General features: G+C 49.4%; 51 protein-coding genes and 1 riboswitch (2 of these 52 only partly in view). Of the genes, 46 read left to right on the forward strand and 5 right to left on the reverse strand.

Annotation, left to right across the window (positions count from 1 at the left end; genetic code table 11):
* From ACTJKB_RS08790 to ACTJKB_RS08825, 8 genes are all read left to right on the forward strand, one after another.
* Nucleotides 1-125, forward strand: partial view of an STM4012 family radical SAM protein gene (locus tag ACTJKB_RS08790; protein WP_440833300.1) — the 3' portion only. 1,261 nt of this gene lie to the left of the window's left edge; the window shows 125 of its 1,386 coding nt (coding positions 1,262-1,386); its start codon lies off the left edge, out of view; its stop codon occupies nucleotides 123-125.
* Nucleotides 122-994, forward strand: a complete 873-nt coding sequence (locus ACTJKB_RS08795) for an STM4011 family radical SAM protein (RefSeq protein ID WP_440833302.1) — start codon at nucleotides 122-124, stop codon at nucleotides 992-994. Before ACTJKB_RS08790 ends, ACTJKB_RS08795 begins: the two co-directional genes overlap by 4 nt.
* Nucleotides 991-1,515: an adenylyl-sulfate kinase gene (cysC, locus tag ACTJKB_RS08800; RefSeq protein ID WP_440833303.1), complete on the forward strand. Its 525-nt coding sequence runs from the start codon at nucleotides 991-993 to the stop codon at nucleotides 1,513-1,515. The genes ACTJKB_RS08795 and cysC overlap by 4 nt, the downstream gene beginning before the upstream one ends.
* 152 nt (nucleotides 1,516-1,667) lie before the next feature.
* A complete protein-coding gene (locus ACTJKB_RS08805) occupies nucleotides 1,668-2,168 on the forward strand; it encodes a Crp/Fnr family transcriptional regulator (protein ID WP_074085378.1) in 501 nt (166 codons plus the stop codon).
* 339 nt (nucleotides 2,169-2,507) lie between these two features.
* A complete protein-coding gene (locus tag ACTJKB_RS08810) occupies nucleotides 2,508-3,179 on the forward strand; it encodes a YitT family protein (protein WP_440833305.1) in 672 nt (223 codons plus the stop codon).
* Between the two features lie 176 nt (nucleotides 3,180-3,355).
* Entirely contained in the window at nucleotides 3,356-4,147 is a 792-nt protein-coding gene (locus tag ACTJKB_RS08815; RefSeq protein WP_440833306.1) for a TIGR00266 family protein, read from the forward strand.
* Between the two features lie 234 nt (nucleotides 4,148-4,381).
* Nucleotides 4,382-5,080 (forward strand): response regulator, encoded by a 699-nt coding sequence (locus ACTJKB_RS08820; protein ID WP_440833308.1) that lies wholly within the window; start codon nucleotides 4,382-4,384, stop codon nucleotides 5,078-5,080.
* Nucleotide 5,081: 1 nt separating this feature from the next.
* Nucleotides 5,082-6,056, forward strand: coding sequence for a sensor histidine kinase (locus ACTJKB_RS08825; RefSeq protein WP_440833309.1), 975 nt, complete (start codon nucleotides 5,082-5,084; stop codon nucleotides 6,054-6,056).
* Between the two features lie 115 nt (nucleotides 6,057-6,171).
* Here ACTJKB_RS08825 and ACTJKB_RS08830 read toward each other — a convergent pair whose 3' ends face one another.
* Together ACTJKB_RS08830 and ACTJKB_RS08835 are read right to left on the reverse strand one after the other, a co-directional pair.
* Nucleotides 6,172-6,606, reverse strand: a complete 435-nt coding sequence (locus tag ACTJKB_RS08830; RefSeq protein ID WP_074110751.1) for a MarR family winged helix-turn-helix transcriptional regulator — start codon at nucleotides 6,604-6,606, stop codon at nucleotides 6,172-6,174.
* Between the two features lie 118 nt (nucleotides 6,607-6,724).
* A complete protein-coding gene (locus tag ACTJKB_RS08835) occupies nucleotides 6,725-7,762 on the reverse strand; it encodes an NADH:flavin oxidoreductase/NADH oxidase (RefSeq protein WP_440833310.1) in 1,038 nt (345 codons plus the stop codon).
* Nucleotides 7,763-7,950: 188 nt separating this feature from the next.
* Between ACTJKB_RS08835 and ACTJKB_RS08840 the strand changes: the two genes are divergently transcribed.
* The 6 genes from ACTJKB_RS08840 to ACTJKB_RS08865 all read left to right on the forward strand — a co-directional run bounded on the left by ACTJKB_RS08840 (nucleotide 7,951) and on the right by ACTJKB_RS08865 (nucleotide 16,736).
* Nucleotides 7,951-8,721, forward strand: a complete 771-nt coding sequence (locus ACTJKB_RS08840) for an ABC transporter ATP-binding protein (RefSeq protein ID WP_440833312.1) — start codon at nucleotides 7,951-7,953, stop codon at nucleotides 8,719-8,721.
* A complete protein-coding gene (locus tag ACTJKB_RS08845) occupies nucleotides 8,696-10,645 on the forward strand; it encodes an ABC transporter permease (protein ID WP_440833313.1) in 1,950 nt (649 codons plus the stop codon). Before ACTJKB_RS08840 ends, ACTJKB_RS08845 begins: the two co-directional genes overlap by 26 nt.
* A gap of 14 nt (nucleotides 10,646-10,659) precedes the next feature.
* Nucleotides 10,660-11,283 carry a DedA family protein gene (locus ACTJKB_RS08850; RefSeq protein ID WP_440833315.1) on the forward strand — a complete coding sequence of 208 codons (624 nt, stop codon included), beginning with the start codon at nucleotides 10,660-10,662 and terminating at the stop codon, nucleotides 11,281-11,283.
* A gap of 156 nt (nucleotides 11,284-11,439) precedes the next feature.
* A complete protein-coding gene (locus ACTJKB_RS08855; protein ID WP_440833317.1) occupies nucleotides 11,440-12,300 on the forward strand; it encodes an undecaprenyl-diphosphate phosphatase in 861 nt (286 codons plus the stop codon).
* Nucleotides 12,301-12,502: 202 nt separating this feature from the next.
* Nucleotides 12,503-12,716, forward strand: a riboswitch (cobalamin riboswitch).
* 145 nt (nucleotides 12,717-12,861) lie between these two features.
* Nucleotides 12,862-15,150 carry a 5-methyltetrahydropteroyltriglutamate--homocysteine S-methyltransferase gene (metE, locus tag ACTJKB_RS08860; RefSeq protein ID WP_440833319.1) on the forward strand — a complete coding sequence of 763 codons (2,289 nt, stop codon included), beginning with the start codon at nucleotides 12,862-12,864 and terminating at the stop codon, nucleotides 15,148-15,150.
* Nucleotides 15,151-15,587: 437 nt separating this feature from the next.
* Nucleotides 15,588-16,736, forward strand: coding sequence for a DUF4349 domain-containing protein (locus ACTJKB_RS08865; RefSeq protein ID WP_440833321.1), 1,149 nt, complete (start codon nucleotides 15,588-15,590; stop codon nucleotides 16,734-16,736).
* A gap of 96 nt (nucleotides 16,737-16,832) precedes the next feature.
* Here ACTJKB_RS08865 and msrB read toward each other — a convergent pair whose 3' ends face one another.
* Nucleotides 16,833-17,819: a peptide-methionine (R)-S-oxide reductase MsrB gene (gene msrB / locus ACTJKB_RS08870; protein ID WP_440833322.1), complete on the reverse strand. Its 987-nt coding sequence runs from the start codon at nucleotides 17,817-17,819 to the stop codon at nucleotides 16,833-16,835.
* Between the two features lie 122 nt (nucleotides 17,820-17,941).
* Nucleotides 17,942-18,559: a TVP38/TMEM64 family protein gene (locus tag ACTJKB_RS08875; RefSeq protein WP_440833324.1), complete on the reverse strand. Its 618-nt coding sequence runs from the start codon at nucleotides 18,557-18,559 to the stop codon at nucleotides 17,942-17,944.
* 147 nt (nucleotides 18,560-18,706) lie between these two features.
* Between ACTJKB_RS08875 and ACTJKB_RS08880 the strand changes: the two genes are divergently transcribed.
* The 11 genes from ACTJKB_RS08880 to ACTJKB_RS08930 all read left to right on the forward strand — a co-directional run bounded on the left by ACTJKB_RS08880 (nucleotide 18,707) and on the right by ACTJKB_RS08930 (nucleotide 28,400).
* Complete coding sequence (locus ACTJKB_RS08880) at nucleotides 18,707-19,642, forward strand: Gfo/Idh/MocA family protein (protein WP_440833326.1); 936 nt, start codon at nucleotides 18,707-18,709, stop codon at nucleotides 19,640-19,642.
* A 26-nt stretch (nucleotides 19,643-19,668) separates the two neighbouring features.
* On the forward strand, nucleotides 19,669-19,992 hold the full coding sequence (locus tag ACTJKB_RS08885) for a hypothetical protein (RefSeq protein ID WP_440833328.1): 324 nt from the start codon (nucleotides 19,669-19,671) through the stop codon (nucleotides 19,990-19,992).
* A gap of 94 nt (nucleotides 19,993-20,086) precedes the next feature.
* Complete coding sequence (locus ACTJKB_RS08890; RefSeq protein WP_039295412.1) at nucleotides 20,087-20,404, forward strand: winged helix-turn-helix transcriptional regulator; 318 nt, start codon at nucleotides 20,087-20,089, stop codon at nucleotides 20,402-20,404.
* Between the two features lie 269 nt (nucleotides 20,405-20,673).
* Nucleotides 20,674-21,396: a hypothetical protein gene (locus ACTJKB_RS08895; protein WP_440833330.1), complete on the forward strand. Its 723-nt coding sequence runs from the start codon at nucleotides 20,674-20,676 to the stop codon at nucleotides 21,394-21,396.
* A 215-nt stretch (nucleotides 21,397-21,611) separates the two neighbouring features.
* Nucleotides 21,612-22,343, forward strand: coding sequence for an iron-sulfur cluster repair di-iron protein (gene ric / locus ACTJKB_RS08900; protein ID WP_440833331.1), 732 nt, complete (start codon nucleotides 21,612-21,614; stop codon nucleotides 22,341-22,343).
* 117 nt (nucleotides 22,344-22,460) lie between these two features.
* Nucleotides 22,461-23,216: a hypothetical protein gene (locus ACTJKB_RS08905; RefSeq protein ID WP_440833333.1), complete on the forward strand. Its 756-nt coding sequence runs from the start codon at nucleotides 22,461-22,463 to the stop codon at nucleotides 23,214-23,216.
* Between the two features lie 211 nt (nucleotides 23,217-23,427).
* Entirely contained in the window at nucleotides 23,428-25,860 is a 2,433-nt protein-coding gene (gene nirB, locus ACTJKB_RS08910) for a nitrite reductase large subunit NirB (RefSeq protein WP_440833335.1), read from the forward strand.
* A 30-nt stretch (nucleotides 25,861-25,890) separates the two neighbouring features.
* Nucleotides 25,891-26,211: a nitrite reductase small subunit NirD gene (nirD, locus tag ACTJKB_RS08915; RefSeq protein ID WP_440833337.1), complete on the forward strand. Its 321-nt coding sequence runs from the start codon at nucleotides 25,891-25,893 to the stop codon at nucleotides 26,209-26,211.
* 49 nt (nucleotides 26,212-26,260) lie between these two features.
* Nucleotides 26,261-27,079 carry a formate/nitrite transporter family protein gene (locus ACTJKB_RS08920; RefSeq protein ID WP_440833338.1) on the forward strand — a complete coding sequence of 273 codons (819 nt, stop codon included), beginning with the start codon at nucleotides 26,261-26,263 and terminating at the stop codon, nucleotides 27,077-27,079.
* Nucleotides 27,080-27,300: 221 nt separating this feature from the next.
* Nucleotides 27,301-27,909, forward strand: coding sequence for a cysteine peptidase family C39 domain-containing protein (locus tag ACTJKB_RS08925; protein WP_440833340.1), 609 nt, complete (start codon nucleotides 27,301-27,303; stop codon nucleotides 27,907-27,909).
* Nucleotides 27,909-28,400, forward strand: a complete 492-nt coding sequence (locus ACTJKB_RS08930; RefSeq protein WP_440833342.1) for an NUDIX hydrolase — start codon at nucleotides 27,909-27,911, stop codon at nucleotides 28,398-28,400. Before ACTJKB_RS08925 ends, ACTJKB_RS08930 begins: the two co-directional genes overlap by 1 nt.
* A 112-nt stretch (nucleotides 28,401-28,512) precedes the next feature.
* Here the strand turns inward: ACTJKB_RS08930 and ACTJKB_RS08935 are convergent, their stop codons facing one another.
* The gene (locus tag ACTJKB_RS08935) at nucleotides 28,513-29,232 is read right to left on the reverse strand and encodes a Crp/Fnr family transcriptional regulator (protein ID WP_220101580.1); all 720 of its coding nucleotides are present in this window, start codon (nucleotides 29,230-29,232) and stop codon (nucleotides 28,513-28,515) included.
* Between the two features lie 440 nt (nucleotides 29,233-29,672).
* Between ACTJKB_RS08935 and ACTJKB_RS08940 the strand changes: the two genes are divergently transcribed.
* From ACTJKB_RS08940 to ACTJKB_RS09040, 21 genes are all read left to right on the forward strand, one after another.
* A complete protein-coding gene (locus ACTJKB_RS08940; RefSeq protein WP_440833344.1) occupies nucleotides 29,673-30,470 on the forward strand; it encodes an alpha/beta hydrolase in 798 nt (265 codons plus the stop codon).
* A 249-nt stretch (nucleotides 30,471-30,719) separates the two neighbouring features.
* Entirely contained in the window at nucleotides 30,720-31,046 is a 327-nt protein-coding gene (locus ACTJKB_RS08945; RefSeq protein ID WP_440833875.1) for an accessory gene regulator B family protein, read from the forward strand.
* 119 nt (nucleotides 31,047-31,165) lie between these two features.
* The gene (locus ACTJKB_RS08950) at nucleotides 31,166-31,561 is read left to right on the forward strand and encodes a LytTR family transcriptional regulator DNA-binding domain-containing protein (RefSeq protein WP_440833346.1); all 396 of its coding nucleotides are present in this window, start codon (nucleotides 31,166-31,168) and stop codon (nucleotides 31,559-31,561) included.
* 371 nt (nucleotides 31,562-31,932) lie between these two features.
* Nucleotides 31,933-33,726, forward strand: coding sequence for a cache domain-containing sensor histidine kinase (locus ACTJKB_RS08955; protein ID WP_440833347.1), 1,794 nt, complete (start codon nucleotides 31,933-31,935; stop codon nucleotides 33,724-33,726).
* Nucleotides 33,727-33,741: 15 nt separating this feature from the next.
* Nucleotides 33,742-35,070, forward strand: coding sequence for a response regulator transcription factor (locus ACTJKB_RS08960; protein ID WP_440833349.1), 1,329 nt, complete (start codon nucleotides 33,742-33,744; stop codon nucleotides 35,068-35,070).
* Between the two features lie 114 nt (nucleotides 35,071-35,184).
* Complete coding sequence (locus tag ACTJKB_RS08965; RefSeq protein WP_440833350.1) at nucleotides 35,185-36,108, forward strand: carbohydrate ABC transporter permease; 924 nt, start codon at nucleotides 35,185-35,187, stop codon at nucleotides 36,106-36,108.
* Nucleotide 36,109: 1 nt separating this feature from the next.
* Nucleotides 36,110-36,982, forward strand: coding sequence for a carbohydrate ABC transporter permease (locus ACTJKB_RS08970; RefSeq protein ID WP_440833351.1), 873 nt, complete (start codon nucleotides 36,110-36,112; stop codon nucleotides 36,980-36,982).
* 132 nt (nucleotides 36,983-37,114) lie between these two features.
* Nucleotides 37,115-38,581 carry an ABC transporter substrate-binding protein gene (locus ACTJKB_RS08975; protein ID WP_440833353.1) on the forward strand — a complete coding sequence of 489 codons (1,467 nt, stop codon included), beginning with the start codon at nucleotides 37,115-37,117 and terminating at the stop codon, nucleotides 38,579-38,581.
* 345 nt (nucleotides 38,582-38,926) lie between these two features.
* The gene (gene adhE, locus ACTJKB_RS08980; RefSeq protein ID WP_440833355.1) at nucleotides 38,927-41,548 is read left to right on the forward strand and encodes a bifunctional acetaldehyde-CoA/alcohol dehydrogenase; all 2,622 of its coding nucleotides are present in this window, start codon (nucleotides 38,927-38,929) and stop codon (nucleotides 41,546-41,548) included.
* Between the two features lie 262 nt (nucleotides 41,549-41,810).
* Nucleotides 41,811-44,072: a formate C-acetyltransferase gene (pflB, locus tag ACTJKB_RS08985; protein WP_440833357.1), complete on the forward strand. Its 2,262-nt coding sequence runs from the start codon at nucleotides 41,811-41,813 to the stop codon at nucleotides 44,070-44,072.
* Between the two features lie 130 nt (nucleotides 44,073-44,202).
* A complete protein-coding gene (gene pflA, locus ACTJKB_RS08990; RefSeq protein ID WP_440833359.1) occupies nucleotides 44,203-44,940 on the forward strand; it encodes a pyruvate formate-lyase-activating protein in 738 nt (245 codons plus the stop codon).
* A gap of 251 nt (nucleotides 44,941-45,191) precedes the next feature.
* On the forward strand, nucleotides 45,192-46,595 hold the full coding sequence (locus ACTJKB_RS08995; RefSeq protein WP_440833361.1) for an extracellular solute-binding protein: 1,404 nt from the start codon (nucleotides 45,192-45,194) through the stop codon (nucleotides 46,593-46,595).
* 102 nt (nucleotides 46,596-46,697) lie between these two features.
* Nucleotides 46,698-47,582: a carbohydrate ABC transporter permease gene (locus ACTJKB_RS09000; RefSeq protein WP_440833362.1), complete on the forward strand. Its 885-nt coding sequence runs from the start codon at nucleotides 46,698-46,700 to the stop codon at nucleotides 47,580-47,582.
* On the forward strand, nucleotides 47,582-48,412 hold the full coding sequence (locus tag ACTJKB_RS09005; protein WP_074085315.1) for a carbohydrate ABC transporter permease: 831 nt from the start codon (nucleotides 47,582-47,584) through the stop codon (nucleotides 48,410-48,412). The genes ACTJKB_RS09000 and ACTJKB_RS09005 overlap by 1 nt, the downstream gene beginning before the upstream one ends.
* A gap of 28 nt (nucleotides 48,413-48,440) precedes the next feature.
* Nucleotides 48,441-50,303, forward strand: a complete 1,863-nt coding sequence (locus ACTJKB_RS09010; RefSeq protein WP_440833363.1) for a cache domain-containing sensor histidine kinase — start codon at nucleotides 48,441-48,443, stop codon at nucleotides 50,301-50,303.
* The gene (locus tag ACTJKB_RS09015; protein WP_440833365.1) at nucleotides 50,281-51,072 is read left to right on the forward strand and encodes a response regulator transcription factor; all 792 of its coding nucleotides are present in this window, start codon (nucleotides 50,281-50,283) and stop codon (nucleotides 51,070-51,072) included. The genes ACTJKB_RS09010 and ACTJKB_RS09015 overlap by 23 nt, the downstream gene beginning before the upstream one ends.
* Before the next feature lie 320 nt (nucleotides 51,073-51,392).
* Nucleotides 51,393-53,654: a stalk domain-containing protein gene (locus ACTJKB_RS09020; protein ID WP_440833367.1), complete on the forward strand. Its 2,262-nt coding sequence runs from the start codon at nucleotides 51,393-51,395 to the stop codon at nucleotides 53,652-53,654.
* Between the two features lie 158 nt (nucleotides 53,655-53,812).
* On the forward strand, nucleotides 53,813-54,274 hold the full coding sequence (locus ACTJKB_RS09025; protein ID WP_440833368.1) for a Fur family transcriptional regulator: 462 nt from the start codon (nucleotides 53,813-53,815) through the stop codon (nucleotides 54,272-54,274).
* A gap of 1 nt (nucleotide 54,275) precedes the next feature.
* Nucleotides 54,276-54,539 carry a membrane protein insertion efficiency factor YidD gene (gene yidD / locus ACTJKB_RS09030; RefSeq protein WP_440833370.1) on the forward strand — a complete coding sequence of 88 codons (264 nt, stop codon included), beginning with the start codon at nucleotides 54,276-54,278 and terminating at the stop codon, nucleotides 54,537-54,539.
* 447 nt (nucleotides 54,540-54,986) lie between these two features.
* Nucleotides 54,987-57,011 (forward strand): methionine--tRNA ligase, encoded by a 2,025-nt coding sequence (metG, locus tag ACTJKB_RS09035; protein WP_440833372.1) that lies wholly within the window; start codon nucleotides 54,987-54,989, stop codon nucleotides 57,009-57,011.
* A 209-nt stretch (nucleotides 57,012-57,220) separates the two neighbouring features.
* Nucleotides 57,221-57,671 carry the beginning of a metal ABC transporter solute-binding protein, Zn/Mn family gene (locus ACTJKB_RS09040; RefSeq protein WP_440833374.1) on the forward strand. The gene runs 524 nt beyond the window's last position, so 451 of the gene's 975 nt are visible here — the first part of the coding sequence; its start codon is at nucleotides 57,221-57,223; the stop codon falls past the right edge of the window.

Raw genomic sequence — 57,671 nt, forward strand, 5'->3', positions numbered from 1 at the left:
TCGCCCTGGATGAAGAGGGAGTATTACGCTTGACCCCGGAAGGACTAGGCTACTCGGATTCGATCGGCGACTGGTTTATTTCGGGCGACATCCGGGAGCAGATGGAAAGGTTTGTTTTGCCATGAAGGCTGTTCTTTACTACCGTGGCTCTCTCACCTCCTGCAACTATGATTGCCCGTACTGTCCGTTTGGCAAGACCAGAGACAGTAGTGCGCGCCTCGCCAAGGACCGTGAGGAGCTGGAGTCCTTTGTCCGCTGGGTAACCGCACAGGGAGCTGAAGGCCACCGGCTGTCCATCTTCTTCAATCCTTATGGAGAGGCCCTGATCCACCGTTGGTACAAAGAGGCTATGGTCACACTCTCCAATCTGGAGCACGTAGACAAGGTGGCTATTCAGACCAATCTGTCGGCCGGGCTGGATTTCACCGCCGGGCTGAACCTGCAAAAGGCAGCCTTCTGGGCAACCTATCATCCGGGACAGGTAACGGAGCAGCGGTTTCTGGCCCAATGTATGGCTGTGTATGAGCAGGGTATACCTTTTAGTGTGGGGAGCGTCGGGTTGCACAGTGCCTTTGCGGCGATAGCTTCACTTCGAGAAGCCCTGCCGGAGGATGTCTATTTGTGGGTAAATGCTTATAAGGACAAGCCTAATTACTATACACGGGAGGATATCGCATTCCTTACCGGTATAGATCCGCATTTCGTACTTAATACGAGAGACTACGAAAGCTTAGGCAAAGCCTGTAATGCAGGAAGCAGTGTGTTCTATGTGCAAGGTTCGGGTCAGGTTAAACGCTGCTATAAGGACAGAGGGGTGATTGGCAGCCTGTACAGGGATGGTCTTCAAGGTCTATCGGCGGAACGAAGCTGCAGGATGAAGGTTTGTGACTGCTATATCGGCTATATCCATATGCCCGAGCTGCAGCTGCAGCAGATATACGGTTCCGGACTGCTGGAACGAATTCCTTATAGAGTCCCGGAGGGAAGAGCATGAGTGTGCAACCAGGAATAACCCTATGGCTCACAGGGCTGTCAGGGGCAGGCAAATCAACGATTGCCGCGCTGATCACGGACAGGTTACGGGCTGAGGGTCAGGCTGTGGAATGGCTGGACGGAGATGAGCTGCGGCGCAGCATCGGCCACGGGCTGGGATTCAGCCGGGAAGACCGCTTCGAGAATATCCGCCGGGCAGCCTATGTATCAGGATTGCTGAACCGGCACGGTGTGATTACGGTGATCTCGCTGATCAGCCCTTATGCGGAGATGCGGAGCTATGCCCGTGATATGCTTCCGGATTTTGTGGAAGTCTATGTGGAGTGTCCCATGGAGATCTGCGAAGCGCGGGATGTCAAAGGTTTATATGCCAAAGCCCGCCGTGGCGAAATTCTCTCTTTCACCGGGATCTCCGATCCTTACGAGGTCCCTGTCAGTCCTGACGTGAAGCTCTGCACGGCGGAGCAAACGCCGGAGGAATGTGCCACCGAGCTGCTGACATGGCTGAAGAAGCGGCAGTAAAGAGCAGTCTGTCCTGTGTGATTAAGGGTAAGCGATGGCTGAGTGCCTAGTCATTTTGACAAAACAGTGCCCTGCCTGCGATTTCGGACAGGGTTTCTTTTCAATTTGTAGAATAGAGTCATACATACTGAGAATATAAAGGAGAGAGCGGGATGATTTTGCACAAAGGAGAGGTCTTGTTCCGCCAAGGGGATGCCTGCCAGAATCTGTTTCAGGTGAAGAGCGGACTCTTCAAGGTAACCCGGCTGCATGAGAATGGGAACATCGTACTGTTCAATCTCTTGTACCCCGGGGAAACCGTCCCCCATCATTCACTTATTTCACCGAAGGAGGCGCATGGAACAGCTGTAGCCATGATGAAAAGCGAAGTGGAGCTGATTCCGGCAGCAGAATGGTACCGCGAGCTGCGTGAGGATCCGGATAAAGTCATGGAAATCGCCCTGCTGCTTCAAGAGAAGGTGCGTTTCATGCAGACCCGTCTGGATCACCTTACGGTGGGCACTCCTGGAGAACGGCTTGCGTTGCTGTCACGCTGGCTTCTCGAGTATTCACATGGCGCAGAGCTGACGGATTTATTGACACAGGAAGAGATCGGCCAGCTGATCGGAGTGAGGCGTGAGACGGTCAACCGCCTGCTGCGGAGTCCGGGCTGACAAAGATTTTACAAAGTGCTGTATGCTTTTTAATGGAAATGTGTTTAGAGAAGCACTCTAGCGTGGTATAATCTATTCAGAACACATCAAATTAGAGAAAGGATCAGGATACCATGTGTCCCCGAAGGACGATTCCCCAAAGGACGATTTGGAAACGTTATGATCTGTCTTATACTTAGCTTCCCTGTAGAAAGTGCGCGTACCGTTGTTATTTGACGTTAGCCGCCTCTGCGAGGGAAGGGAGTATTGTATGCGAAGGAGCAACACATCCTCCGGTCAGACCCGTCGTAGAGGCTTGGAATACGTCTAAGCCGCCATCTACAATAAGGGGAGACCTGTATGAGGAAACAAGACAGTGGCATGCGATTGCCGCTTCGACTAACTATTATTTTGTCCGGAACATTTCTGCTTGCATTTACGTATTATCACATCAATTATCAGAATCATTTGACCGAGGGTGGTTTCGTAGGTTTGTCGCTGCTCGGCAAATATGTACTAGGTATTTCGCCATCTTTGTCTATTCTAGTCTTAGACATACCAGTACTTCTAATCGCAATGATCTTCAAGGGAAAAGCGTTCGTGTGCAATACCTTCATCTCTGTAGGAGCCTTCACGGTATTCTACAGCTTGATGGAACGTTATTCCGGATGGGTGATCAACTTGCAGGATAACTTGCCGCTTGCGGCGCTGTTGTCCGGCGTACTGACAGGTCTAGGAGCGGGAATGGTCCTGCGCGGCGGCGGGGCAAGTGGCGGTGATGATATTTTGTCACTGCTGATCAGTGAATGGAAGGGTATTAAGGTAGGAACCGTATTTATCCTGATGGATGTTATCGTTCTGGCATTATCGCTTTTCTACATGCCTCTCAAGGAAACGCTGTACACCGTAATGGCAGTAGTCGTTGCAGGCTACGTTATTACGTTTACAACCTCACTTGGCAGACCTAAGCTGAGCAAAGCACCGAAAATTCAACCCGCACTAAGCAAACCGCATGATGGTACAGTAATGTGAACAGTTTCAAATTACCCCCTGTTATGGGGATAAGCGAAAGGTCAGCCAGATTAACACTCGGGCTGGCCTTCTTTGTTGTATAGAGATAGTGAAACCAGTGAAGCACGTGGAGCGTATATATCTCAGCCGTACAAACATAGGATTACATAGCAGACCTAAATTTGGGAGGAATAACAATGAGTGCTCATGAGATTGACTACGTGATTATGGGTGAGGAAATACAGTGTGTCGAGATACAGCTTGATCCAGGCGAAAGTGTGATTGCCGAGGCCGGAAGCTTCATGATGATGGACCCGGAAATCTCGATGGAGACGATTTTCGGTGACGGTACCGGATCACGTGGGGGCGGGCTGATGGGCAAACTGATGGGCGCAGGCAAACGCCTGCTGACCGGTGAGAGTCTGTTCATGACAGTCTTCACACACAGTGGAGCCTACGGTCGCAAAGGGGTTACCTTTGCCGCGCCTTACCCTGGCAAAATCATCCCTTTGGATCTTCAGCAGCATGGGGGAAAGATCATCTGCCAGAAGGATTCCTTCCTCTGTGCAGCCAAAGGTGTATCGATCGGCATTGAATTCCAGCGCAAGCTGGGTGCAGGCTTCTTCGGCGGTGAGGGCTTCATTATGCAAAAGCTGGAGGGAGACGGCCTTTCCTTCGTTCACTCCGGGGGCTATGTCATGGAGCGGACGCTGCAGCCGGGTGAGACGATTAAGCTGGATACCGGCTGCCTCGTGGCTATGACCTCCTCTGTAGATTATAATATCGAAATGGTCAAAGGCGTGAAGACAGCGCTCTTCGGCGGCGAAGGTTTGTTCTTTGCCACCCTGCGCGGACCGGGCAAGGTGTGGGTACAATCGCTGCCGTTCAGCCGGATGGCAGACCGTATACTGTCTGCTGCCGGTCCTTCAGGACGCAAGGAAGAAGGCAGCATTCTCGGCGGCCTGGGCAATCTGCTGGACGGCAAATAGGCTGTACAGACCGCTGGCCGGTTGCCTTTACTCCTTAACAATGAAACAGCCGTCTGCCGGAGTACTCCGGTGGACGGCTGTTTTTGCGCGGGTTCTGGTGCGCAACACCTTCCAGGCGGGATTCCATCATGGGATGCTCAGGAACTTCACCTCACATTTGACTACTATGCAGGGACTGTATATATTATGGGGCAAACCCCTTAGCGGTCTTATACTGCAAACCGGAGGCCTGATATGTTCAAAATTTTCATTATCGAAGACGACCGTGGACTGGTGACGCTGCTCCAGGATTATTTACATAAGTTTGGCTATGAGACGCAGGCTGTGCGTGATTTTGAAGCGGTCCGGACGGAATTCGAGCAATTTGCTCCCCATCTGGTGCTGCTGGATGTGAATCTGCCGAAGTTCGACGGTTACTACTGGTGCCGCCAAATCCGCGGACTCTCCACCTGCCCGATCCTGTTCATCTCCGCCCGTGATGGCAAAATGGATCAGGTGATGGCGCTGGAAAACGGCGCTGATGATTACATCACGAAGCCGTTCGATTACGAGATTGCGCTCGCCAAAATCAAGAGCCATCTCCGCCGGGCCTACGGCTCCTATGCCGGAGGCGGTACTGAGCGCAGCCTGACCGTGTCGGGGTTGATGCTTGATGTGGAGCGTCTGGTCCTGTCGCGGGGCAGTGCCAAGATTGATCTCAGCCACACCGAAGCCAAAATTCTTGATGAGCTGATGCAAAAGGCAGGCACCCTCGTGACCCGCGACCGGCTGCTGGAGAAAATATGGGATGATCAGGCTTTTGTCGATGACAATACCCTGAATGTGTATGTGACCCGGGTGCGCAAAAAACTGTCGGCGCTGGATATCGCGGACGGCCTCCAGACGGTACGCGGTCAAGGCTACAGGCTGTGCGAGAACTGGGAGGAGGCGTAGCATGAAGCTCTTTTTGCGGGAACAGATGCCGCTTATTATTATTTATCTGGCCCAGCTTTCAATGATCACACTGGTCTATCGGCTGGACGGGGGCAGCGGAGTGAATGTAAGCCTGTATGCGGGCTTGCTAAGCACTTGTCTGCTGCTGGCATACCTGGCATACCGCTATTTCTCCAACCGTTCCTTCTACGAACGTCTGCTGAATCTGCCGTCTTCGCTGGATGACTCCGGCGGACCTGCCCAGAATACTCCGCTGGCGGAGAGCCTGCGCAGCCTGCTGGCTCACCAGTTCCGCCTGTATCAGAATGACCTGCACAGCTACCGCCACAAGCTGGAGGAGCATATTCACTTCATTAACCAGTGGGTGCATGGTATGAAGACCCCGCTGTCGGTTATCCACCTTATTATTCAAGACAAAGACGGTCCGCCTTTTACGGCGATAGGCGATGAGCTGGACCGGCTCAAAAAAGGGCTGGATACCGTACTCTATACCGCCCGTCTGGACACGTTCGAGCATGATTTCTATGTGGAGCGGCTGGAGCTTTCGGCTATTGTGCGGAGCGTAACCTCGGAGCAGAAACGGCTGTTTATCCGCAAACGTGTTTTTCCGGCCGTTTCAGTTGAGGACGGTGTGTTCATTACCTCAGACGAGAAATGGCTGTCCTTTGTGCTGACACAGCTGATTACCAACGCGCTGCGGTATACGGTAGAGGAGGGACGATTTGTGCATTTTCACGGGTATGCAGGGGAACAAGGCAGACCTGTGCTTGAGGTACGGGATGAGGGCGTAGGCATTCCGCCAGGAGATTTGCCGCGTGTGTTCGATGCCTATTTTACCGGTGTTAACGGCCGCAGCTTCCAGGAATCTTCCGGGATGGGCCTGTATTTGGTGAAGCAAATCTGCGGTAAGCTGGGACATCACGTGGATATATCCTCCGAGGTGGGGGCGGGAACTACGGTCCGGATTATGTTTTGAGTGAACGGAATCAAGTAAGGCAATGAACTGCAACCATAAAAACCTGCCGTCTCCAATATGAGACAGCAGGTTTTTATGAAAATATATGAATTTTGGGGTGAGCCCGGCTTGGGTGCTATTGCTGCGGGAGGTCCAGCATCTGCTCCAGCAGCAGCTTGATCTCCGCACGGGGAAACGCTTCACGAAGCACTTCATTCACCGTCACTTGCGCGCGGTCCACCTTTTCCTGGCCGAAAGGGGTCAGAGAGGTATAAATGCTTCTGCGGTCGTCGTCACAGACCGTCCGTTGCAGTGCGCCGCAGCCTTTGGCTTCGAAGCGGCTGACCAGTCTGGAGACGGCACTCTGGCTGAGCCCAACCATAGATTCCAGCTGCTGCAGGCGCAGCTTCTTCTCCGGTGCTTCGGACAGGAAGTACATCAGATAGAATTCATTCAGAGACCACCCAAAGCTCTCCTGCAATTTGGCTTCAAGTTCACCTGCAACCTTCATTTGTATATGAGTTAAGCTTAACCAGCCTGTGATTACGCCACCCTCAAGAGAATTTTTCATCTACACCATTCCTCTCCCGGATGTATGTCATAAGATGATATTTTTGTACATTATAACATTCCAGGCCCCGGTTTGTATAAGGAACGGCGAGGGAATCGCTCTGGATTCTGGGAGGAGGTTATCTCCGGGTACGGGGAAAGCCAAGTTCGTATTGCTTGGGCAGTCCGGCATCTTTTCCGAGCTGAACACCGGCTTCCAGGGTCCAGTACGGATTTCTCAGCATGCCCCGTCCCACAGCGACGAGATCGGCCTCATCGTTACCGATAACTGCGTTAGCCAGAACCGCCTCATCCAGGCGCCCTACTGCAATGACAGGAACATTCAGCTCCTGCTTGAATGCACGGGCAAGCGGTACCTGATAGGCAGCATGAGTTCCCGGCTGGCCTTCAGCAGCAATGGCACCTTCACCACCCGCACTGATATGAAAAATATCCGCGCCTGCTTCCTTATAGATTTTGCCAATCTCGATACTCTCGCGAATGCCATAGCCGCCTTCTACATACTCCTGTGCGGATATCCGCATAATCAAAGGCATGCCCTCTGGCATTTCCTTTTTAGCTGCCTGAATGACCTCTTTGCCGAACAGCGTCAGATCCTGGCCATATTTATCAGACCGCTTGTTGGTCAGCGGGGAATGGAACTGGTGGATCAGGTAGCCATGTGCGCCGTGAAGCTCAATCACATCGAAGCCCGCCTGAATGGCGCGCTTAACGCCTGCCTGGAATTTCTGAACCATCGTTTGTACTTCTTCGGTGGTCAGCTCACGCGGAGTTTTGAATTCCGAATTAAAGGGAATTGCAGAGGGAGCCACCGGTTTAGGAGCATCCTCAGCTTTGCGTCCGGCGTGGGCAATCTGGATGCCTACCTTGGCACCGTAAGCGTGGCAAGCTTCAACGATTCTCGCCAGTGCGGGGATTTGCTCATCTGACCACAGCCCCAGGTCATAATCGGAAATCCGGCCATCCGGATCGACATCGGTCATTTCAATGATAATAAGTCCGGCACCGCCGACCGCGCGGCTTACATAGTGATTATAGTGCCAGTCTGTGGCGATACCGTCTTTGTCCGTGACGGAATATTGGCACATGGGCGGCATAACCACACGATTCTTCAGCTTCAAATTCTGCAGCTCATAGGGGGTAAATAAGTCCTTCATTTCAATCTCTCCTCGTAAATTAAATAAATGTATGCTCATGCATACAAATATAATCGCTTTGCAGATGAATGTCAATTATCCTTAGCGGCTTACAATACTGTAAGGTAGTTGTAAGTTTCAGAAATAGCAGCTGCTGTTTACACTTTATATAATGAAGGCAGACCAGGGGAAAGAAGGAGCGGAAGCATTTGCCCATCTTAGATGTCCATAATCTATCCAAAATATATGAGGGCAAAGTGTCGATACACGCCCTAAATCATATCCGTTTTGCTGTGGAGAAAGGTGAGTTCGTGGGAATCATGGGACCATCGGGCAGCGGCAAAACTACACTGCTCAACGTGATTGCCACCATCGACGAACCCACCTCGGGGGAAGTGATGATCAATGGCCGGGACCCGAAAAGCCTGGGACGCAAGAACAAAGCGCTGTTCCGCCGCAAAGAGCTCGGGTTTGTCTTTCAGCACTTCAATCTCCTTGACACGCTGACTGTGGAAGAAAATATTGTGCTGCCATTGACACTTGCCGGAGTCTCCGTGAAGGAGATGGAGTACAGACTCACAGAGGTGTCGGACAGACTGGGCATCAGCACTCTTCTGCACAAACGGCCTCATGAGATCTCCGGCGGACAGATGCAGCGGGTGGCCATCGCCCGGGCCACGATCCACCGGCCTGCACTGATTCTGGCTGATGAACCGACGGGCAGCCTGGATTCAAAAGCCGCAAACGAAGTAATGAATCTGTTAGCCGAGGTGAATGAGGCGGAAGGAGCCACGGTGCTGATGGTCACACATGATGCGGTAGCAGCGAGCTTTTGCCACCGCGTGATCTTTATCAAAGACGGGCGCTTCCACAGCGAAATGTACCGGGGCACCAGCCGGGCCGCCTTCTTCCAGAACATCATCGACATGCTGTCGCTGCTGGGAGGAGCGGGCCATGACCTTCCGGCAGTTCGCTTATAGGAATGTAGCACGAAATAAGCGGAAATATGCCGCGTATTTTGTCAGCAGCGCGTTTTCGGTCATGGTCTTCTTTCTGTGCGCACTGTTCATTTATCATCCGGCGATTTCACACGATATGATTATGGGAACAACGGCAAATACGATGATGGTGGCCGAGGGAATTATTTATGTCTTTTGTTCTCTGTTCGTTCTAGTATCGGTAGGCTCTTTCCTGCAGTCACGGAATCTGGAGTTCGGGATTCTGCTGATGCACGGAATGACCAAACGGCAGCTGAACCTGATGGTATTTCTGGAAAATATGATGATTGGCGGATCTGCCATCCTCACCGGCACGCTGCTGGGGCTGCTGCTAGGCAAGCTCTTCCTGATGATCGGGTCCGGGTTTCTAGGCATCCCCCCACTTACATTTCACTTGTCCTGGCAGGCGCCGGTGCTTACCATCTGCAGCTTTGTTTTGCTGTTCATGCTGATCTCGCTGTCTACTTTTGTTTTTATAAGGAATGAAGCACCGCGCGGCCTGTTCCAGGGCGGGCACAGAGGGAATGCGGAGCCAAAGGTATCCAAGGGGCTGGCGCTGATCTCAGGTCTGTTGCTCCTCGCCGGGTATGGTCTGGCGGCTGCCACGACGGCCGCAACTGTAGAGATCATGATGGTTCCAGTGGTGCTGATTACTGTATTCGGCACGTATCTTTTCTACACCCAACTCAGTCTGTATATCGTGGGAATGCTGCGGAAGCTGCGCCGCTTCTATTGGAAGCATACGCATATTCTCACGTTCTCAGGTCTTTCGTACCGGTGGAAGGACAATGGCCGGATGTTTTTTATGGTCACTATCGTATCGGCGGTTTCCTTTACCTCGGTGGGAGTCTTCGCATCGATCCACACACTGTCGCGGGAGCTGAAGCTGGATTATCCGGCGGCTGTCGGCTATGTAGCCAAGGGCGGGGGGCACGCTTCCTCGGAAGAGAAGGACCTGAGGGGGATTACTGCAGAGCTGGAGCGGCTGGGTTTGACTTACGAAACCCTGCGGATTCCGCTCAAAGTCGCGGCGGTCGTTTCACAGACAGGTCCCGACCATACACATCAGCTGCCTCTGATGTCTTACAGTAATTACAAGCTTGCTCTGGAGCATGCGGGCTTCAGCTCGAATGAAGCGCCGCTGGAAGGCAATGAAGGCCTGGTGATGATCGGTTCCCAGCGCGACCGGAGTCTGACCGCAGAGCGCTTCAAAGCAACATATACGCTCAAGCAAGGAATCCAGATTGAAGAGACCGGCTATACGCAGCATGTGCCGGTTGCCGAATATCTGCTGCCGGAGCTGGATGGCAGGGGAGGCGGCGATTTTAGCGGACTGGTGATCAGCGACAGTCTGTACAGCCGGGTGATTCCTGTGCAGCAGGATTGGTATACCGGCTTCTATGTGGATGATTTTGCCCGGACGGTGGGGGTGGCTTCAGAGCTCGCTGCCAAAGGGAAGGTTCCCTATGAAGAAAAGTCTGCTTATGCCGTCGTGATCAGCGGAACCTTATTTGAGATTCAGCGCACGCTGTACAGCACCATGCTGTTTGCTTCGCTGCTTGTCGGAACCGTCTTCTTCATCGCTGCCGGCAGCTTCCTCTACTTCCGTCTTTATATGGATCTGGATCATGACCGCCTGCAGTATTCCACCCTGTCCAAAATGGGTCTGACCGACCAGGAGCTGGACCGTATTGCGACGCTGCAGCTGGCACTCATGTTTTTCATTCCGGTGCTGCTGGCGGTTCTGCATAGCCTGTTTGCTTTTATTGCGCTGCAACGGCTGTTCTATCTGTCCATCGCTGCCGAGACCGGAGCAGTGCTGACCAGTTATCTGGCTGCCCAGACACTGTACTTCTTCTTCATCCGCAGCCGCTATTTGCGCAACCTCAAGAAAAATCTCATCTAGATGGAGGGAATCGAATGAAAACCTGGATTACAGATATTATGGAGCAGTTCGGATATGCCGGTATTTTTCTGATGCTGGCGCTGGAAAATGTCTTTCCTCCCATACCTTCAGAGGTCATCCTGCCCTTTGGCGGGTTTATGACTACAACCTCCGGACTCACGATACCGGGTGTGCTCATTGCCTCTACGGCGGGTTCTTTGCTGGGTGCAGCCATTCTGTATTGGATCGGCCGGATGCTGGATGTCAGCCGAATGGAGCGGATCGTGGACCGATATGGAAAATGGATACGGATCAAGAAAAGTGATATCCGCAAGGCCGATGCCTGGTTTGACAAATACGGCTACTGGACGGTGCTGTTCTGCCGGATGATTCCGCTGGTGCGCAGCCTGATTTCGATTCCGGCAGGGATGTCGGGAATGAAATTCGGATTGTTCATGTTGTTTACAACCATCGGCACGCTGGGCTGGAATACACTGCTGATCCTGCTGGGTGCTGCCCTCGGAGAGTCCTGGGAGGACATAGGCGGGTATATAGAAGCATACTCCAGCGTGGTCTACGCCCTGATTGCCGGAGGAATTCTCGTGCTGGGACTGATGTATTTGCGTAAACGCCATACCGCCGGCAAAGCCCGCGGCTAACAATATCAACCATGTCTATGCTTCCGAAGCGAGTTTTGAACGAAGTGATTTCATAGATGTGATGCTCACAAAACTAAGTTTATGCTTCCGAAGCGAGTTTTGAACGAAGTGATTTCAGTAGATGTGATGCTCACAAAACTTTTAGGAGGAGATTCTATGGAGCTTTTGACTATAATTAAAGCAATCATATTGGGTATTGTTGAAGGTTTGACTGAATTTGCTCCGGTATCCTCCACGGGTCATATGATTATTGTCGATGATATGTGGCTGAAATCGCAGGAATTTCTCGGAAAATACACAGCGAATACGTTCAAGGTAGTGATTCAGCTGGGCTCCATCCTGGCCGTGGTGGTGATTTTCCGCAACAGGTTTATTGATCTTCTGGGTCTGAAGCGGTTCAGCCGCAAAGAGCTGACAGCGGTGCCGGAAGGGCAGCCTGCAGTGGAAACCACGGGACGGCTGAAGCTGGCACAGGTGCTTGTGGGTCTTATCCCTGCTGGGGTGCTGGGTTTTCTGTTCGAGGATTATATTGATGAGCATCTGTTTTCGACCTCAACGGTGCTGATTGGTCTGGTCGTCGGAGCGATTCTAATGATCTGCGCAGACCTTTTCGCCCCCAAAAAGATCAAAGCGGAGAGTGTCGACCAAATTACATATAGGCAGGCGCTATCGGTCGGTCTGATCCAGTGTTTCTCGCTATGGCCAGGGTTCTCCCGTTCCGGATCAACGATCTCCGGTGGTGTTCTGCTCGGAATGAGCCACCGTGCCGCTGCCGACTTCACCTTCATTATGGCGGTGCCGATTATGGCTGGAGCCAGCCTGATTTCACTGCTGAAGAACTGGCAGTATTTCACTCTCGATGCGCTGCCGTTCTTTATTGCCGGGTTCATCAGCGCCTTTCTGTTCGCGCTGCTGTCCATGCGTTTCTTCCTGAAGCTGATCAACCGCATCAAGCTGCTGCCGTTTGCGATTTACCGGATTGTTCTTGCTGTGGTGGTTTATCTGGTTTGGTTCTAGAATAGAAAAGAATAATGCGGGCGGTGCCTTCCTTGGAGGGTATCGCCTTTTTGTCATGAGGACTGATCAAGATTCAGATGCCCAATCGGGCAAAAAGCTGCTTTGCTATAGCGAATGTGTATAGCTGGAATCGGCGGAATCTGTTGCAGATGGTAAAAAGGGTACAGTATGATGGCATCAGACTAAAGGATGAAGTTTTGAAAAGCGAATATAGGAGACAGGTGCCGGACGGAGTGAACGTAGCTTTTGTCCAGCTTAATAGGGAAGTTCGGTTCGAAACCGACGCGGTCCCGCCACTGTAACGGAAGAGTTCCAGCTAAATGTGTCACTGGCAGACAGGTAGATCCAGCCGGGAAGACTTGCTGAAGAACGATGACTCCGATAGCCAGGAGACCTGCCTGACTCTGAAGCACTGCAGTACCTACGGAAGATAGGGAGGTGTTCGGACGTTATTCCATTAAAAAGATCAATGGGCGTCTTTCCCTATGGCTTATTTTTCGGGAGAGGCGTCTTTTTATAAGAACAAACAACAAATCGCGAACAGATGAGGAGCAGATCTCAATGACAACTAAATGGATCACCAGCAATCTGGGATACCCGAGAATCGGCAAAAACCGTGAATGGAAAAAAACGCTGGAGGCTTACTGGTCCGGCAAAATTGGCGAGCAAGAGTTCCGTGCTGAAATGGCGGACATTCAGCTTCAGCATCTGCAGTCGCAGCAACAGGCTGGTATTGACCTGATCCCGGTGAATGATTTCACCTTCTACGATCATGTGCTGGATACAGCTGTCATGTTCGGCATTGTGCCGCCCCGTTATGATTATGACGGCGGAGCGGTCCCGCTTGATCTATATTTCGCCATGGCCCGCGGCAATGCTGCTGCCCCGGCCTGCGAGATGACCAAATGGTTCAATACGAATTACCATTATATCGTGCCGGAGATCGGCAGCCTTACACCCCGGCTGACTGAGAACAAACCGCTGGCCGCCTACCGCTTTGCCAAAACGCAGGCAGGTATTGAAGGTAAAGCGGTTATCGTCGGACTTTATACTTTCCTCAAGCTGTCCAAGGGATTTCCGGCTGCGGAAATCGGGGAGGTTGCTGCCCGCTTCCTGCCGGCTTATATTCAGCTGCTGCAGGAGCTTCAGCAGGAAGGTGTAGCTTGGGTGCAGATTGACGAACCGGCCATCGTTATAGGACTGAACGAAGGAGAAATTGCCCTGCTGAAGACCATTTATGGCGAGATTTCCGCTGCAGTCCCCGGCTTGAATCTGATTCTACAGACTTATTTCGAAGCGGCTGAACCCTTGGAAGCCTTGCTTGAGTTGCCGGTACAAGCGATTGGACTTGACTTCGTCCACGATGGCGGCGCGAATCTGGAGGCGATCGAACGACTTGGCTGGCCGGAAGATAAATGGCTGGGTGCTGGCATTATCGACGGCCGCAGTATCTGGCGCGCAGACCCTGATGCCAAGCTTGGACTGATTGAGAAGCTGGCTCTTCATGTACCGCTGGACCGGCTGATTCTTCAGCCATCCTCCAGCCTCCTCCATGTACCCGTAACGGTGCAGAGCGAAGGAAAGCTGAAGCCTGCCGTGAAGCAGGCACTGGCCTTCGCCGACGAGAAGCTGGCAGAGCTTCGGCTGCTCGCCGCAGCCGCAGGCGGTGACAACGGAACGGCCGAGGCGGAGCTTGCAGAGAGCCGGGAAGCGCTGGCTGTCTTCCGCGCACTTCCTGAACGCGGCCGCCGGGATGTGGCGGAGCAGGTCCGCCGTCTGGACGAACTTCCGGACAGCCGGAGCCTGCCGTTCGCAGAGCGAGTGCAGCTGCAGCAGGAGAAATGGCGTTTGCCCCTGCTCCCGACTACAACCATCGGTAGCTTTCCACAGACGGCTGAGGTTCGTCAGGCGCGTCTCAAATGGCGCAAAGGGGTATGGAATGAGGAGCGCTATGATACGTTCGTCCGCCGTCAAATCGCCGAAGCAATTACACTTCAGGAGGAGCTTGGCTTGGATGTGCTGGTGCATGGTGAGTTTGAGCGGACGGACATGGTCGAGTTCTTTGGCGAGAAGCTAGGTGGTTATCTGTTCACCCAGAATGGCTGGGTGCAATCCTATGGCTCGCGTTGCGTGAAACCTCCCGTGATCTACGCGGATGTCGCTTTTATCCATCCGATGACCGTCAAAGAAAGTGTCTATGCCCAGTCTCTGACGAAGCTGCCGGTAAAAGGCATGCTGACCGGACCGGTAACCATCCTGAACTGGTCTTTCGTACGCGATGACCTCAGCCGCGAAGAGGTAGCGAAGCAAATTGCCCTTGCTCTCCGTCACGAGGTCCAGGCGCTGGAGGATGCCGGAATCGAGATGATTCAGGTGGATGAACCGGCCATCCGCGAAGGGCTGCCGCTGAAGGCTGAAGACCATGAGTATTATTTGAATTGGGCTGTACGGTCCTTCCGGGTGGCCACGAACCATGTGAAGGATACTACGCAGGTTCATACGCATATGTGCTACAGCGAATTTAATGACATGATCGGGGCGATCTCGGCCATGGATGCGGATGTGATCTCCATTGAGACTTCCCGCAGCCATGGGGAACTGATTACTGCTTTTGAAGATCATGATTATGATAAAGGCATCGGACTGGGCGTCTATGATATCCATAGTCCCCGTGTTCCGGAAGTAGCGGAGATGACGCAGAATATTGAGCGCGCACTGCGTGTACTGGATGCCGGACAATTCTGGATTAATCCAGACTGCGGACTGAAGACACGCGGCTGGGAGGAGACGGAGGCGGCACTTCGCAACATGGTGCTGGCTGCAGGCAACGTGCGGAAGAATAACGCTTGATAATCATTCTCAATCTTGCTAGAATGAGAAAAAGAATAGAAGGAACCTGGACCAGGCTTCCTTCTTATCCTTAAATGGTACGTCTTTTCGTATGAGGGTTTCACCTCCCCTTGCTGGAATCGGCGCCATCTCTACACCAACTGATCTGGCCGGCAAGGTGGAGCTTGCCCGGACAGAGCCGAACCCTTATTCCTTGAGAATACAGGGTTTTTTGGTATTTTTTCTTTTCGCGGATCTTATATCCCCAAATAACGAAAGCGCCCATAGATGAGCAAATCGGCCACTGGATTGGAAAATTTACCGAATTCCTGCAACCTTCCAGCTTTTGGAACGTCAAAGACTATAACGCGAATGAAGCCTACAGACAAAGAGCTCTTCGCTGGCAGCAATCTGCACAAAAGAAGCGGAAATTCCACTACACTTTTGGAGGAATGGGCATGCAAAAAAGGGGTCTGCATTATCTGTATTATGTATTGGGACTAATAGTGTTTGCTATGGTTTTGGCAGGGTGCGGGGCTGGAAGCAATAATGATTCTGCAAGCCGGTCGGAGATGAAGGCAGACAATTCCAGCACGGTAGAAAGCTTCGACGGCGCTGCGGGCCAGAACACGTCAGCGGATGCTGCGCCACAGAATCAAGCTGCGTCCACTGAAGCTGAAGCTCCTGCCGCTAAGGGAGCCAAGGCAGGCGGAGGAAGTTCAGCGATTAGCAACACGGATGCAGCGCGGGCGGCTGAAGGGACGGCCGGTTTTACGGGAAGCGACGTAGTGGCAGGACTGAACAAAAAGCTGATCTATCACGCCAGCCTCACAATGGAAGTGAAGGACTACGCTAAGGCGCAGACAGAAGTGCGTAATATGGTGACGCTTGCAGAGGGCTATATTGTTGAATTTTCGGAGAACACCTCCGAATATGAGCAGGGCGGAACCTTTATTCTGAAGGTGCCGGCTTCGGGATTTTCTTCCTTTCTGGACCATTTGGAAAAAATCAAAAACGAGAAGCTTCAACATAAAATTCAGGGTCAGGACGTTTCAGAGGAATATGTGGATCTGGAGTCGCGTCTCAAGGCCAAGCAGTTGATGGAGAGCCAATATATCGAGTTTATGAAAAAGGCAACCAAATCTGCCGACCTCGTGGCGTTCGCGAACCAGCTTGGTGCCATACAGGAAGAAATGGAGACGATCAAGGGCAGAATGCGCTATATTGACCAGAATGTATCTTTTTCCACGGTTGAGCTTCGCCTGTACCAGACTGAAGAGAGCGTGGATATTGCCAAAACCAAAGAACAAGGGCCGTTAATGGACCGTGCTTCGGATGCGCTTCAGAGCAGTCTGCACGCAATGTCCGTGATGTTTCAGTGGCTCTTCATATTCCTTGCTGCCGCGTTTCCGGTACTGATTGTAGCTGCTGTTGTTGTGTTGATCGTGCTCTGGGTCCGCAAAAAAGCCAAGTCACGGAATCATGACACGATAGCGCGTATCCGCCAGGTGAGCCGGGAACAGAACCAGCAGCTACATGAACAGACCGCCGGGAATCCGGCACCCGTTCCTGATACGGATGAGCTGGACGACAAAAAGCCGGAGTAGAATTTTTGGCAGATAAAAATAAACCTCCAACGCCGCTGCTCGCGGGTTGGAGGTTTGTGATGTGGATGTGCAACTGAGCGGAATAACCGCTGTTAGTTAAGTATGCTGGAAAAGTACGCGGTATTCGCCGTAGCCTTCCTTTTCCAAATCCTCTTTCGGAACAAAGCGGAGTGCTGCCGAGTTAATGCAATAGCGCAGGCCGTTCGGACCGGGACCATCGTTAAATACATGTCCAAGATGAGAATCAGCTGCTTTACTTCGGACCTCGGTGCGGACCATCAGATGGCTGAGATCCGTCTTCTCTTTGACCGAATAGTCGCGGATCGGCCGGGTGAAGCTGGGCCAGCCGCAGCCGGAGTCGAATTTGTCGCCGGAGCTGAACAGCGGCTCACCGGATACAATATCGACATAGATGCCATCCCCGTGATGATCCCAGAACTCATTGCGGAAAGGGGATTCGGTTGCATTATTCTGAGTAACTTCATATTGCAGCGGAGTCAGACGTTCCTTGAGGCTCTGCTTCTCCTCCTTGTGCTTCCAGTGGTCCTCGATAAAAGCGTCCCGGCCGGAGCCTTTGCGGTAACGTTTATAGTGACCCGGATTCTTGTGGTGATACCCCTGATGGTACTCTTCCGCACGGTAAAAGGGCTTGGCCGGAAGGATCGGCGTCACAATGGGAGCGGAGAAACGTCTGCTGGCCTGCAAGTCCGCCTTGGAGGCTTCAGCCTGCTCCCGCTGCTCTTCGGAGTGGGTGAATATGGCAGTCCCGTATGAAGTGCCGCGGTCATAGAACTGACCTCCGGCATCGGTAGGGTCAATCTGCTGCCAGAACAGCTCCAGAAGCTTGGTGTATGGGAAAATATCAGGTTGAAAGGTGATCTGCACCGCTTCCACATGTCCTGTGGTTTCCGAGCAAACCTCTTCATAAGTCGGGTTAACGGTATGTCCGCCCGTATATCCGGATATAATCTCAACAATTCCTGGAAGTTCTTCAAATGGCGATACCATGCACCAGAAACAGCCCCCGGCAAACGTGGCTTTTTCTGTTTTGCTGCTTATATTGTCAGATTGAACATCACTCATGAATATCCCTCCATTCATAGATTGCAATTAAATAGATCACAATGTAATTATAGAACAAAAAAGCGCCGCCTGCCAGCGGGCGGTGCTTTGTGCAAAGATAAGAATTCATGTACTTCCTGGTATCAGTTTTTCTTTGAGCCGAAGGATCGTGGACGTAGTGATAATATGGCCAGAGCCAGTACAACCACATATACCAGGATGGCAATCCACGCACTTCGCGGATGCTGGAACAGCTGACCGCCGAGAAAGGCGTATAACGTGATGGCAGGGATTTTGCCCAGTCCGGATGCCGCAAGATAACTCCAAAAGGGCAGCCCGGCGGCGCCAGCATAGATATTCACTCCCATTTGCGGAACGACCGGTGCCAGCCGGGCCAGCACTACCGCTGCAAACGGCCTCCGCTGCACGGCAGATGTGAATTTATCAAGCGCAGGTACTGATGCCAAATAAGTACGGGCTTTTTCCTGGAACATGTGTTGAACAATACCATAGATCATCGCCCCGGCAAGGGTAGACGCACTCCAGCAAATCATCGTCGCTGCCAGACTTCCGTAGGCATACCCGTAAATCCCGATAATCAGCTTATAAGGCACCGGCGGAAACATCGCCAGCAAAGTAGCGGCACCAAAGCCCAAAAACAGATTATGATCCTGCCGCAGCCAGGCCAGGATTTCATACCTGTAGATAAACGTGAGGAATATTCCCGAAACATACAGCAGTATAGTCAGCCATTTTCTCATTCTACTATGCCCTTTCTTCCGTTCATTCATTTCATCATACTGAAAAAAAAGCATTTAATGAAGCAAAGATCATTTGTTGCCGCGATTTGTCACGGTATAATACGTCTAAAAGGAAAAAGAAATACTCACAGCCAAGGGAGATACCTTATGAAAAGTACAGAACCCAAAAGAGTGGCTCTGGTTGGCCTCGGCGACATCGCCCGGAAAGTCTATCTGCCGCTGCTCTCCCGGCATGAGCAGGCGGAGGTGGTGGGTGTGCTCAGCCATTCGCCGGCAACCGTACAGGGCGTAGTTCATTCCTATCGGTTCCCGAGAGGCACTACGGATCTGAATGAGCTCCTGTCGTGGAAGCCGGATGCGGTATTTGTGCATAGCCCAACCCCCACGCATTATGATATTGTTATGAAATGCTTAAATCACGGAGTTTCGGTATATGTGGACAAGCCGCTGTCCTATGATCTGGAAGAATCCCGGCGGATGGCCGGATTCGCTGAAGAGAAGGGACTGCTGCTGGGCGTAGGGTTCAACCGCCGCTATGCACCGATGTATACGGCTGCCAAAGACTGGCTGGAGAAAGCTGGCGGCATCAGCGCCTGTCACGCATTCAAGCACCGGACCAAGCTGCAATCCGGCAGCAGCCGTGAGACCGTCCATGATGACCTGATCCATATGCTGGATCTGCTGCTATGGTTATGCGGAGGAGATGCCGCGCTGCTGCACAGCAGTCTGAAATCCGACGATGCGGGACGGCTGCTGCAATCTTCCGGTAGTCTGGGCTGGAAGCATGGTGCGACAGGAATGTACAGCATGGTGCGGGACGCCGGGGCAGATCTGGAGAAGCTGGAGCTGCACGGCAACGGAAGATCTGTGGAAGTTCTGGACATGGAACGGGCAACCTTGTATGAGAAGGGCACGCTGACGCGCACACAGAATTTCGGAAGCTGGGATACTGTGCTGGAGCGCAGGGGATTCAGCGGTGTAGTGAACCACTTTTTAAGCAGCCTGGACACACCGGGGCAATGCGGAATAGCCGCTTCAGCGGTCTTGTCCAGCCATGTGCTGGCGGCGAAGCTTGCCGATTGACAATGGAGCAGAAAGGAGGAAACCACATGGAGGATTACCGCAAATCAACGGAAGAGCAGATTATTGAGAGCTACAAGCGGGATGAAGAAATGATGATCCTGGTTTTTGCCCAATGGTGTGTGAACAACAAGCTGGACCCACACGCGTTATATCTTCAGGCCTATCCGCAGCAAGAGGGGAATGCGGCGTTAAGCCATGCGCTTTCGCTGACTGTACCCATTGACGAATCGGGATTCATCTCCGACGATACGGTGCTGGGAGTCCTGTCCTTATATAGCAATGATGACCTGGCATATGTAGTGACCGAGGCTATAGCGAGCAGGAAACCGCGGCAAGATACGGGCGAATGAACTTTTTTTTGCCAAACGATGTTCATTGTGCTATAAATGTGTTAAAATTATATATACTAACTTAATGTAAGTTTAAAAGTGAGAGGTGAGAATAATGGAAGAACATCAGCTGACGATGTGCCCCCGATTCGAAACGGCCTTCTCCTTCTTAGGTAAACGTTGGAATGGACTTATTATTCAGACATTGATGAGCGGACCCAAGCGTTTCAAGGATATTTCCGGTCTGATCCCAACAATGAGCGATAAGATGTTATCCGAACGAATGAAGGACCTGGAGTGTGAAGGAATTCTGGTACGCCATGTGTACCCGGAAACCCCCGTACGCATCGAGTATGAACTGACAACCAAAGGCCGTGCGCTTGAGCCGGTCATGCAGCAGATTCAGTCTTGGGCAGAGAGCTGGGTCGAGTAGAACAAACTGGGTTCCCTGTTGATAGCCCCTTTTTCCGGATGGAGAGAGGGGCTATTTCCTTTAAATTGTAAATAAATTGCACACAAGGCAGCAGAATATAATATAATAGAAAAAAAGTTGCTGCCCACCCCTTCATATGCGGAATTTTAGAGCAGTGATATAGATAATTATGGTAACGCTAACAAAATAAAGCGTAGGCTTTCGAAGTAAGTTTTGTACGAAGTAAATCCAGGAAGCTATGCTAACAAAACTTTTAGGAGGCGAGGAAGATGACAACCACCTTGTTTTCCCGGGAAATAACCTATGGAAAAAAAGATGTCGCCGAACTGGAGAGTGCTTCGATCAGAGTGCAGCTTATTTACGACAAAGTGTTGTTCATGCTTCACAGCCATCTTCCTGAGTCCATGTGGAACGCATGGATTGGGGTGCCTTATGACATTATCTCCTCTTTGTACAAAGGGGATAACGATAGCGGGAGTGTTTTTCAAAAGTGGATTCAAAGTCCGACTGGTTGGAAATGTATCGGCTGCGAGCGTCATTGTCTTGAGCCTTCGGCAGGTCCGGCAATTCCATCGTCGGGCAAGCAGCGCAGGTTCACCTTTCATAATGGCATCCGGCAGAGCATGGTGCTGCAGGCAGTGATCTGGTCGATGTATGAAAATACACTGCTCTTCCAGCCCTATTTGGGCGAAGAATCTTTTCTGGATGAAGCTGATCTGGATACGATCTCCACATACTTCGTACCTACCTATCTGAGTAATCACCGTCTGATCGAGAACGGCAAGCGCTGCAAGGAATATCAGGAGTCGAACATCCGGGTGTATCAGGAATGGATCGCCGCTCCCGATCTGGTGCTGCAGTGGAATGGAGGCCTGACCGAAGGCCGTTGGATGACTGGAGTTTACGTGGACCATTCGCGTTTTGCCGGGTTGGGACCATACCTGAAGGATGCACAAGGCAAGCGTACGTATATGCGGGCTACGGTGGAATAGATATTATGAATAATATACTAAGCTAACGGACCGTCCGTTGTAAGGCTATGCTTTCTCCGTCCACAAAAGGGCAAAATAATAGATAACCAACGACTGCCACAAGTTCATTAAAATTTTTTATATTCAGTGCGTACAATCACAAACCGTCTTCCTTGCTGGCGTTAAGGTATAGAGGTAAAAGAAACCTAGACCAACAACCCAAGGGAGGGCCCAGCATGACGGCCAAACAATTTAACAATACAATGACGGATACATCTGTTCAATTCACCGGTGAAGCGATGGTAAGAGATATCGTTCTTCAGTTCCCCAAAGCAGCAGATTACTTCAAGGCACAGCGGATTGACTTTTGCTGCGGAGGCGCGAAACCTTTGGCAGAGGCGGTAACCGAAAAGGGGCTTGATACAGAGGCAGTCCTTCAGGATCTGAACAAGCTGTATGCCGAACATCCGGTGCTTGAAGAAGATACGGCTTGGAACGAAGCATCGTCAGAAGAGCTGGTCGATTACATTATCAACAAGCATCACAACTATTTGCGCGAGGAGCTGCCGCTCATCGCCCAGAATGTAACAAAGGTCTTCCGCGTGCATGGAGAGGATTCTCCGCACTTGGCTGAGGTTCACCGCTTGTTCCATACGCTGCGTGAGGAATTGCTGGAGCACACGGCCAAGGAAGAAGAAAGTGAATTCCCCAAAATGCTGGCCTATGATAAAAATCCAAGCGCTGAAGGGTTGGCTGAGCTGCGCGGACTGCTGAGTACGCTGGAGGAGGAGCATGACGGGGCAGGAGATATTTTACGCGAGCTGCGGAGAGTTACAGGGGATTTCACCCCGCCTGAGCATACCTGCACTACTTACCGTCTGACCTATGCCCGTCTTGAAGAGCTCGAGGGCATGACCTTTGAGCATGTCCATCTGGAGAACAACATTCTTTTCCTGCGCTACCAATAGAACATTTGCGGTTTTACAAGTCCCTTCGGGGACTTTTTTTATAGGCTGGGACCATGAATGTTTGAGAACGGCACCCGTTTACGTTATTCTTAAAAAGACTATGTACATAATCATGACATGTCTGAGCAGCAGCGGGAGGCTGGAATCAGGCGGGAGAAGGCGGTGCCGGGAATGTCCGGGAAGTGGGTGTGGCGTATTTTGCTGGGAATAATGATAATTGCAACCTTGAGCGGCTGCTCTTCGGTTCTTGGCTCCCAAACAGACGGGAGCGATGCCGGAACCGGAAATGCCGGACCGGCCTTTTCGGTTCTGGTCGGTGACAGCGAGCTGGTTGGAAGCGCGGGCAGGCAGCTAAGTGAGGCCTTTACTGATGGGTTGACACTCATTGAACTGCTTAAGAACAGTGGGGTGGCCACGTTTGCGGATGACGGGTACAATATCCTGGCAGTAAACAAAGTATCTTTGAGTCCCGAGTGGATTTGGGAGATTCAATTGAATGGCAAAAAAATCACGGATTGGAACAGTCGCGTTGACCGCGGGGACAGCATCGTGGCTGAAGCGGTACCAGCAGCAAACGGTGCAGATCTGCAGCCGGTCATTTTCACCGTGAACGGTGGCAGTGAGCAGCCGCAGATGACGCATTCTTACGTGCTGCCGTATGCCGAGGACTTGTCCGTAAGAGGTGTGCTGAAGAGCAGTGGAATGGTGCAGCTCTCCGAGGATACTAAGACTGTAATCAGTATTATGGATTACAAGCCGCTGAGTAATGAGGCATGGACGCTGAAGGTCAACGGCAAGCAACTGCTGGACACCGGGATCGATATGAAGCTTAGACCACAGGATACTCTGGAGGTTGTGCTTGTGCTGCTCTAAATGAAAGATCATTTCGCCATATTCCTTAGGCTTACGTCAAAGGAATATGGCGATTTTTTATGCCTAAAAAGCATTGTGGCAGCGTGATCAAAATTATGTGAAATGCTTCACAATTGGTGTGACTGCAATCACAAATCCGCTTTAAATTTAAACAGTATAATTTCTTTATCAAATCATGTTGTGATGAAGTTCAGATGCATGAAGGAGGGTCATGACAGTGACAGTGGAGAGAGAAAAGTTAGTGCTCATAGGTAACGGTATGGCAGGAGTAGGCACAATTGAGCAGATTTTGAAGCTTGGCGGCGCTTATGATATTACTGTGTTCGGAAGTGAGCCGCATCCCAATTACAATCGCATTATGCTGTCCTACGTTCTGGAAGGTAGCAAAACAATTGAAGACATTATCCTCAATGACCGCCAGTGGTATGCGGATCATCATATTACCTTGCATACAGGGACTACAGTTATCCGTATAGATGAAGCATCTCGGCAGATCATCACAGATAATGGGCTGTCGGTTGCCTATGACAAGGCGATCATTGCTACAGGCTCGAACTCGTTCATTCTGCCTGTACCGGGAAGCGACAAGGAGGGGGTAGTTGGCTTCCGTGATATCGCAGATTGTGATGCCATGCTTGCAGCAGCCAAGCAGTACCGCACGGCAGCAGTTATCGGGGGCGGACTCCTGGGACTGGAGGCAGCCAAAGGACTTGTGAATCTCGGCATGGACGTTACGGTTGTGCATTTGCTGGAGGATCTGATGGAACGCCAGCTGGATCATACAGCTTCCTCTATGCTTCAGGCAGAATTATCCCGCCAGGGCGTGAAGTTTGCCATGGGCAAGCAGACTGTTGAGCTGACCGGAGATGAACGTGTGAACGGACTTCGCTTCAGTGACGGATCGGAGCTGGCGGCGGATTTTGTAGTCATGGCTGTGGGAATTAAGCCGAATACACAGCTCGCCAGAGAAAGCGGCATTACGGTAAACCGTGGGATTGTTGTCGATGACTATCTGCAAACCTCTATGCCGGATGTATATTCCGTCGGTGAATGTACAGAACACAGAGGAACTTGTTATGGTCTGGTTGCACCGTTGTTCGAGCAGGGAATGGTGCTTGCCAAACATCTGTGCAACGTGCCGACTCAGCCTTATGAAGGCTCGGTTGTAGCCACCAAGCTAAAAATCTCCGGAGTAGATGTTTTCTCTGCCGGTGAGTTCACAGAAACCGCAGAGCACACGGTCATCTCAGCCAAAGATGAATGGAAGCGGACCTACAAGAAGATTCTGCTCAACAACAATACCATTGTAGGAGCAGTCCTCTTCGGTGATGTCACGGAATCGGCCAGTCTGCAGAAGCTGGTGAAGCAGGGTGCGGAAATGACGGATGAGATTTACAGCGAGGTTATGGGCACGGGCTGCTGTGGCGGAGGCGGGGCGAAAAAGAGCTTGTCGGTGGAAACGATGGCCGATGAAGAAATTGTCTGCGGCTGCAACGGCGTGACCAAGAAAGCCATTGTTGATGCGGTTACGGAGAATGGCTTCACCACCGTTGATGAGATTAAGGCCTGCACCGGAGCTACCCGTTCCTGCGGCGGCTGTAAGCCGGTTGTGGAGCAGATCCTGCAGTTTGTCCTTGGGGACAGCTTCCAGCAGAGCGCCAAGCAGGGGATCTGCAGCTGCACCACGCTAAGCAGAGACGAGATCGTAGCCGAAATCACCTCCAAAGGCCTGAAAACGACCAAAGAAGTCATGAATGTACTGGACTGGAAGCAAGCCGAGGGCTGCTCCAAATGCCGTCCGGCGGTGAACTATTACCTCGGTATGATCTATCCGGACACCCATGAGGATGAAAAGGAGTCGCGCTTCGTCAACGAACGGATGAGTGCGAATATTCAGAAGGATGGTACCTTTACGGTTGTACCGCGCATGTATGGCGGTGTTACGACACCGGAGGATTTGAAACGGATCGCTGATGTCTCCTTGAAATATGATGTGAAGGTTGTGAAGGTGACTGGCGGACAGCGTCTGGACCTGATCGGCATCCGGAAAGAAGATGTGCCCAAGGTGTGGGAGGAGCTGGATATGCCATCCGGCTATGCCTACGCGAAATCACTGCGCACTGTGAAGACCTGTGTAGGTTCGCAGTTCTGCCGTTTTGGCACACAGGATTCCATGGGTATGGGAGCGCTGCTTGAGCGCAAATACGAGCGGCTTGATTTTCCGGCCAAGTTCAAAATGGCAGTCAACGGCTGCCCGCGCAACTGTGCGGAATCATGCACAAAAGATATCGGCATCGTCGGCAACGACGGCGGCTGGGAGATTTTCATTGGCGGTAACGGCGGGATCAAGCCGCGGATCGCGGATGCCTTCTGCAAGGTGAAAACCGATGAAGAACTGATTGAGGTCTGCTCCGCAGTTATGCAGTATTACCGTGAAACAGGGAACTATCTGGAACGGACCTCCGAGTGGGTGGAACGTATGGGACTTGAGCAGATTCAACAGGTGATTCTGGAGAATGATGAGCAACGCAAGGAGCTTGCTGCACGGATTGATTTTGCCCTGGCACAGGTTTCTGATCCATGGAAAAAAATGCTGGATGACCAAGATACACGTACCGCACTGTTTGAGCAGGCAAAAGTCTAACCTATACCGACTATGAGAGGAGAGAGCTCAATGCAAACCACTACACAAGAATATGCTGTAGGCACGGTGGAAGAATTCCTGCTGCAGATTGGCCGGGTTGTAAACACCGGTGAGATTGAACTAGCCATTTTCCGTACCTCGGATGGTGCCGTCTATGCCCTGGAGAATCGCAGCCCGCATCCCAAAGGCGGTCCGCTGGCTGAGGGGATCGTCTCTGGCTACTATCTGTACGATCCGCTGTACGACTGGAAAATCGATCTGCGCAGCGGCGAAGTTCAGGCCCCGGACCACGGGAAGGTAAAGGTCTATCCGGTTATACTGGACGGCGGTATTGTAAAGGTCAGTCTGTAGAAAGTCTGGATGAATAAACAATTTTAAAGGAGAATGGCGGGGTGGACGTGTGTTTACGCAAAGTGTAGAGAACATCGTGGAGACGGCAGTGGCCAAACGCGACAAGATGAATGAAAGTCTGCCTAAATACTTTCTTGCCGCACTGCTGGCCGGAGCCTATGTAGGCATTGGTATTATTCTGATCTTTTCACTCGGGGCGCCGCTGGCGGCGATTAAGTCTCCTTTTCAGCCGCTGATTATGGGGATGTCCTTCGGGATTGCCCTGACGCTGGTAGTCTTCGCTGGCTCGGAGCTGTTCACGGGGAACAATATGTTTTTCACCGTAAGTACACTTGCGGGAAGAACCAGCGTATGGGATACAGCAAAGAATTGGGTCCTCGTATTTATCGGAAATGTTGCCGGTGCGGTGGTTCTGGCATTGCTGATCCGGGGTACAGGATTATTTACAGCTGCTCCGGCGGAACATCTGATTTTCACCGCAGCCGCCAAAAAAATGAGCCTGCCGTTCTCCGAGCTGTTCTTCCGCGGTATTCTCTGTAACTGGCTGGTCTGCCTGGCGCTGTGGATGTCCTCCCGTGCCAAAAGTGAGACTGCCAAGCTGGTGCTGATCTGGTGGTGTCTGTTCGCCTTCATCGCGAGCGGCTATGAGCACAGTGTAGCGAATATGACGCTGCTAAGCGTAGCGGTGCTGCTGCCTAACCATCCGGAGACGGTTACTATAGCCGGATGGCTGCACAACATGATTCCAGTCACCTTAGGCAATATTATCGGCGGCGGCGTGTTTGTCGGTATGGCGTACTGGATGATCTCCCCGGTGCGGGCAGCACGGACTGGTGTTATCAATAAGACGAAAAAGCAAGTCAGCTAGTCCTTGCAGAGCCCTGTGGTCAATTGACTGCAGGGCTTTTTTGCATAGTGCGTGCCTAGAGGCACGCATTATTTATATGGTGAAAGTCCAACCAAAGGAGGGGCCAAGCCACCTTTGTACGGTTGCCTTGTTGCAAATGGGCAGATTTACGCTAATCCTTGCAGGAATATACGCTTAACTTTACGAATAAATCAAATATAGAAATTTATAGGAGGAATACAATGGGGTTTATTCTTATTCCGCCAATAGCAATAGGTATATGCCTGGCTGGTTTAGTTTTATATTATTTTGTTCTCCCGAGTAAGGACTTCATCTCGACCAACGCGATTCCGAATTCGTATGTTATCCAATCCTCGAATAGGATGGACATTCAGCATAATTATGAATGCGCCGCATTTTCGAGCGCATACATCATGAGACATTTTGGGATGGAGTCGGATGGCAACAAGCTTTATAAAGACTACCCTAGAAAGTTGTATGATGGAACGGTTACGCCTAAGGGCATTCTCTTGTTCTTTAAGAAGCTTGGTTATGCCGCTTTTTTTTGCTCAGGGAATGTTGATACCTTAAAGAAACAAGTGAATCTAGGCATTCCGGTCATTGCGTTTATACGGGTTTTACCTGACCAAAGGTATTTGCATTTTGTACCAGTCGTTGGTTATGATGACGAATATTTTTACTTGGCAGACTCTTTGGAACACACCATTAACTGTAATGAAACCTGCTATAACCGAAAAGTATTCATCCGCGATTTTGAGACATTATGGAAGACATGGGTACCGTTTTGTAAAAATACATATATCGTGATACGCCAGGGAGTGAATCCGTGATGAGGAGCTTTAATCATTTTGGGGTATACGGAATTTGTGTGAATGACGGGAAACTTCTGGTCATACGTAAAGGAAGAGGCCCTTATACAGGGAGGTTTGATCTGCCTGGGGGCAGACTGGAGGAGAATGAGTCCCTGCTGGAAGGATTGGTACGGGAGTTTATGGAGGAGACTGGGCTTCCAGTGACGGTGGAACGAAATCTGGGGACATTTGATTGGTTTGTCCGCTATCAGGAGGATACCTTTACCCACATGCATCATATAGCCGCTCTCTATACCGTAGGAATTGCCGGTGATGCAGTAGCTTCAGGGATTACGGAGTTTGCTGAACAGGATTCACTGGGAACGGAGTGGGTGGAGTTGCCGGCAATTACACTGGATTCGGCTTCGCCTGTGACGTTAGCGGCGGTTGCATGGGTGAATGAAGGCTCTTTGCCTCGGGAGGCTGGATTTTTTGATGACTGGGAAGTGAAAAATCTACCTTTAACATGAAAAAAAGACGCCGGACAAGGCGCCTTTGACCACTCTATTAATTGATGCAGCATTTCATTTCCGGGTCATATATGTTTCAATGAGGTGAATAGAGGGTATTATTATTAGGAAATTAAATGCGGCATATTTCGTTAGGACATAATTCACAGTGGCAGATGTCTTGAAGCATCGTAAGATCCTTGATGACGATCATGCCATTCTCATATTCTACAGCATCTTTTTTACGCAGATCGCTCAGCATCCGGTTGACGCTCTCACGAGTTGCGCCGATCATGTTGGAGAGATCCGTATGCGTAATTTTTTTGTTGATCAAAATGCTGTCCCCGGTCTTCTCGCCGTAGGTATTACCCAGTCGAATCAGCGTGGAGCAGAGTGCGCCAGGCTTGCCGTACATCATCAGATCACGGAATTTCGTCTGCGTGAGACGGTGATGGATACCCATCCATTTCATAAAGTCGATAGCAAAATCACAATGCTGGCAGATCAGAATCTCCAGATCCTTCTGCTCGATAACGCCAACTTCACTTTCTTCAATCACTTCGGCAGTGAAGCTGTGCTTGGTGCTGAAGAAGGGATCAGCCTGACCTACCATGTCGCCGGCCTGATACATATACAGAATGAGTTCTTTGCCTTCGTCAGTTGATTTGGTTAGTTTCACACGTCCACGTTTGATATAAAACAATTTATCCGAGTAGTCGCCTTCCCAGAACAAGTGAGAGCCCTCAGGTACCATACGCTCTTTCATTGTAACCAGAAGCCGGTTAAAGTTCTGTTCGGAGAAACAGTTTGTATTGCCGTGGGCTTCGATAACATTATAATGTTCCTTTATCATAATCGACATCCCCTTTATTCCCTCAGTTTTTCAGTAAATTTTAAATTAATTATACATTGAAATCCCTCTTTATGGGTGGAAATTTTCGTGAAAAAGTGTCGAATTTTTAACATTGTGATAATTTTCACTTCAAAGGTGTGAGATTTAATATGATTTTCGCCTGAACTAAGGATTAAAGTCATAAATAAGCACTTTATTATAGCAGTGGTCACCTATTATGCACAGATAATGGGAAAAGCTGCTATTTTTCTTTTTTTGCAAGCTTGATTTTTTCAGCTTTTTTGATCATAACGCAACCTGCAGCTTCTTTTCAACTTCGTAATCAGATTTTGTTGTGACAGGATTGCATCAACTGTAAGACCTTGATAGACTTGTTGCAGGGAAAGAAAGCGATTTCCTGAATGAATCTATCCTATTGAAAGAAAGCTTGAGGGATGAAGATGGAAACATTATTGTTATGGCCGGAGGGGGCACCCGGAGCACTGGGAACAAGTGATGAGGATTGTCCGGCAATTATACCTTATCTGGTGGAAGGTCAGAAGAATGCCGCTGTGATCGTCTGTCCGGGCGGCGCCTATGCCATGCGGGCGGATCATGAAGGCGGACCGGTTGCAGAATGGCTGAACACGCTGGGGATATCAGCCTTTGTGCTGCGTTACCGGGTAGCACCTTATGGTTATCCGCATGCACTGAATGATGCTCAGCGTGCGCTCCGCACGATCCGTTACCGTGCTGATGAGTTTGGAATTGATCCCGGCAGATTAGGTATCCTGGGATTTTCGGCAGGCGGACACTTAGCTTCTGCTGCCGGTGTTTTATTCGATGCTGGGGATGAAGCTGCTTCAGAGTCTCTGGAGCGCCAGTCCAGCCGCCCGGATCTGCTGATCCTCTGTTATCCGGTAATATCCATGGCAGAAGGTGTGACCCACCAGGGCTCAAAAGAAAATCAGCTGGGAAGCAATCCGGATCCGGAGCTGGCTGAACGACTTAGCAGTGAACTTCAGGTCACGGCAGCAACACCGCCTGCCTTCCTGTGGCATACCTCGGATGATGAGGCAGTACCGGTGGAGAACAGCCTGCAATTCGCCGCTGCGTTAAGCCGCCATCATATTCCGTTTGATCTTCATGTATACGCACATGGTGAGCATGGGCTTGGTCTGGCTGGCGATAAGCCCCACACCCGAGGCTGGACGGAGGCATGCGCCTCCTGGCTTACCTTGAATGGATATTGCAAGTAGCAGGAAAAGAAGCCTTTCATGAGCCGTTCGGTTCTATGGAAGGCTTCTTCCGTATGTTCTATATCTTCCTGTATATTACCAAATTCAACTATACTGCTGGTAAAATATGCAATATAATGGAAAAAGATATTTTGGAAAAATGTCGCCTGTGATGCCTTTTTTCATGGGGGTCGGCGGGTTTATGTTTTTCTCGACTGTTGAGGGTGTAGGGATTTTTACCCTGATGATGTCGTTCTTCAGGTAGGAGAGATAGCCACTATTCTGATCTTGTTCGCACTTCTTGGCCAGTTGACCGGAGGCATGCATCTGAAATCCAATATGCAATGCGCAGTAGCGTCCACCATTCTTTTTACAGGCATTTCGCTGCATGCGATGGGGCAGATGTGGACCATTTCTGCAACAATGGCAGCTATCCTTATCATCTTTTTTATTGCTCCGTCCAAATATTATCCTTATATGAAGCTGGCAGCGATTCTGCTTGACGCATCCAACTTTCTACTATTATCACCGGCTTTGGCATTCAGCTTTTTGGCCCAGAGCATTACACTGGTGCTGGGAAAGGGGGTGAGATCTTGAATCTGGTAGCAAATGTACTGACCAAAGTTGCGAGTGCTACAGTAGGCACAAATAGCTTCTTGTTTTTTTCAAAGGCAACATTCCGGCTGAACTGTTAAAAAAATAAACAAGAAGGCAGGTTGATTCCATTGAGAGCGTTATCCGTTACCGAAACCGCTGACGGATCTACCGGGATCATCGCTGTTTACTTCGAACACATCTTGTTTCTTAAGTGCAATTCCAACGAATCACAGTCTATCCTGGTACATACAAGGGAAGGCATATACTACATCATGGGACCCTTGCGGTACTGGGTGAACGCGCTTAACAGCACCGGATGCATTTATAGCATCGTAGATCGGGGAACGGCGGTCAACATTCATAACGTGGCACGTCTGGACAGGACCTTCAAGGTTGCTTATTTTGATGATGTGAGCAGCCGGAACTCCCTTAGCTGCACGATTGCCTATCATCGTTACAGACTTGTTGAACAAGAACTGACCCGAATGAATCCAAACATCATCGTTGCCAGATGATTATGCAAGGGGACTGTCCGATGACGGTTCCTTTTTTTTGTTTCTCTGCCGCGCCCAACCCCACAATTTTTTCGGTTTTCTGGGTTTGGGAACTGTGGTGATGAAGACGCGGAGTGGAGGTTTGGAGCTGGAGAAACGCCAGTGGTCGCCTTTATCCCGGATTTCTACAACTAGTGGTGTAGTTTCAATCAGGAATTCGGGGGATAACAGCGATCGTAAGCCCAAACGCTCCGCGCAGCGTCGCCCCTATCACCACTGCTCCCCCCTGCAAACCGGGAAAATTGCATATAAATGAACATCATTTCCTTTGAAATAAACCTGTGTAAGCGCTTATCCGTTTGATATATTATTGAAACTGGAGGTGTATCCAGATGTTGTCTGCTTTTATCAAGCCAATTGTCAGGCTGAACGTCAAGCAGCAGCTGATCCTGCTGTTTCTAATTATGATCTCGCCTATCCTGATCCTTAACAGCTACGGCAACTACAAGGCTGAGGAAATCCTCAAGCGTCATGTGACAAATGCTTATGTGGAGCTGAACAAACAGAATTTTGCGATTATTAACAGAGATATAGATACAGTGAACAAAATCACCACCACGATCATCCAGAATCCGATTCTGCAGCAGCTGCATGTGAGCGGCGACGAACCTGTTCTGGACCGGGTGGAGCGCTATGAAACGATAGAAAAGCTGCTCGGCAGTTATTCGCAGGGAGCCGAGCGCGGCGATGGGATTTATTACTCGCTGTACGTGTACGACCCGGATAATTATTATTTTTTTGCCCCTAATTTTCCACAGGTGAAGAAGGCCGGGGTTTATTTTTTCTCCAAGGGAGAGAAGCCTTACTGGTTTGACCAGGTGGTTCAGCAAAAGGGCCAGGGCTATTTATTGTTCACGGAGAAGCTGAGTCCGCAGGCAGAGAATCTGAAGACGCTGACTTACGTCCGTGCGGTCAATAACATTTACAGGGGGGCGGGTACCGTCGGCGTGCTGGTTGTCACTAAGATGGAATCCAAAATCGGCGAGTCCCTGAAATCCATTTCGTTGCCTGAAGGTGAAATCTATTTAACCGATATGAACAACCGCGTGCTGGCTTCTACCACCAATGCCACAGGGGAAGTTATCGGCCTGCCGGAGGGGGCTGATCCCGGTGATCCGGAAGGAACAGAGGACATGATCACGGATGACTTTATCTATGTGGTGAACAACAATCATGCCTTCGCCCAAAAACTGATCTACAAGGTTCCGGTTCAAGCGCTGCTCCAGCAGCAGAAGGAAATGAAGCGGGTGATTCAATACATAACGGTTGCCTACGCGCTCTTTGGATTGATTATCATCACTTATTTCTGGCGTTCTCTAATGACTCCTCTGCAAAAGCTGGCTTTTTTTGTGCGCAAATACGAGCCGGGCAACCGTGTACCGGAGACGCCGCAAAGAGGGACAAATGATGAAGTCAGTGTGCTCATCGCTTCCACCTATGATATGGCCCGCAGGCTGAACAGTCTTATTATGTACAAATACCAGATGGAGCTGAAGCAGAAGGAATCACAGCTGCAGCTGCTTTATCAGCAGATCAATCCGCATTTGCTGTATAACACTCTGGAGAGCATCTATTGGAAAAGCTCGCTGGAAGGCAATGTGGAATCCGCGGAAATGATCAAGGAGCTGTCCAAGCTGATGAAGATCAGCTTAAGCCGGGGCCGGGAACTGATTACGCTGGAGGAGGAGCTGGAGCATGCCAGCGCCTACATCAAGCTGCAGCAGCACCGGTATGATTATGTGTTCACCGTCATTTGGAACATTGCCCCGGAGACCAAGGTCAATCTCATTCCCAAAATCACCCTTCAGCCCCTCATCGAAAATGCGATCATCCACGGAGTGAAAAATATGGATGAGGACGGGGAGATCATCATCACCTCGATTCTACAAGAGGATACCATTCTAATTACTATAGAAGATAATGGTTACAAACAGGTGGATTACAAGGCCATTGAGCAGGTGCTGAATGATGTGAGCCCCCATCCGGTCAGCGGTTATGGCATCCGTAACATCAATCAGCGTGTGCATCTGCATTTTGGCCCGCATTATGGGATCAGCTATGCTCCCCGCAAGTGGGGAGGGACCGTCGTAATGGTTAAACTTCCGAAGTCGGAGAATCAAGAATGAAAGGTGGCCTCTTATATGTTCAATATTTTGGTTGTAGACGATGAACCGCTGATTTGCAAAGGGCTCAGCAGTCTGCTGGCCTCTTCGGGGCTGGAGATCGATCGTATTTATACCGCGAACAGCGGTTTTGAAGCGCTGGACTGTATCCGTATGGAGGATGTGGATCTGCTGGTGACCGATATCCAGATGGGGGCGATGAGCGGGATTGAGCTGATGCAGCATGCGAAGCTGGCCAAACCTTGGGTGCAGACGATCATCATATCTGCACACGAGACGTTTCAATATGCCCAGATGGCTGTCCGCCTGGGGGCGAAGGATTATTTAATCAAGCCGCTGAACAGCGAGCATTTTCTGGATTCGGTTCGGAGTGTGCTGCTCAAAATGGATAAGCCTTCTCCAGAGCTTGCGACCTTCATGGCCGGAATCGGGGAGAGCTTTCGTCTGGAGGAGCCGTTGCCCGAATACAGCAAGCTGCTGAATACGCTGATTCAAGAGCCTAGCTCAGTGCTGGGTGAAGAAGAGACGCTGCGGAAGCTGGATGAACTGAAGCTTCGGGGTCCTTTTTTCTCCGTGATCAAGATTAAGCTGCCGCTGCCTGAAGAGAATAAGGTGCAAAAATATACCTCCCGTGACCGGGAGCTTCTGCGTTATGCCGCGCTTAATATTGCCAAGGAGCTGCTTGATCAGGAGTGGAGCACCGTAGCCTTTTATTCTCCTGAGGAAGAGATCACCGTCATTATCCAGTGGGATGAGAAAAACTATGAGGAGTCAGCAACGGGCCAGATCAACCGGCTGGATGTACTTGGGCGCAGTCTGCATATAAATATCCACAAGTATCTGCACCTGAACGCCGTGATCGGCATCAGTCAGATCCTCAAAGGCCTATCATTCATGGATGTGCTGAACCGGCAGGCCGCAAAGGCTATTCAGTGGAACAAGGAACACTCGGATCATTTTGTATTTTATTATGGAGATTTCAACTGGAGCAGCTATGCCGCCGACCCGTCACCCGAGGACATCTATACGCACAGTAACCTGATTGTGCAGAAGGCCAAGGCGTATATCGACGAGAATTATGCCCAGAAAGGCTTAACGATCCATGAGGTGGCCAAAAAAAACCACGTAAGCCCCAACTATCTAAGCTATCTTTTCAAAAAAAACACAGGCCATAACCTATGGGAATACGTGATCAAGCTGCGGATGGAGGAGAGCCGGGAGATGATTCTGAGTACGGATTTGCGCCGTTACGAGATCGCGGAGCGGGTCGGGTATGAATCGCCGGAGCATTTCAGCAAGATTTTCAAAAAATATTATGGTATCAGTCCCAGCGAGCTGAAGAAGTAAGAACGCTTACGATTGCGGTAGATATAGACATGTTAAGTCCCCGGCTCCTTTCCTACAATTAATGCAGACAGTACTTGATGAAGTGCTGACAGACGAAAGGAATGAGGGAGCCAGATGAACCAAACCGCTGCAATCCGTGAGACGATACCGGTGAAACCTGAGCGTAAACCGTACAAACAGAACCGGTGGAAAAAAAACTTTTGGGGATATATGTTTCTTGTACCCGCCATCGCTATATTTATTTTGTTCATGTGGGTTCCCATATTTAAAGGCTTTATGTACAGCTTCTATACCGTGGACTTTGTGAAGGGCAATACCTTTGTTGGCCTCGACAATTATTCCAGAGCGCTTACGGACCCCGATGTGCGGATTGCCGTGAAGAACACCCTCTATTACATGATGCTCTGTCTCGTGATCGGTTTTTGGGTACCGATTGCCTTTGCGGTCGCTATTTCAGAGCTACGGAAGTTCGGAGGCTTGGTGCGTGTGGCGGCCTATCTGCCATTTGTGCTGCCGGCTGTAGTGTTGTACGGCTTGTGGAGATGGCTCTATGATCCGGTCGGACCGATTAACGCTTTGCTGCGCACGATAGGAGCGGATCAAATCCCGTTTCTGACGGACAGCAGGTGGTCCATGATCTCACTTGTCTTTATGGAAACCTGGCAGCAGTTCGGGTCGGGGATGCTGATCTATCTGGCCGCTGTGCTTAGTATTCCGCGTGACTGGTACGAAGCCGCTGAAATTGACGGTGCTGGCGTGTGGGCCCGTATACGCCATATTACATTGCCGTCTTTGCGTAACCTCATTGTCCTGATGCTGATCCTGCAGATTATTGCCACCTCGCAAGGATACCAGTCGCAGCTTGCTTTGCTTGATGGAGGGCCGAACAATACGACACTGACCTATGCGCTGCTGATTGTGAAGTATGCTTTTACCCGGCTCGATTATGGAACGGCGACGGCGCTCGGCATGCTGATGTTTGTGGTCCTGGGCGGTTTGGGCATTCTGCAGTTCAGGCTGAACAAGGAGGACAACTAGCATGAAGAGCGCGGACAGAGGCATCCTCTCCGAACATGATTTGAAAAAAACAAGCAATAAATTCGTCTACGGAATTATGGTCTTCTTCATCCTGGTCATGGTCTTTACCATGCTCTATCCGATCCTGATGACGATGTTCAATGGGCTCAAATCCAACGCTGAGGTCAATTCATTCCCGCCGCATTTTTTTCCGCAGGAGTGGCATTTCAGCAATTTGAAGGATGCGCTGAATTATATTGATCTACTGATGTTCCTCAGGAACACATTGTATATTTTTGTGGGGAATATGATCGTGACGCTGATTGTGCTGGGTTTGGCTTCCTTCAGCATTTCGCGGATGAACGTGCCGTACCGTAAGGTCTTTTACTTCTTCTTCCTGATGACTTTGTTTATCCCGGCGACCAGTTACATGATTCCAAACTTCGTGAATCTCAAGGAGCTTGGACTGCTGAACCAATATGCGGCGTTCTGGCTGCCAGCGGGGGCTAACACGTTCTACTTTCTGCTCCTGAAGAACTTTTTTGATGGAATTCATCCGGAGATTTTCGAAGCTGCACGGATAGACGGGGCCTCGGAGCCCCGCAGCTTTTTTTCGATTGCGGTCCCGCTGTCGGTTCCCATCTTTGCCACACTGGCGATCTTCATCTTCTCTACCGCCTGGAATGACTGGTTCTGGCCGTCCCTTGTCATGCACACTGAGGATAAATACACACTCGCCACAGCGATTTATAAATATGTTATCGCCGTCAAGGCGCTCAATACCAATATCAAGTTCGCGATTCTTTTTCTGGTCTCTCTGCCGCCGATTCTCGTGTTCCTGCTGTTTCAGAAATTCATTATGCGCGGTGTGTCTTTGTCGGCAGTCAAGGGATAGAAAAGGATGGGGCCAGAGCGGCTTAGATCGTATACCTGCACCTGAAAGGAATATAAATACACCTCGTTTGGAAACGATTTCTCTCTTAAGATGAATCTGTAAGCTTACTATGAATGGAAAAGGGGAGTTTCAATGCGTAAATTTTCCAGCGTCCTGGCCTGTCTGCTTGTGACAGGATCGTTGTTATCCGCCTGCGGCGGCAATAATAACAACAATAGCGCCAAGGGAACAAATGGTGGAGAAGCATCACCGGCGGCAACAGATAAAGCCGCAGACAACAGCAGCGCAGCTACCAATGCACCGGCAGATGATATTACCCAGCGCAAAGTCACCATTAAGATCCACTATCCTACACCGGACCTGACGGAAGTACGGGCCCAGGAGGATGACAAGATCAAGAGGTTCCAGGCGGAATATCCGAATGTAGAGATCGTCAAGGACGACTGGCAGTACAACGTAAGCGAAATCGGTGTGAAAATGGCTGCGAACGAAGCCCCGACTTTTTTCAATACGTATGCGACAGAAGCGAAATTTCTGGTTGAAAAGGGCTGGGTTGCTGACATAACCGAACTCTGGAATAAATACGAGTACAAGGACCAGATCAACCCCGTACTACAGAACCAGTTCATTATTGACGGCAAGGTCTATGGCATCACCCAAAAAGGCTATGTCACCACTACGATGATCAATAAGAAGATGCTCGACAATAAGGGTGTAGCTGTTCCGGCCATGGACTGGACCTGGGATGACATGCTGAACACCGCCAAAGGAGTGGCAGATCCCAAAAAAGGCATCTCTGGAATTGCTCCAATGGGTAAAGGTAATGAAGCAGGCTGGAACTGGACCAACTTCCTGTTTGAAGCCGGCGGCGAAATCCAGAAGATTGACGGTGGGAAGGTTGTGGCTACCTTTAACTCTGATGCGGGTGTGAAGGCGCTGGACTTCTATAAGAAGCTGAGATGGGAAGCAAACGCTATTCCCCAGGACTGGGCACTGGGCTGGGGCGACGCCGTAGGCGCGTTTCAACAGGGGCGCACAGCGATGGTTATGGCTGGTTCGGACGGTGTGATCGAGCAAGCCCTGAACCAGGGTGGTTTGAAACCGGAGGATGTGCTCACTTATCCAATGCCTGCTGCGGAAAAAGGCGGCAAGCACACGGGTGTGCTCGGCGGCGACTATCTGGTCATCAACCCGAATGCTACCAAAGATGAGCAGGAGATGGCTTTCCGCTACATTACTTTCGATTACTTCTCTGACAAAGGTCTTGAGGCACTGGATGCCATTCTGCAGCAACGCAAAGCCGACGGCAAATACTTTATCCCGCCGCTTCTGGACTACTATGCCGCTGATTCTGATTTTGGCAAAAAAACCAAAGCAGTCTATGACAAGTACGATATTGTCTATCAATATAACCCGGATATTATGGCATTGCTGGATGGAAAGCCTGAAGCGCAATATAATACGCAGGACTATTATGCAACAATGTCCAATGTGATTCAGGAGCTCTTCTCCAGAAAAGGCACAGATTCCAAAACCCAGCTTGACGCTGCAGCTAAGACCGTTCAGGAGAAATTCTTTGATACAATTAAGGTAGAGTAGCGCAGGGAGAATGAGTGAAAATATGTAAATAGTGCTATCACTTAAAGGCCGGGAGACTTCCCGGTCTTTTTGCTATTTGATAGAGGCGAAGTATCAGAACAGCTGTTTTTTGAGTGAAGCATGTCAAGTGAAAAAATTCACGTTCGCATAAATGACAAAAACAAAGCGATATTTAAACATAAAATGGGAAATTATCCGAGATATGATCGAATGAAAGCGCTTTGAAAACAAATCAAAAAAAACTTTATACTTTGTGAAAGATTTCACTATACAACCCGTTGTGGAATGTGATAAGATAAGTGTGTAGAGAAAAACAACCTAAAAATTGACAGGAGGACGAGGGAGATGGCAGTTAAGAACGAAGTCGCCGCCCAAGTGAAACAAACCACCGCTGAAGAGTATATTCAGACTTTGGTGGATAAAGCAAAGAAAGCTCAAGAAGCTTATATGGAGCTGGATCAAGAGCAGGTTAACACAATCGTTCATGCAATGGCGTTGGCAGGACTCGACAAGCATATGTACTTGGCAAAGCTGGCTGTAGAAGAAACAGGCCGCGGCGTCTATGAAGACAAAATCACGAAGAACATCTTCGCAACAGAATATATCTGGCACGGCATTAAGTATGACAAAACAGTAGGTGTAGTAGAAGACAATCAATACGAAAGTTTCCAGAAGATTGCTGAACCAGTCGGGATCGTTATGGGGATCACACCGGTAACCAACCCAACATCCACTACGATGTTCAAAGCATTGATCGCCGCTAAGACACGTAACCCTATTATATTTGGTTTCCATCCATCTGCGCAAGAGTGTAGCGCCGCAGCAGCCAAAATTCTCCATGACGCAGCTGTAAAAGCTGGTGCTCCTGAGAACTGCATTCAGTGGATTGAGCTTCCTACGATGGACAAAACAAACGCACTGATGAACAATCCGGACGTTGCACTGATCCTGGCAACAGGCGGTTCGGCAATGGTAAAAGCAGCTTACAGCTGCGGTAAACCAGCTCTTGGCGTAGGTCCTGGTAACGTGCCTGCCTTCATTGAAAAGAGTGCTGATATCGATCAGGCAGTAACCGACCTTATCCTTTCCAAAACATTCGACAATGGTATGATCTGCGCTTCCGAACAAGCAGTTATCATTGAAGAAGCAATCTTTGACCAAGTGAAGAAAAAAATGATCGCTAACGGTTGCTACTTTGTAAATAAAGAAGAAGCTGCCAAGCTGACAAGCGGCGCAATGAACGTAGAAAAATGCGCAGTAAACCCTGCAATTGTAGGTCAATCCGCAGTGAAAATTGCTGAAATGTGCGGAATTCAAGTTCCTGCCGGCACGAAGATTCTGGTAGCTGAGCTTGAAGGCGTAGGCACCAAATATCCGCTGTCCGCTGAAAAATTGAGCCCGGTTCTTGCTTGCTACAAAGTTAAAAACGCAGATCAGGGTATCGAACGCGCAGCACAGATTGTTGAATTTGGCGGTATGGGCCACAGCTCGGCCATCCACTCCAACAACGAAGAAGTGATCATGAAGTTCTCGCACCGTCTGCAAACAGGACGTATTCTCGTCAACTCGCCTTCCACACATGGCGCAATCGGCGATATCTACAATACGAATATCCCTTCACTGACTCTGGGCTGCGGATCTTATGGCCGCAACTCTGTATCGCAGAACGTAACTGCCATCAATCTGATCAACGTGAAAAGGGTGAACCGTCGTACCGTGAATATGCAATGGTTTAAAGTACCTGACAAAATTTACTTCGAAAAGGGATCCACTCAATACCTGGCTAAAATGCCTGACATCACACGGGTAGCTATCATCACTGACCCAATGATGGTTAAACTGGGCTATGTAGAAAGAGTTGAGCACTACCTGCGTCAACGCCAGACTCCAGTAGCGATCGAAGTGTTCTCAGAAGTTGAACCAGATCCATCGACTACTACTGTAGAAAAAGGTACTGCAATGATGAACAGATTCCAACCGGACTGCATCATCGCACTCGGTGGCGGTTCCCCTATGGATGCTGCCAAAGGCATGTGGTTGTTCTACGAACACCCAGACGCTGACTTTAACGGCCTGAAACAGAAATTCATGGATATCCGCAAACGCGTATACAAATTCCCTAAGCTTGGAAACAAAGCGAAATTCGTAGCGATTCCAACTACTTCGGGTACAGGTTCGGAAGTAACTTCTTTCGCGGTTATTACTGACAAAACCACTGCCAACAACACTAAATACCCATTGGCTGATTATGAGCTGACTCCAGACGTAGCTATCATCGATCCTGAGTTTGTATACAGCTTGCCAAAAACAGCTGTAGCCGATACAGGTATGGACGTATTGACTCATGCCATCGAAGCTTACGTTTCCGTAATGGCAAGTGACTACTCGGACGGTCTGGCTATCAAAGCTATCCAATTGGTATTCCAATACCTTGAAAAATCGGCATTGCAAGGCGACAAACTTGCCCGCGAAAAAATGCACAACGCATCTACGCTGGCTGGTATGGCATTTGCCAACGCATTCCTGGGCATTAACCACAGCTTGGCGCACAAATGGGGCGGACAGTATCACACCGCTCACGGCCGCACCAATGCAATTCTGATGCCGCATGTTATCCGCTACAACGCTAAAAAACCTACAAAGTTTGCTTCGTTCCCTAAATATTCGCACTTTGTAGCTGACGAACGTTATGCTGAAATCGCACGGATTCTGGGATTGCCAGCACGTACTACTGAAGAAGGCGTAACAAGCCTGATCAACGCGATTCGCGACATGAACAAAAAACTCGGCATCGAAGAGTCGTTCCAAGCGCTTGGCTTCGATCCTAAGGATTTTGAATCCCGCGTAGACTACTTGGCTGACCGTGCGTTTGAAGACCAATGTACAACTGCCAATCCTAAGCTGCCACTAGTTACTGAACTTGCTGATGTATACCGCAATGCTTTCTACGGCAGATTTGACAACTAATTAACGGTTGCTTAGCAAAGAATGAGTTTATAGGATAATATGGGACTGGATGGAAGTGACAAATATCACCGAAAGAGTGATATTTGTCACAGTCCATTTTCAGAAAATAAACTAAAATGTTTATATAAACAACGGTCCCGGTTATGAAGATGCAATTGTGAATTTTATAACAACCAGATCTTTTTGGGATCACGAGACACGGGATTAACCTTCAAGCCCGCGATCTCTACAAATATACTAAATATAAATGGAGGGATTTAGCATGTCGGTGATTGAAAAAGATGTACAAGAGGTTAAGTCTGGATGGCGCGGTTTTGCAAAAGGCAAATGGTCCAGAAAAGTAAACGTTAATGATTTTATTGAAAAGAACATCAAACCTTATCTTGGCAAGGAAGATTTCCTTGCAGGCCCTACTTACAATACTACTGAACTTTGGAAAATCGTATCTGAAATGACCAAGCAGGAAATTGCTAATGGCGGTGTTCTGGATGTGGATGTTAATACTGTATCCACTATCGTATCGCACAACCCTGGTTATATTGACAAAGACAAAGAACAAATTGTCGGCGTTCAAACAGATGCGCCTTTTAAACGTTCCATTCAACCTTTCGGCGGAATCAAGATGATGATCGATGCTACCAAGGCTTACGGCTTCGAACTTCCGCAAAACATTGTTGAAATGTTCACGAACATCCGCAAAACGCATAACCAAGGCGTATTTGATGCATATACCTCTGAAATGAGAGCTGTTCGTAAAGCAGGTATCATCACTGGTCTTCCTGATGCTTACGGCCGTGGCCGCATTATCGGTGACTACCGTCGTGTAGCTCTTTACGGCATTGACTTCCTGATCAAAGAAAAGAAACAAGACCTTAACAACCTTGAAGTTGATTCCATGACCGAAAGTGTTATTCGTCTTCGTGAAGAAATTTCCGAGCAGATCCGTGCACTTGGCGAATTGAAAAAGATGGCTGAAATGCATGGAATGGATATCTCCAAGCCTGCAAATAATGCTAAAGAAGCTTTTCAATGGGTGTACTTCGGTTACCTGGCTGCTATCAAAGAACAGAACGGCGCTGCAATGTCCCTGGGACGCGTATCCTCTTTCCTTGATATCTATGTAGAACGTGACCTTGCAGAAGGAACACTGACTGAAGAAACAGCACAGGAACTGACTGACCACTTCATCATGAAACTGCGTATCGTGAAGTTCTTGCGTACTCCTGACTACAATGAACTGTTCAGTGGAGACCCAACTTGGGTTACTGAGTCCATTGGTGGTATGTCCGTAGACGGAACTACACGCGTAACCAAGAACAGCTTCCGTTTCCTGCACACCCTGTACAACTTGGGACCAGCTCCAGAGCCGAACCTGACTGTACTGTGGTCTGAAAAATTGCCAGAAGGCTTCAAAAAATTCTGTGCTAAGGTTTCCATCGAAACCAGCTCGATTCAATATGAAAATGATGATTTGATGCGTCCAATCTACGGTGATGACTACGGTATTGCTTGCTGCGTATCCGCAATGCGTATCGGTAAGCAAATGCAGTTCTTCGGAGCTCGTGCCAACCTGGCAAAAGCTTTGCTGTATGCTATCAACGGTGGTGTGGATGAAAAGTCCGGCGTACAGGTAGGACCTGAACTGCCTCGCATCACTTCTGATGTATTGGATTATCAAGAAGTAATGAAACGCTTCAAACCAATGATGGAGTGGTTGGCTAAGACTTACATGAACACACTGAATGTCATCCACTACATGCATGATAAATATTCTTATGAACGTATTGAAATGGCTCTGCACGACCGCGATATCCTGCGGACTATGGCTTGTGGTATTGCTGGTCTGTCCGTTGCGACTGACTCCCTGAGCGCCATTAAATATGCTAAAGTTAAACCTATCCGCAATGAAGAAGGTATTGCCATCGACTTCGAAATCGAAGGTGAATTCCCTTGCTACGGTAACAACGACGATTCCGTTGACAACATTGCTGTAGAACTGGTTGAATCATTCATGACGATGATCCGCAAACACCACGCTTACCGTGATGCTCTGCCAACTCAATCGATCCTGACGATTACTTCTAACGTTGTGTATGGTAAGAAAACTGGTACTACTCCTGATGGACGTAAAAAAGGCGAACCATTCGCTCCAGGTGCCAACCCAATGCACGGACGTGATAAGAAAGGCGCTTTGGCTTCCCTGAGCTCCGTAGCTAAACTGCCGTACGAAGATAGCTTGGATGGTATCTCCAACACCTTCTCCATCGTGCCAAAAGCACTGGGTAAAGAAGAAGAAGGACGTAAATCCAACCTGGTATCGATGCTTGATGGATATTTCGCAAGCAAAGGTCATCACCTGAATGTTAACGTATTTGCCCGCGAACAATTGCTGGATGCTATGGAGCACCCAGAGAACTACCCACAATTGACTATCCGCGTATCCGGCTATGCTGTTAACTTCATCAAGCTGACTCGCGAACAACAAATGGATGTTATCAACCGCACATTCCATGGTGCAATGTAATATACAATCATTTGCTTGAGTTTTAGGTATACAGTGAAATAGCTGCAAGGTGTACCGCCCTTGTCTCAAGGGCGGTACTATCTTGTTTAAGATTGATTAAAATTTTAAGTTTTCGAAAGGATGACATCATATGGCTAATGGACATATACACTCCTTAGAAACCTTTGGAACCGTTGACGGGCCAGGGATTCGTTTTGTCTTGTTCATGCAGGGCTGCCTCTTGAAATGCCAATACTGCCATAATCCCGACACATGGGGTTTGAATGAAGGCAGAGAAATGAGTATTGATGAGGTATTGGCTGAAATTGAGCCTTACCTGAAGTATTACCGCTCCTCTGGCGGCGGTTTGACCGTCTCGGGTGGTGAGCCGACTTTGCAGGCGCATTTTGTGAAACAGCTGTTCACCGAAGTGAAGAAACGCTGGAATTTGCATACTACACTTGATACTAACGGTTACAATGAAGGTGACAAAATCAATGACTTGCTCGAACAAACGGATCTGGTCTTGCTTGATCTGAAGCACATCGATGATGAAGCACATATCAAACTTACCGGTAAGTCCAATGAACGTACACTGAAGCTGGCCCGTTGGCTGTCTGACCATGACCGTAAGATGTGGATCCGCCATGTTTATGTGCCGGGTATTCATGACCGTGAAGAAGACTTGATTAATTTGGGACGCTTCATTGGCACATTGAATGGTGTCGAAAAATTCGAAATTCTCCCCTATCATCAAATGGGTATCTATAAATGGGAAGTACTTGGAAGACCTTATGAGCTTGAGGGAGTGCCTTCACCAACGGAAGAAGAAGTTCAGCGTGCTTACCGGTTGATTGAAGAAGGCCGCAAGCAAACCGCATTAGTCTAATCATTCGCCATACCAAAGCCGATCCAATAGTGTATTTACTGTTGGGGCGGCTTTTTTGTGTAGAATGGACATTTGGGATGTACACCCAAGAAGTTAGGTTACATAACGCTGTTTGATAGATAATAGACATGTTTCCGCTTACATAAGAGGTTTTTATCCCTAGAGTGGATGAATCTTAACCTTACGGTTCCAAACCTTGTTTTCTATAATAAGAAATGTAAGGGAAATCAACATAGGGAGGGTCACCCATAATGAAGAAAAGTGTAACATTGCTATTGTCTCTGCTGTTTGTAAGCTCGGCGATCATGGCTGGCTGCGGTAACAACAACAATTCCGCAGGTAACCAAGGTGAGGCGGCTGCAACGAATGCTGCGAATGCTACGGACGCACCTGCTACCGAGGAACCGGCCAGCAGCGAGCCTTTTGAAATGACTATTCGTCATACGCAAGTAGGTGCCGACAAACAGAAACGCTTGGCTATCCTGGAGGATGTTGTAGGGAAAGTACAGGCAGAAGTGCCGGGACTCACTTTTAAGTTGGATGGTGTAGACTCTGATGTGAACCGCAAGGAGAAGCTGCGGGGTGAAATGGCGGCGGGCAATCCGCCTGAAATTTTTGACCTCTTCGGTAGCCCTGACTCTAAAATATATGCCAAGGAAGGTAAATTGCTCGATCTCACACCGATTCTTGAAGAACTGGGCATCAAAGATAAATTCTCAAATCTCGATCCATTTACGTATGAAGGTAAAATTTACGGGCTGCCGATCGGCGGCTCCGGTGAAGGCTTCTTCTATAATAAAGAATACTATGCGAGCAAGGGCTGGAAGGCTCCTACAACTTTCGCGGAATTAGAACAGCAGCTGGCAGATATCAAAGCCGACGGCAAAGTGCCGCTGGCAGGTGCTTCCAAAGCGGGTTGGGTTCCACTGATGCTGGCGAACCATCTCTGGTCGCGATATGCCGGACCGGATGTTACGGCTAAGTTCGCCACCGGTGAAGCTAAATGGAGTGATCCGAATGTTGTTAAGGGTTTTGCCAAGTATAAGGAATGGGAAGACAAAGGCTACTTCAAAAAAGGCGAGCTTGGTTTTGAATATGCTGAATACACTACCCAGTTCACCAGTGGAGAAGCGATTCTGATGTATGACGGTACATGGAAATCCTCCGTATTCAAGGCAGGTCAATCCGGTGAAGGCCTGATTGGCAAGGTCGGCTTCTTCAATATTCCAGCAGTGGATGGCGGAGTCGGCGATCAGACAGCATTGATGCGTGACGTGAATAACGGTTATGGCTTCTCTGCTACTGCGGGTGAGGACGAACGGCAGCTGGCGGCAGTGAAGTCTTTCATCAAAAATATGTACAATGAGGAAATGCAGCTGCGCGGATTGGTTGAAGACGGTGTACTCCCGGCCATGAAGATTGATCAGGCAGTGTTAACTAAAAATATCACGGATGATCTTATGAGTGAAATTGTAGCTGTTCTGAATAGCTCCGAGTCTTCATTCCCGGCCTTCGACTCTCTGGTACAGGCAGATGTCACTACGGAAATCAGCAATATTCAGATTCAAAAGCTGATCGGCGGTCAAACGACACCTGAGAAAATGGGCGAGGCTCTGCAAAAAGTTCAAGAGGAAGCCAATGCAGCAGTGGAATAAGGTTCGGTGAACAGAATGTGCCCTGGTGCTTGCTCCAGGGTACATTTTTATAAAAATATTAGATCCAGAGCTCCTTGATTCTCATGCAATCGGAGGAAAGTCATGAATAAATCACTCAAAAATCCGCTGGTGTTCACCTTGTTTATTTTGCCTGCATTAATCTTGTTTTTGATGTTCTTCATTTATCCGATATTCAGCTCACTATACTACAGCCTTACCAGCTGGAACGGCGTTTCAGACACCGTTAAGTACACAGGAATGAGTAATTTTGAAAAAGCCCTGGGCGATGAGCGCTTCTGGGTATCTGTCAAAAACAACGGCTGGTTTATTTTGTTTTCTGTATTCATTCAGGTTCCCCTCATTATTCTGTTCTCTCTGCTAATTGCCAATGTCAAAAAGCTGAAGGGACTCTACAAGACGGCAGTCTTTATGCCTTCCATTATGTCTACGGCGGTTATTGGTATCTTGTGGGGGTTCATCTATGAGCCCAATATCGGGCTGTTCAATAAATTGCTGGGGGTTATCGGAATTGAACCGGTATACTGGCTGTCGGATGAACGGTTCGCCATGCTATCCATACTGATCACCAATGCCTGGCAGTGGACCGGATTCTACATTGTAATGGTGCTGGCAGCGATTCTATCCATTCCGGGAGAACTGGATGAGGCCGCGGCCATTGACGGTGCAACGGGCTTCCAGCGGGCTACACGCATTACTTTGCCGCTAATCGTACCGATCATTTCTGTTGTTATTATGCTTTCCATCGCCGGAGCCATGAAGGCAGCGGATATCGTCATCGTTATGACGAAAGGTGGACCAGCAGGTTCAACCGAGGTAATGGCTACCTACATGATCAAATACGCCATCACTAACTTCAAATATGGGTACGGGAACGCCATAGCCGTTCTGATCTTTATGTTCACGCTTGTGGTTACAGCACTTTATCAGCTGCTGTTCGCCCGGCGTAATGAAAGGATTGAATACTAATGGCGCGAACATTGAAAAAGAGCATACCTCATATCGCATTGCTGGGTTATCTTGTAGTTGTTTTGTTTCCGTTTCTGTTTGTATTATTTTCTTCTGTGAAGAAGGACAATAATGCCATAGCGCTGAATCCTTTTGGAATTCCGAAGGAGTTTGTGTTTAACAATTATGTCGAGGCTTGGGTGAATGCCAAGATCAGCACGTACTTTTTTAACAGCTTATACATTTCTATATTGTCATCTGTAGTATCTATCCTGCTGGCTTCCATGTTCGCCTTTGCGGTTACACGGATGCGCCAGGGCAAGTGGAACCAAATCCTGTTCTCGCTGGTGCTGATAGGGATGCTGATTCCGAATAATGCGCTGATGCTTCCGATTTATACGATTGTACGCAAGCTCCATATTCTGAACACCCACTGGGCACTGATTATCCCCTATATCGCCAATGCGATTCCATTCACAATTATTATTTTGGCGGCGTTTATGCGCTCTTTACCCAGTGAAATTGAGGAAGCTGCTGTTATGGATGGCTTGAAGGCCCCGGGTATCTTTGCTAGAATTATTGTACCTTTGACGGTTCCCGCCATGGTTACAGTATTCATTGTTAATTTCCTGGGAAATTGGAATGAGTTTTTGCTGGCCAACTATTTTCTTTCGAATGACGAGCTGCGCACGCTTCCGGTGGGAATGGTCCAATTCCGTGATCAGTATCAGATGAACTATGCGCAGATGTCCGCAGGCATTGTCTACAGTGTGCTGCCGGTCGTAATTATTTACGCCATTTTGCAGGAGAAGATTATTGAAGGGGTTACAGCGGGCAGCGTAAAAGGATAATCCTATTCACAGTCAGGGGCACTAGCCGATGAATTTGCGCTATAAGTTGTTTACGGCGTTTTTGGGCCTGATTATCATTCCTCTGTTTATTCTTGGCATGATTATGTTCTTTGTAACTTATAATTCAATTGAGAAGAAGTACAGCCAGCAATCCGAGTATTCGCTTAAAGCCATCAGCTACAGCATATCCAGTGTCTTCAAGGACATGGACAACGTCACCGATAACGGAATTGCAACCTCAGTATTTCATATGGCACTTAGTGCAGATGACCCGTTCACACAGGATTTGACCGATGCCGAGCAGCTTAGTCTGAACGCCAGCCAGCGCAACTTCCGTAGTCTTTTATACAATCATCCATCGATCAGCTATGCTTTTCTCTACAATTTTAACGGGAAAGGCAGCTCGGAGATTGTCTCTATCTTCAACAAGGAGAATTTCCGTACACTCCCCTATGACAAGTTCAAGGGAAGTGAGCTGTATCAGGAGGTCATGAAGCTCAACGGAGTGCCCAAATGGATTGCACCTCACGAATATCCGGAACTGACCGGAACGGAGGCTGTATTTACGCAGATCCGGCTGGTGAAGGAACTAAGCTTTTTTCAGAATATCGGTATTCTGGTGGTGCAGATCAAGAACTGGGAGTTCGAATCGATCTTCCGCAATCTCAAAATCGGGGATAGTGACCAGAAGGTTTCCTTTATGCTTGTGAACGATGATGGCATGATTCTGTTTGATCCGGACCGCAAGCTGGATGGACAGGATTTCCATTCCTTTACAGCGAAGAACTTCACTTTTCAAAAAGGCTTCCAAAGCTTCAGAACAGAGTTCGATGGCGAGAAAAGCATACTCTCGGTCTATCATCTTAAGGATTATCCCTGGAGTCTTGTCTCCATTACCTCATGGGATTCTCTGTCCCGGGAAGTAACGGTGTTTGCCCGATGGTTTGTGGTTGTAATCTTCTTGTGCCTGCTGGGTGCAGTCATTTTTAACCTGTTTTTCATGAACCGGATTACGGGCGGTATTGCTGTTATAGTCCGGTTTATGCGGCGGGTCGAGGATGGGGATCTCACTACGCGTGTGGAGGAGAAGGGCAGCGACGAAATGACACTGCTTGCGCGGGGCTTCAATGATCTGATGGATAAAATTAATAGTTTATTCAATAGGGTGCATGTGGAGCAGCATCGGAAAAACCAGGCTGAAATGCGGGTGCTTCAGGCACAGATTAAGCCACATTTTCTGTTCAATACGCTGGAATCCATCAATGTGCTCGCTGTGCAGAATGAAGGCCGGAAGGTCAGCGAGATGGTCTACAGGCTGGCCAGCATCCTTCGTATCAGCATTCAGGACAGGGATGAAATTACACTGGATGAGGAAGTCACGCACCTGCGCAATTATTTGGATATTCAGAAATTCCGCTTTGAGGATATTTTCGATTATGAGATTGATATTCCCCAGGAGCTGTTAGGCTGTGGCGTCCTCAAGCTTACCTTGCAGCCGCTTGTCGAGAACAGCATCCAGCACGGGTTCGAAGGGATCGAATACAAGGGGATGGTTAGTGTAAAAGGCTGGGAAGAGCGGGGGAATCTGATTCTGCAGATTAAGGATAACGGGATTGGAATGAGTTCAGCCCAGCTGTCCATGTTCCAGTATATGGTGAGTGAATCAGGAGAGGCTGCCGAATCCATCACCGGGAACAAACCGGAGCATGGTATTCATCTGGAGCGGCGCGGGCTTGGTGTACGCAGTGTAGCTGATCGTATCCGTATTGAATATGGAGACAGATATGGGATATTTATCTGCGCAAGTCCGGGAGAAGGTACCATCATCCAATGCGTCATCCCAAAATACGGGCAGGGGGAAGATCATTATGCTAAAGGTATTATTGGTTGACGATGAAGCCCCTATACTGGGCAATCTGCGTCGTGTGCTGCCATGGCAGGAAATGGGGATGGAGATCACCGGCATGGCCCGCAGTGGAATGGAGGCGCTCCGCATTGCTGAGGAACAAGCCCCGGACCTTGTACTCTGCGACATTCGTATGCCCGTCATGGATGGATTAACGTTCATCGGCAAGCTGCGCGAGATGGGACTGGACAGCGAGGTTCTGCTGCTTAGCGGCTATCAGGAATTCGATTATGCACGGGAAGCCATCCGGCTTGGAGTGAAGGAATATATCTGCAAGCCGATTCATTATGAAGAGCTGGGCAACAAGGTGCGAGAAATGGGCACGCGTATCCGCAGCAAACAATACAAGGATAAGCTGTACAACAGCATTCCGCTGTTTCAGGAGCAACCTCTGGCAGAGGATTCTGCTCGGAAAACACCGGAACAGCTGATGAATCTGGCGGCTCAATATATTTCGGAGCGGCTGAATTATGATCTGGGTATTGAGGAAGTGGCGAATAGAATTGGCATCAGCAGCAGCTATTTTTGTCTTCTGTTCAAGAACCGCTTTGCCATGACCTTTGTGGAATATGTAACGCAACAGCGAATGGAAGCAGCGAAGTTCATGCTGGCAAGCAGTGACAAGAGCATTACTGCGATCAGCGCAGGGGTGGGTTATCAGGAGCGTCGATATTTTACAAAAGTGTTCCAGAAACAGACGGGAATGACCCCCAAAGAATACCGGGACCAGCATAGAATGCCGGAGACTCGGTAAGCATAGGTTGATTCATCTGAAGAGGCGACTACCTTGTCCACAAGGTTAGTGTCTCTTTTTTTGTAGTGTATAGTAAAGCCTGTTAGAATGATAATGGGATTCTGGTGATAATAAATGGAAAAAAATTTTAATCTTTTCTTTACATTTAATGAAACTTTTTAGGGAGTCATGCGTCTAATACTATGTTTTGTAAATGAACGTGGCAAAAATCACAGTGTCGTCCCTTACAGGGCGATTGCGTTTTTGCGGGGAATATAAGGATTGCAGAGAGAGACTTACTTTCCTTATATACTACTAATAGGAGCAGAAGGAGTCATACCATGAATTTGAAAAAAATCTCGTTAGTTGCAGTCCTGGTTATATCGCAGGTTGCAGCTGCAGTGCCGGCGTTTGCCGTCCCTGTAAGCACCACCACAACTGGAACAGTAGTTCAAGCAGCCGAGGCTACTCCTGCGCCTGTGACGGCGCCAGAGCCTGAAGCTACTGACCCGCTGCCTCCGCTGGTTTCACCGGGGACAGCGACACCAACACCAACACCAACACCAATATCGGCACCATCAGCGATGCCTTCTGCATCGGCCATTCCTGCTGCAACGGTAGTGCCTTCAGCCACACCGGTACCCGCACAATCAGCAATACCTACAGCTACACCTGGCACGATCACACCAAGTGGGACCACAGGGGGACAAATTATCCAGACTGCTGGAGCGAACCAACTCATTCTTATGATGAACAGTAATAAAATGTATAAGAATGGCACCCCGTATTTGGCCAATCAGCCAATGGCAGTTAAGTATGGCGTATCCTATGTATCGATTCGTGCCATGGTAGAAATGGTTGGCGTAAAATATACCTATGATACAAAAACAAAGGAAGTTATTGTAACCAAAGGCGACAGCATCATGCGCTTTAAGACAGACAGCAAGATCTATACGGTAAATGGCAACAAGGTGCCCATGAAAGGGCCTGCCTACCAGTTCAAGGGAACATTCATGATACCTTTGACCTCCATTACAGGAGCTCTTTCCATCCCTTATAGTGTTGATAACGTGGGGAAACGTGTCATTCTGTCACTGAACACGAAGCCAACGGCTTCTTTTACTGTACAGCCGACTGTAATTTATGCCGGACAAACGACTGTGAATTATGTAACCAAGAGTTCATCCCCCAACGGCGCTGCAATTGTAACTGAACAGTGGGGCGGCAACAAAATGGATATTTATGATCAGCCGGGATTTTATACGGTAACCTATTCGGTAACGGACGCTTCCGGACAGACGAGTGATCCTTATTCAGTAACCTTTCAAGTCCTCCAGCCAAACCAGCCGCCTGTTGCCAATTTCTCTTCCGATAAAGAGGAATACAAAATGGGTGAGCCGGTGACCCTTACCGACCAGAGTTATGATCCGGAAGGTGAAGAACTGACGGTTGAGTGGACGAACCGAGCGCTGGCCTTTTTTAATCCGGGACCTGTTTCGATCCAGCTCAAAGTAACTGACAAACACGGACTGAGCAGTACGTTCGAGAAAACCATTAATATTACAAGCGAGCAGTTGTATACCCAGGATGAGGTAGCCAAATTGTTCACAGTTCCTGGTGACATTATCTCGATGGACGGCGGTTCGATTCCAGGATTGCCAAACCTGCAGTACAATTTGTCTTCTGAGGGATATAAGCTGATTCGCAGCAACAGCCCGGAAACGGTCAATTCGGAAGGTGTGCTGTACCGCGAAACATCAGTTGGACTAACCCGTTTCCTGGTTCACCACATGAACAATATGTCCACTAGACAGAAGCTGTATGTAATCGCAACAAACAACAACCTATACCCAACTACAATCACTACCCAATATTTGGGGATCGCAGGTCCGGCCACATCACCGGAATACACAGGTAAAATTTCGATCCAAAAGTATTACCAATCCATGCTTAACAACTCAAGTTATGGAACGATTACTCTTCAACCGGGGCAAAGTATGCCTATCATGACGGATATCAGTAAAATCGCCATGAAACCTGGTGAAGTGCTCTCGCTAAGTGCTGACCTGTCCAGTGATTTGGCAGTACAGTATAACGTTGTAATGGTTGAGCAGACTAAAGATCCGGTAGCATTGTTGCCATCTCTGCCCCTTCTGGACCGTGATGGTGTACACAACCGGGGAACCTACGATGAGTCTACACGTATAATCAGTGTCTTTGATGAGGTTGGAGCCACACAGTCGAAGCTTGTGCTTGGTGACAACAGCAAGGACCTGAATCTGGTCGGTATTGATCCGATGAGCGGAACAGCCGCTTCGAACTCAGGCAACTTCGGGGTTCTATACAAAATCAGACTCGAAAGTGTCGCCAAGAATACACTAATTACATTCAATCCGCGCGGAGGCAATTATCTGGGGTCCATAATGGTCAACGGTTCGATTATTAATCTGCCGAACAAAGGGAATTTATCCAGCTCCGATATGAACGCTGTGCTCTATCGATCCGGCGAATATACAGGTCCGGTGGATATCGTATTCTCGGTGGCTTCCGGCAGCAATCTTCCGGTAAACCTGGTCTTTACACCCATTTTGGCCAAAAAATAAATCGGGCAGTTTCGTCAAAAGGCCTGTCAGCATTCCCATATGGGAACGGCTGACAGGCCTTTTGCTGCAGGAGCCACGAGGCTTTATTGACGGGGCTTTTGTTTTGGGGCATTATTAAGAGAGTGCAAAACAAAGACTTTGTTATGGGAGATGAGCAAATGCTGTCGACAGATCAAATACTGGAAGCCATGTCGGGGCAGGGACTGCGAATCACCGATCAGCGCAAAACGCTTGCCAAGCTATTCGGCGAGAATACGGGGTATTTATCCGCGAAGGATGTATATGAGCATATGGGTCGTAAATACAGCGGGCTCAGCTTCGATACGGTATACCGCAATCTGCGGATCATGGAGGAGCTTGGAGTACTGGAGCAGGTGGTGTTTGAGGAGGGTGTCAAGTTCAAGGGCAGCTGCAATCAGGATCATCACCACCACCATATGATTTGCCTTCAATGCATGAAGACTTACCCGATCAATTTCTGCCCGATGAATCTAACGGATACGCCCGACCAGTTCCGGGTGGTCAAGCATAAATTTGAGGTGTTCGGTTACTGTAAGGATTGTGAACAGAACCGTGAAGAAGAGACTGCCCTTGCGGCTCATGGTAAAGAAGGCCACTGACATGGATATAGGACGCAAAACGATCCAGGCACCAATCCGGGTGTACCGTAAGTTCATCTCACCGATCAAGCCGGCAACCTGCCGCTTCTATCCTACCTGCTCAGCTTATGCACTGGAAGCGATCGAAGTCCATGGTCCGGTGAAGGGCTCGTGGCTGGCAGCCAAGCGGATCGCCAGATGTCATCCCTTCCATCCCGGAGGACTTGATCCTGTACCTCCGCGGGATGAACGGCACACCGGGGGAGAATCAGCAAAGGCAACTTGACATGGTGGACAGACATGGGTATATTTTGGATAATACGATGAATTCCAAGGAACGGAAAAGTAAATCGGGACAACCATTACAGAGAGCCGGGAAGTGCTGAAAGCCGGTATGGTGAGAAGGTTGAAGATGGTCCGGGAGGAACTGTGGGCGAGCGTCAGGCCATGCAAGGCGGCTGCGTAAAGTCACGGCGTGTTCCAGCGTTAATGGACAGTTCCCACTTCGGGGACTGGCGAAGCCTGTGCTCTGCGAGGAGCCGGGGAATTTTGGGTGGTATCGCGTGAGTAATCCTCTCGCCCCATATTGGGGCGGGAGTTTTTTGTGTTTGAACTATAAGAATTTATATGTTTTACGATATAAATTATCCTTATATTTTTCACTGAAACGGATCCCGTCCTTAATAGGACGGCGAAGCCGTTTCCACTTGCCAAGACGAAAGGATGACAAGAAATGAGCGACAAGAAAACATTTTATCTGACAACCCCGATCTATTATCCGAGTGACAAACTGCATATCGGTCATGCATATTCGACAGTGGCTGGAGATGCAATGGCACGCTACAAGCGGCTGCGCGGCTATGCGGTACGTTACCTGACCGGTACGGATGAGCATGGACAGAAGATTGAAGAGAAGGCTGCAAAGGCCGGCAAGACACCTCAGGAGTTTGTTGACGGGATCGTTGCCGGCATCAAAGACTTGTGGCGCAAACTAGACATCTCGAATGATGATTTCATCCGCACAACTGAAGAGCGTCATAAAAAAGTGGTGGCGGATATTTTTGACCGGCTGCTGAAGCAAGGCGATATTTACAAAGGGGAATATGAGGGCTGGTACTGTATCTCGGATGAGACTTTTTACACCGAGACTCAGCTGGTGGATATTGAACGTGATGCGGATGGCAATATTACTGGAGGCAAAAGCCCGGACAGCGGACATCCCGTTGAACTGGTCAAAGAAGAAAGTTATTTCTTCCGGATGAGTAAATATGCTGATCGGCTGCTTCAGTTCTATGACGAGAATCCGGAGTTTATTTTACCTGAATCGCGCAAGAATGAAATGATTAACAACTTCATCAAACCGGGTCTGGAGGATCTTGCTGTTTCCCGGACAACGTTTGATTGGGGCGTGAAAGTCAAAGGTGATGACAAGCATGTGGTCTATGTGTGGATCGATGCGCTGACGAACTATATTACTGCACTTGGATATGGCTCTGAGGACCGGAGCTTGTATGATCAGTTCTGGCCTGCAGACGTACACATTGTGGGTAAGGAAATTGTGCGCTTCCATACGATATACTGGCCAATCATCCTCATGGCTCTCGGGGAGCCGCTGCCGAAGAAGGTATTCGCGCATGGCTGGCTGTTGATGAAGGACGGCAAAATGTCGAAGTCGAAGGGGAATGTGGTGGACCCTGTGACGCTGATTGACCGCTACGGTCTGGACGCGCTGCGCTACTATCTCCTGCGTGAGGTTCCCTTCGGCTCGGATGGGACCTTCACTCCAGAAAGCTTCGTCGACCGCATCAACTATGATCTGGCCAATGACCTCGGCAATCTGCTGAACCGCACGGGAGCCATGGTGGAAAAGTATTTCAATGGTGTGCTTCCGGCCTATGCAGGCAATGTGACCGCGTTTGACAGTGAGCTTGAGACTGCGGCTCAGAACACTTATGCCAAAGTGGAAGAAGCAATGGAGAAAATGGAATTCTCCGTTGCGCTCACCGCGATCGGCGCCTTCATCAGCCGGACGAATAAATACATCGACGAGACCCAGCCTTGGGTTCTTGCGAAGGATGAGAGCCGGAACGGTGAGCTGGCTTCCGTGATGAGACATCTCGTGGAAGGACTGCGCACAGCTTCGATCCTGCTGCAGCCGTTCCTGACGGAAGCACCGGCCAAGATCTGGCAGCAGCTAGGCATTGAGAAGGGCGAGCTGACGACCTGGGACAGCGGCAAATCCTTTGGACTTATTCCAGCCGGAACCAAGCTGGCCAAGGGTGATCCCATCTTCCCGCGTCTGGACGTGGCACAGGAAGTGGCCTACATCGCTGAAGCGATGGGTGCAGGCAAACCGGCAGAAGCAGAAGCTGTCCCTGTAGCTGATGCGGGAGCTGTTTCAGCTGTAGCGGCGGATCCAGAAGAGGAGCACAAGGAAGAAATCGGTATTGATGATTTCGCCAAAGCTGAACTGCGTGTGGCCCAGGTTATTGCCGCTGAGCCGGTTAAGAAGGCGGATAAGCTGCTGAAGTTACAGCTGGATCTCGGGTATGAGCAGCGCCAGGTCGTCTCCGGCATTGCCAAATTCTATACACCGGAGGAACTGGTGGGACGTAAGGTAATCTGTATCGTTAACCTGAAGCCGGTGAAGCTGCGGGGTGAGCTGTCTCAAGGCATGATCCTGGCAGCCTCCAAGGGCGACCAGCTGACCATTGCTACTGTGCCGGACAGCATGCCGAACGGTGCGATTGTGAAGTAGGCTGAGCTGATCCAGCCTGAATTCATGGTTTGAAGCAAGGAACACCTTCCGCGAGTACCGGCAGGTGTTCCTTTTTTTAAATATAAGAATTTATATGTTTCACGCTATAAATCATCCTTCTATTTCTCGCTGAACATGTTGACTTATCGTAACGATTACTATTATAATTCAAATAGTAAAATTTACGATTTGAGGAGTCGATCAATCAAATGTTATTCAAGAGCCTGCACAGGGGCGTGCTGCTTACGCTGACTTTGCTGGTATTTTTGCTGCTTGCAGCTTGTGGTCCGAAGAGCAGCGGAAGTATTGTCGAAGGTAAAGTGAATGTAATTACTACTTTTTATCCCATATATGAATTTGCCAGTGAGATTGGCGGGGATGATATTAATGCTATCAACCTGCTGCCAGTGGGCGTAGAGCCACATGATTGGACACCGCGCAGCCAGGATATTATCAACACCTCCAAAGCTCAGCTGTTCCTGTATAATGGTGCCGGGCTGGAAGGCTGGGTGCCGAATTTCCTCAAGAGTCTGGACAGTGACAGCGAGGTCAAAGCGACCCAGGTCAGCGAGGGCGTTGATTATATTATGACTGATGAGGAAGACGGGCATGATCATGGAGGAGAAGGTGAAGCAAAGGCAGAAGTAAGTACGGATACTC

The organism is Paenibacillus sp. 22594, from assembly GCF_052044425.1.
In the GTDB taxonomy this organism is placed as follows: domain Bacteria; phylum Bacillota; class Bacilli; order Paenibacillales; family Paenibacillaceae; genus Paenibacillus_AQ.

What these genes read in the sequence shown, in the direction of transcription:
- ACTJKB_RS08880 (WP_440833326.1), top strand. Translation starts at nt 18,707, where the DNA reads ATGAAAAGTACAGAACCCAAAAGAGTGGCTCTGGTTGGCCTCGGCGAC.
- metE (WP_440833319.1), top strand. Translation starts at nt 12,862, where the DNA reads ATGACAACTAAATGGATCACCAGCAATCTGGGATACCCGAGAATCGGC.
- ACTJKB_RS09010 (WP_440833363.1), top strand. Translation starts at nt 48,441, where the DNA reads ATGAATTTGCGCTATAAGTTGTTTACGGCGTTTTTGGGCCTGATTATC.
- ACTJKB_RS08975 (WP_440833353.1), top strand. Translation starts at nt 37,115, where the DNA reads ATGCGTAAATTTTCCAGCGTCCTGGCCTGTCTGCTTGTGACAGGATCG.
- ric (WP_440833331.1), top strand. Translation starts at nt 21,612, where the DNA reads ATGACGGCCAAACAATTTAACAATACAATGACGGATACATCTGTTCAA.
- ACTJKB_RS08905 (WP_440833333.1), top strand. Translation starts at nt 22,461, where the DNA reads ATGTCTGAGCAGCAGCGGGAGGCTGGAATCAGGCGGGAGAAGGCGGTG.
- ACTJKB_RS08960 (WP_440833349.1), top strand. Translation starts at nt 33,742, where the DNA reads ATGTTCAATATTTTGGTTGTAGACGATGAACCGCTGATTTGCAAAGGG.
- ACTJKB_RS08865 (WP_440833321.1), top strand. Translation starts at nt 15,588, where the DNA reads ATGCAAAAAAGGGGTCTGCATTATCTGTATTATGTATTGGGACTAATA.
- metG (WP_440833372.1), top strand. Translation starts at nt 54,987, where the DNA reads ATGAGCGACAAGAAAACATTTTATCTGACAACCCCGATCTATTATCCG.
- ACTJKB_RS08925 (WP_440833340.1), top strand. Translation starts at nt 27,301, where the DNA reads ATGGGGTTTATTCTTATTCCGCCAATAGCAATAGGTATATGCCTGGCT.
- ACTJKB_RS08970 (WP_440833351.1), top strand. Translation starts at nt 36,110, where the DNA reads ATGAAGAGCGCGGACAGAGGCATCCTCTCCGAACATGATTTGAAAAAA.
- ACTJKB_RS08965 (WP_440833350.1), top strand. Translation starts at nt 35,185, where the DNA reads ATGAACCAAACCGCTGCAATCCGTGAGACGATACCGGTGAAACCTGAG.
- ACTJKB_RS09000 (WP_440833362.1), top strand. Translation starts at nt 46,698, where the DNA reads ATGAATAAATCACTCAAAAATCCGCTGGTGTTCACCTTGTTTATTTTG.
- ACTJKB_RS08875 (WP_440833324.1), bottom strand. Translation starts at nt 18,559, where the DNA reads ATGAGAAAATGGCTGACTATACTGCTGTATGTTTCGGGAATATTCCTC.
- msrB (WP_440833322.1), bottom strand. Translation starts at nt 17,819, where the DNA reads ATGAGTGATGTTCAATCTGACAATATAAGCAGCAAAACAGAAAAAGCC.
- ACTJKB_RS08955 (WP_440833347.1), top strand. Translation starts at nt 31,933, where the DNA reads ATGTTGTCTGCTTTTATCAAGCCAATTGTCAGGCTGAACGTCAAGCAG.
- ACTJKB_RS08995 (WP_440833361.1), top strand. Translation starts at nt 45,192, where the DNA reads ATGAAGAAAAGTGTAACATTGCTATTGTCTCTGCTGTTTGTAAGCTCG.
- ACTJKB_RS08830 (WP_074110751.1), bottom strand. Translation starts at nt 6,606, where the DNA reads ATGAAAAATTCTCTTGAGGGTGGCGTAATCACAGGCTGGTTAAGCTTA.
- ACTJKB_RS08930 (WP_440833342.1), top strand. Translation starts at nt 27,909, where the DNA reads ATGAGGAGCTTTAATCATTTTGGGGTATACGGAATTTGTGTGAATGAC.
- ACTJKB_RS09020 (WP_440833367.1), top strand. Translation starts at nt 51,393, where the DNA reads ATGAATTTGAAAAAAATCTCGTTAGTTGCAGTCCTGGTTATATCGCAG.
- ACTJKB_RS08805 (WP_074085378.1), top strand. Translation starts at nt 1,668, where the DNA reads ATGATTTTGCACAAAGGAGAGGTCTTGTTCCGCCAAGGGGATGCCTGC.
- yidD (WP_440833370.1), top strand. Translation starts at nt 54,276, where the DNA reads ATGGATATAGGACGCAAAACGATCCAGGCACCAATCCGGGTGTACCGT.
- adhE (WP_440833355.1), top strand. Translation starts at nt 38,927, where the DNA reads ATGGCAGTTAAGAACGAAGTCGCCGCCCAAGTGAAACAAACCACCGCT.
- pflB (WP_440833357.1), top strand. Translation starts at nt 41,811, where the DNA reads ATGTCGGTGATTGAAAAAGATGTACAAGAGGTTAAGTCTGGATGGCGC.
- ACTJKB_RS08935 (WP_220101580.1), bottom strand. Translation starts at nt 29,232, where the DNA reads ATGATAAAGGAACATTATAATGTTATCGAAGCCCACGGCAATACAAAC.
- ACTJKB_RS08835 (WP_440833310.1), bottom strand. Translation starts at nt 7,762, where the DNA reads ATGAAGGACTTATTTACCCCCTATGAGCTGCAGAATTTGAAGCTGAAG.
- ACTJKB_RS08885 (WP_440833328.1), top strand. Translation starts at nt 19,669, where the DNA reads ATGGAGGATTACCGCAAATCAACGGAAGAGCAGATTATTGAGAGCTAC.
- ACTJKB_RS08855 (WP_440833317.1), top strand. Translation starts at nt 11,440, where the DNA reads ATGGAGCTTTTGACTATAATTAAAGCAATCATATTGGGTATTGTTGAA.
- nirD (WP_440833337.1), top strand. Translation starts at nt 25,891, where the DNA reads ATGCAAACCACTACACAAGAATATGCTGTAGGCACGGTGGAAGAATTC.
- ACTJKB_RS08810 (WP_440833305.1), top strand. Translation starts at nt 2,508, where the DNA reads ATGAGGAAACAAGACAGTGGCATGCGATTGCCGCTTCGACTAACTATT.
- ACTJKB_RS08795 (WP_440833302.1), top strand. Translation starts at nt 122, where the DNA reads ATGAAGGCTGTTCTTTACTACCGTGGCTCTCTCACCTCCTGCAACTAT.
- ACTJKB_RS08825 (WP_440833309.1), top strand. Translation starts at nt 5,082, where the DNA reads ATGAAGCTCTTTTTGCGGGAACAGATGCCGCTTATTATTATTTATCTG.
- ACTJKB_RS08890 (WP_039295412.1), top strand. Translation starts at nt 20,087, where the DNA reads ATGGAAGAACATCAGCTGACGATGTGCCCCCGATTCGAAACGGCCTTC.
- ACTJKB_RS08940 (WP_440833344.1), top strand. Translation starts at nt 29,673, where the DNA reads ATGGAAACATTATTGTTATGGCCGGAGGGGGCACCCGGAGCACTGGGA.
- ACTJKB_RS08850 (WP_440833315.1), top strand. Translation starts at nt 10,660, where the DNA reads ATGAAAACCTGGATTACAGATATTATGGAGCAGTTCGGATATGCCGGT.
- ACTJKB_RS09025 (WP_440833368.1), top strand. Translation starts at nt 53,813, where the DNA reads ATGCTGTCGACAGATCAAATACTGGAAGCCATGTCGGGGCAGGGACTG.
- ACTJKB_RS08815 (WP_440833306.1), top strand. Translation starts at nt 3,356, where the DNA reads ATGAGTGCTCATGAGATTGACTACGTGATTATGGGTGAGGAAATACAG.
- cysC (WP_440833303.1), top strand. Translation starts at nt 991, where the DNA reads ATGAGTGTGCAACCAGGAATAACCCTATGGCTCACAGGGCTGTCAGGG.
- pflA (WP_440833359.1), top strand. Translation starts at nt 44,203, where the DNA reads ATGGCTAATGGACATATACACTCCTTAGAAACCTTTGGAACCGTTGAC.
- ACTJKB_RS08895 (WP_440833330.1), top strand. Translation starts at nt 20,674, where the DNA reads ATGACAACCACCTTGTTTTCCCGGGAAATAACCTATGGAAAAAAAGAT.
- ACTJKB_RS08820 (WP_440833308.1), top strand. Translation starts at nt 4,382, where the DNA reads ATGTTCAAAATTTTCATTATCGAAGACGACCGTGGACTGGTGACGCTG.
- ACTJKB_RS08845 (WP_440833313.1), top strand. Translation starts at nt 8,696, where the DNA reads ATGACCTTCCGGCAGTTCGCTTATAGGAATGTAGCACGAAATAAGCGG.
- nirB (WP_440833335.1), top strand. Translation starts at nt 23,428, where the DNA reads ATGACAGTGACAGTGGAGAGAGAAAAGTTAGTGCTCATAGGTAACGGT.
- ACTJKB_RS09015 (WP_440833365.1), top strand. Translation starts at nt 50,281, where the DNA reads ATGCTAAAGGTATTATTGGTTGACGATGAAGCCCCTATACTGGGCAAT.
- ACTJKB_RS09005 (WP_074085315.1), top strand. Translation starts at nt 47,582, where the DNA reads ATGGCGCGAACATTGAAAAAGAGCATACCTCATATCGCATTGCTGGGT.